The sequence below is a fragment of the Kosakonia sp. 1610 genome, assembly GCF_050435845.1.
In the GTDB taxonomy this organism is placed as follows: Bacteria; Pseudomonadota; Gammaproteobacteria; order Enterobacterales; family Enterobacteriaceae; genus Kosakonia; species Kosakonia cowanii.
Window position 1 is genome coordinate 1 of sequence record NZ_JBNDKZ010000011.1, and the last position, 57061, is coordinate 57061.

Below are 57061 nucleotides of genomic sequence, written 5' to 3' on the forward strand. Positions count from 1 at the left end.
CCTGACCCCATGCCGAACTCAGAAGTGAAACGCCGTAGCGCCGATGGTAGTGTGGGGTCTCCCCATGCGAGAGTAGGGAACTGCCAGGCATCAAATTAAGCAGTAAACCGGGGCAACAAACCGGTGGTTGTAGAAAAATTCGGTGGAGCGGTAGTTCAGTCGGTTAGAATACCTGCCTGTCACGCAGGGGGTCGCGGGTTCGAGTCCCGTCCGTTCCGCCACTTATTTTAAGAACCGTATCTCTCACGAGATACGGTTTTTTTTCGTCTGCAATTTGTGAAAAAAGGGCCAAACGGCCCAGTTATTTACTCTTCCCAGCGCTTTAACAGCAAACTGGCGTTCACTCCGCCGAAGCCAAACCCATTCGACATCGCGTAGCGCATCTCAAGCGGTCGTGCGGTAAGCGCCACCAGGTTTAACCCATCGGCCTTCTCATCAGGATGATGTAAATTCAGCGTCGGCGGAGCGATCTGTTCACGCAACGCCTGAACCGTGAAGATCGCCTCAATACCGCCCGCGGCACCCAAAAGATGCCCGGTCGCTGACTTAGTCGATGTAATCGCTACCGTACTGTTTGCACCAAACACACGCTTTATCGCTGCCAGTTCGCCCTTATCGCCAACTGGAGTAGAGGTCGCATGAGCGTTAATGTGCTGGATATCGGAGGCTGAAATCCCCGCCTGACGGATCGCGGCTTCCATCGCCCTTGCGGCACCGTTACCATCTTCCGGGCCGGCAGTGAGATGGTGCGCATCTGCGCTGGTGCCATAACCCACCAGTTCTGCCAGCGGCGTCGCACCGCGCGCCAGCGCATGTTCGAGCGATTCAATCACCAGCAGCCCGGCACCTTCACCCATCACAAATCCATCACGATCGCGATCAAATGGGCGTGAAGCCGTCGTCGGTTGATCGTTAAAACCGCTCGAAAGCGCCCGTGCCGCTGCAAATCCCGCAAGGCTTACCCGATGGATCGCCGCTTCACTGCCGCCGCATAAGGCGATATCTGCCTCGCCGCTGCGTATCAACCGCGCCGCATCACCAATGGCCTGCGCGCCGGCCGCACATGCCGAAACGGGTGCGCCGATCGGGCCGCGAAAACCATAGTTAATCGAGACATGGCCAGCTGCGAGGTTGGCGAGGAAAGAGGGAACGGTAAATGGGGAGAGTTTGCGAGGCCCGCGCGAATCGGTGGTGCGCACCGCGTTAGTGATCTCACTAAACCCGCCGATCCCGGTGGCAATAACCGTCGCAGTGCGATCGCGCTGTGCCTCCTCCTGCGGAAACCAGTTTGCCTGCGTTAATGCTTCCTTCGCCGCGACCAGTGCGAACTCAATAAAACGATCCATCTTTTTACGTTCTTTCGCCGGGATCGTGCTTAACGGATCGAAACCATGATGCGGATCCTCTTCAATCGAAGGGACCTGGCCTGCCACTTTGCAGGCAATATCGTCGACCATTTCATCGTCGAGGCGGGAAATACCCGATTTGCCCTCAACCAATGATGACCAGACGTGGGAAAGGCCGCAGCCCAGCGGGCTGACAATGCCCATACCGGTTATAACGACGCGCTTTTGCGAAATGCTCATATTCACTCCTCCTTATTCATCTGTAATTGTGGCGCATATTTCAGCGACGTCTCCCCGGCCTGCTTACGTTGCAAATATTGATGACGATAGTGGAGAACCGGCGACGCTGCCGGGCCTGGCACCATGGCGTATTTTTCAGGGGTTATGGCTTCACCAGTGGCCTTATCGACAAGGATCACTTCAACAGGGCGCGCCGTTTCCCGCTCAACCAGCGTCATCTGCGGGCCTTCGGGTGAGAAATGGCGATTTCCCCACTGCGCCAGCGCAATGATGACTGGACGAAAATCATAGCCTAACGGCGTGAGGTGATATTCGTAACGCGGCGGGGTTGTGCTGTAGCTCACCTTTTCAAGCAACCCCTCTTCAACCAGCTCCTTCAGGCGCCGGGAGAGAATGTTCGGCGCAATGTTGGCGTTTTTCTGGAACTCATCAAAACGGGTAAACCCAGCGAAGGCGTCGCGCAGGATAATCATGCTCCAGCTATCACCAATGCGTCCCAGACTTCGGGCAATAGGGCAGGGAGCCTGGCAAAGTGCTTCATTTTTCATGGTGGTATCTGCTGTAGTAAACATGCCGCACCAAAGTGACATAGTGACTTTCAATATGCAAGTCACTACTTTTAGCACTATTGCCCCTGTGGCAAATATCCTCTGCTTTCCTGCCTCTTTTTCCCCCGAGCCCAACTCACCATAATCACGCCATCTGTTAAGAAATAATGAGAGAGGAATTGATATGTCTATCCCTGCATTTGGTCTGGGGACCTTCCGTTTAACCGATGAGGCGGTTATTGCCTCGGTAAAAAATGCCCTTGAACTGGGTTATCGCGTGATTGATACCGCGCAGATTTATGGCAATGAAGCCGCCATTGGTGAAGCGTTGGCGCAGAGTGGCGTCGCGCGGGAATCGCTATTTATCACCACCAAAATCTGGACTGAAAACCTGGGTGAAGGCCAACTGATCCCAAGCCTGCAAGAGAGCCTGAAGAAGTTAGGCACCGACTACGTTGATTTGACGCTGATTCACTGGCCATCGCCGGGCGCAGCGGTGCCGGTTGCCGAGTCGATGCAGCAGTTGATGAACGCCAAAGCGCAGGGGCTAACGCGCCAGATTGGCGTCTCCAACTTCACGATTGGGTTGATGGAGCAGGCGATTGCAGCGGTTGGGGCGGAAAATATTGCCACTAACCAGATTGAGCTTTCACCCTATCTGCAGAACCGAGAAGTAGTGCAGTGGGCAAAAGAGCACGGGATCCACATCACCTCCTATATGACGCTGGCGTATGGTAAAGCACTTAAAGATGCCACGATTGCTGGCATAGCGCAGAAGCACAGCGCAACGCCAGCGCAGGTGATCCTGGCATGGGCAATGGGGGAGGGGTACGCGGTGATCCCCTCCTCAACCAAACGCGAAAACCTGGCGAGCAACCTGCAGGCAAAGACGCTGAAACTGGATGCGGATGACAGAGCCGCTATCGCGGCGCTGGATTGCAACGACCGGCTGGTCAGCCCCGAAGGGCTTGCGCCTGAGTGGGATTAATCAGCAACGTGACGGGAGCCTGGCTCCCGTTTTTTTATCTGCCCGTCTGCGGCACATGCTCGCTGACGAAGTCGATAAAGGCGCGGATACGCGTACTCACCGCCCGATCGCTGTAGTAGACGGCGCTGAAGGGCATCTCTACCGGCAGCAGTTTGTCTGACATCAACGCAACCAGCTCGCCGCTAGCCAGCTCTTTATCAATCATATAATCCGACAGGCTGGCGATACCGTTGCCGCTCAGACAGAGGTGTTTAAGGGTTTCACCGCTGTTAGAGGCGAGCGTGGGCGTTACCTCCAGCAGTTGCCCATCCGCTGCCGCCACCGGCCAGGTATTCAGCGATACCGGCTCGGTAAAGCCGAGGCAGACATGGTTTTGCAAATCCTCTACCGTTTCGGGTGTACCGTAACGGGCAAGGTATTCGGGCGAAGCAATAATTTTACGGTAGCTCTTAAAGAGCGGACGCGCGCGCAGGCTGGAATCTGTCAGCTTGCCGACGCGAATAGCGACATCCACTTTACGTTCAATCAGGTTGATAAAGGTTTCGCTTGAGACCAGCGACAGGCCGATCTCCGGGTAACGTTCACGAAACGGCTTAATCAGCGGCATTAAAAAGTGCAGCACCACCGGTGTGGCGGCATCGATACGCAGCGTGCCGCGCGGCACCGATTTATTCTCCATCACCTCGTTTTCCGCCGCCGCCATCTCCTGCAGCACCGTTTGTACGCGACGGAAATAGCGTTCGCCCTCTTCAGTGAGGCTAAGCTGGCGAGTGGTGCGATTGAGCAGGTTAACGCCGAGCTTATTCTCCAGCTTCTTCACCGCCCGGCTAATGGCAGAGTTTGCCTGACCGAGACGTTCAGCCGCACGGCTAAAACTGCCGCTCTCCACGACCGCGACAAAAATGGCGAGTTCTTCCGAGGTGGTTTTCATTATTGCCTCTGTAGCAACATTTCAACGAGATTATTCATGCGCGTGTATTTAACCACGCCGCGTGTCGCAACGCCATCGCGCGGCCTAAAGGTCAATGGCACCTATACAAGCTGGCGCTTTTCTGGTGATTATTCGTTGAAACTATGGTCTACAATCCCTATAACTGAGTGACGCCCCTTTTTCGGGCGCGGAAATCAAAGAGGTTTAAAGCCGAAGTGGCGAAAAATACTTACGCTATGCGATATGTTGCCGGACAACCTGCGGAGCGCATTTTACCGCCGGGATCGTTCGCCAGTATTGGTCAGGCTTTACCTGCCGGGGTTCCTCTCAGTCAGGATGAAAAGATCCGCGTACTGGTATGGAACATCTTCAAGCAGCAGCGGGCGGAGTGGCTCTCGGTGCTGCAAAGTTTCGGCAAAGATGCGCACCTGGTTCTGTTGCAGGAAGCGCAGACGACGCCCGAACTGGTGAGTTTCGCAACCAGCAACTATCTCGCTGCCGATCAGGTTCCCGCCTTTGTGCTGCCTCAGCATCCCTCAGGCGTGATGACGCTCTCTTCTGCCCATCCGGTCTACTGCTGTCCTCTGCGCGAGCGTGAGCCGATTCTGCGGCTGGCAAAGTCAGCCCTGGTGACGGTTTACCCGCTGCCGGACAGCCGTAATCTGATGGTGGTGAATGTGCATGCGGTCAACTTCAGTCTCGGGGTAGATGTTTACAGCAAGCAACTGCTGCCGATTGGCGATCAGATTGGCCGCCACGATGGCCCGGTAATTATGGCCGGCGATTTTAACGCCTGGAGCCGCCCGCGTATGAACGCCCTCTACCGTTTTGCACGCGAAATGGCGCTGCGGCAGGTGCGATTCACCGACGATAACCGCAGGCGAGCCTTTGGCCGACCGCTCGATTTTGTCTTCTATCGTGGCTTAAACGTTGATGAGGCGTCGGTGCTGGTGACCCGCGCATCGGATCACAATCCGCTGCTGGTAGAGTTCAGCCCGCTCCCTTCCGGCAAGTAGGGCGAAAAAAGATAAAAAAAAGCACCGTGGGGAAACGGTGCTTTTTTTATTGCCTCAGGTCAGGAGTCTGGCGTCGCGCTGTTCTTCACGAAGAGCGTGATTTGATCGCCCGGCCGCAGATTGGAGGTATCGGTGTTCCAGCGCATCACATCTTTGATGTTCACGCCGTGACGTTTCGCGATACTCGACAACGAATCACCTTTGCGCACGCGATAGGTAATGCTATCGCTGTTGTTGGCAAGACGTTGTGCGCTGCTGCCTGCACCAACCGTCAGGTTTTGACCCACCTTCAGGTTCGCGCCGCGCAGATTATTCCACTGCTTCAGATCCTTCGCGCTTACGCCGAGGCGTGACGCGATGCCTGAGATCGTATCGCCTGAGCGAACCTTATAGCTCTTGCTGGAGAGCGGGGTGTTATCCGCAACCAGCGTCGGCTGTACGGCGGCGATTTCGCCGGATGCCAGCGATTCACGCAGCTGATCTGCATGTTTCTTCGGCACCATCACGTACTGTGGACCAGCTGAACCCAACGTCGAACCTTTAACGCCCGCGTTAAACGCCTTCAGTTTGTTGACGGAAATTCCCGCCATTTCAGCCAGCTGATTCACTTCTACCGGGCTACTCAGCCTGACGCGCGCCAGCGCACGGCTTTCGTCCGGCGTCGGCAGATTAATGCCATAGCGTTTGCTGTTTTTGAGAAGATCGCTCAACGCCAGCATCTTAGGCACATAAATCTTTGTTTCATAAGGCAATGACAGCGACCAAAAATCGGTGGGTTTCCCCTGCGCTTTGTTCGCTTTAATTGCCTTCAGCACGCGGCCTTCACCGCTGTTGTAGGCGGCAACGGTCAGTAACCAGTCGCCGTCAAACATACGGTTAAGACGCTGCATCATGTCGAGTGCGGCCGTAGTCGAGGCCACAATGTCACGACGCGCATCGTAACTGCGTGTCTGTTTTAAACCATAATTTCGCCCTGTGCTCGGAATGATTTGCCAAATGCCTGCGGCATTGGCACCAGACGTTGCGTGCGGGTTAAAAGCGCTCTCCACTATGGGTAGTAGTACCAGTTCCATGGGCATGTTACGTTTTTTAACTTGCCCAGCTATCCAGTACATATACGGCTCTGCCCGTAAAGTTACATCGTGGAGATAGCTCTTATTGTTTAAATACTTCAGTTTCTGTTCGCGAATCCGGCTGTTTTCCGGAATTCCCATCTTTAGCTCGTCGCTTATAGAGGCCCACAAGTTGCTATCCGTTTGGTCGGCGAGTGTTCCGTCGTCCATCCAGCGTGCCTGGCTTGTGAACTTCCCAGCTTCCCCTTGACCAGCTGCAGAAAGGCTCTGTGCGTGCTGTTGTACCGAACCGTCGCGCTGCGACGCCTGGCACCCCACGAGCAGGACAGAGGCGAGTAATATCGCTTTTGCCTTCATGTGTGTGTCAATAGTAGTTGCTTAAAAGACGAGCGATGATAACGGCGATGTTTTCAAAAGGCAACCCGCAATGTCAGAAAGCATCTTTCTTTGCCCGTAACCAGGCGAAACGCTCCTCTGGATGTTGCAATACGCGTTCTTGATTTATTACTTCAATTAAATCAGCATCTTCCGTGCGTAAAAATAAATTTATTTTCCGCTCATTTTTCAGAATTACAGGGAGTGTCTTTTCGTTTTTAGCACGTAACTCACTCACTTTCTTATAGTATTCCTGAACCTCTGCATCTTGAGGCAGCACGCTGACAGCAAACTTCATATTCCCTAAAGTGTATTCATGTGCGCAACAAATCACCGTGTCATCGGGAAGGGCGTTAATTTTACAGAAGGATTGATACATCTGCGTTGCCGTCCCTTCGAATAATCTTCCACAGCCGCCAGAGAAGAGCGTATCGCCGCAAAAAAGGTAAGGAAAACTGAAGAAACAGATATGTCCTAAAGTGTGACCTGGGGTAGCGAAGACCGAGAAATCCTGGCCTAAAACGGTGACCGTATCGCCTTCGGCCACAACCTGGGTCGTGCCCTTATGTTGTGTCTCCGCTGGTCCATAAACCACTACATCAGGGAAAGCGTCGCGCAGCGCCTGCACACCGCCGACATGATCGTTATGGTGATGCGTCAGTAGAATAGCTTCGGGTTGCCACTGGTGCTCTTCAATGGCACGCAGCACCGGGGCGGCCTCGCCCGGATCGACAATCAGGCAGCGCCCGTCATCCTCGCTCAACACCCAGATGTAGTTGTCCTGAAACGCGGGAATACTGTTAAGATTCATAAATTACCTCTCAAAGCGTAGCGGAAGGTTGTAATGAAGCCGGCAAGGACTCCCCGAAAATTCGTCGCGCCCGTAAACTGGGGCGCGCTCCCAAAAGGTGTTTATTACCGTCAGGCGCTGGAGGAGGAGCTCAAGCCGTGGCTGGCGAAAATGTATGGTTTTCACCTGCTTAAGATTGGCAACCTCAGCGCGGAAATCAACCTTGAAAGCTGCGCGATCTCCCACCAGGTCAATGTCTCGCTGGCAGGCGAACCGGCGCAGGTACGCGCTGATCCGCTCTCTTTGCCGTTTGCGGAAAAGTCCGTCGATGCCTGCCTGCTGGCCCATACGCTGCCCTGGTGCCCCGATCCTCACCGGCTGCTGCAGGAGGTCGATCGCGTGCTGATTGACGACGGCTGGCTGGTGATGAGCGGGTTTAACCCCATCAGCTTATTAGGCGCCTGCAAAGCGGTGCCGTTTGCGCGCCGCTCGTCAGCGGTCAAAAGCCGAATGTTCACTCTTACGCGCCAGTTTGACTGGCTCGCGCTGCTCAATTTTGAAGTGCTTCATTATAGCCGCTTTCGCGTGTTGCCCTGGACGAAGCAGGGCGGAAAGCTGCTGAGCGCGCATCTGCCGGCGTTGGGCTGTATGCAGCTGATCGTGGCCCGTAAACGCACCATTCCGCTGACGCTCAACCCGTTAAAACAGAGTCGCTCACGGGCGCGCGTGCCGCAGGCCGTTGGCGCGACACGGCAGTCTTAAGCCAGGGTTTCCGGCTGGTAACCGACATCTTCCTGGGTGGGATTCATCGCCGCCGCGCGCGCCAGCTCATCGCAGCGTTCGTTTTCCGGATGCCCGGCGTGGCCTTTTACCCACTCCCAGCGGATTTGATGCTGGCTAAGCGCTGCATCGAGCCGCTTCCACAGGTCGACATTTTTAACCGGCTTCTTATCTGCCGTTTTCCAGCCGCGTTTTTTCCAGTTGTGGATCCACTGGGTGATACCCTGGCGCACGTACTGGCTGTCGGTGCTGAGCACCACTTCGCAGTGCTCTTTCAGCGCTTCAAGGGAGACAATTGCCGCCATCAGCTCCATGCGATTGTTGGTGGTTAAACGGTAGCCTTCGCTGAAGGTCCGTTCATGTCCGCGATAACGTAAAATGGCGCCATATCCACCCGGTCCCGGATTGCCGAGGCACGATCCGTCGGTGAAAATTTCTACCTGTTTGAGCATCTCTGGTAGACTTCCTGAGTTGAAAACGACAAGTCTGACATAAATGGCCGCTATGAGCACTGCAATTACACGACAGATCGTCCTCGATACCGAAACCACCGGTATGAACCAAATCGGTGCGCACTACGAAGGGCATAAGATCATTGAGATCGGTGCGGTAGAGGTGATAAACCGCCGCCTGACCGGCAATAACTATCACGTCTACCTGAAGCCCGATCGGCTGGTGGACCCGGAAGCGTTTGGCGTTCACGGCATCGCCGATGAGTTCCTGCTCGATAAACCGACCTTCGGTGATATTGCCGATGAGTTTATCGACTATATCCGCGGCGCGGAGCTGGTGATCCATAACGCCTCGTTTGATATCGGCTTTATGGATTATGAGTTCAGCAAGCTGAACCGTGGAATTCCGAAAACCGAAACCTTCTGCAAAATTACCGACAGCCTGGCGCTGGCGCGCAGGATGTTCCCGGGCAAGCGTAACAGCCTTGATGCGCTCTGCTCGCGTTACGAAATCGATAACAGCAAGCGAACGCTGCACGGCGCACTTCTCGACTCCCAAATTCTTGCCGACGTCTATCTGATGATGACCGGGGGCCAGACATCGATAAAATTTTCGATGGAGGGCGAGAACCAGAATCAGTCCGGCGAAGCGGGGATCCAGCGCGTTGTGCGCCAGGCAAACAAACTGCGCGTTGTTTTAGCCAGTGATGAAGAGCTGATGGCCCATGAATCGCGCCTCGATTTAGTACAGAAAAAGGGCGGAAGTTGCCTCTGGCGCGGCTAAATTCATTTATTAACCGTGAAAAATCAGCCCGTGGGCGATTTTTGCAGCAAACGATTCAAAACAAGAGAAAAAGCGTTGACGGCACCAGGCGCAATACGTAATATGCGCCTCGTTCCCTAACAGGAACACAACGCGGAGCGGTAGTTCAGTCGGTTAGAATACCTGCCTGTCACGCAGGGGGTCGCGGGTTCGAGTCCCGTCCGTTCCGCCACTATTCAGAAGGCCTGAATCAGCAATGATTCAGGCCTTCGTCGTTTCTACTCCTTCACCACCGCGCGCTGCGCGATAAATCCGCTCTCCACGCCCGCGCGCTCATGACGCGCCAGCCAGCAGTAGCAGCCCGCACCGAGAAAGACGCCGATAAACCAGCTGAAGTTTGCCACTTCGTGCAGCGCCGGAATAAAGCTGATCACCAGGCCTACCATCACCGACGGCAGCAGCGCAGCAATCGCTTTAGGGTTAAAGCCGTTTTTGTACCAGTAACGCCCGTTCGGGGAGACGGTAAAGAGATCGTCGACAAACACCTTGCCGCGTTTAATCAGGTAGAAGTCCGCCAGCAGAATGCCAAACAGCGGGCCAATGCAGGCACCGAGCACATCCAGCGTGTAGTGGATCAACTCCGGCGACTGGAACAGGTTCCACGGCGTCAGCAGCACCGAGCCGACCGCCGCAATCATCCCCCCGGTACGGAAGCTGATCTTCTGCGGCGCGCAGTTAGAGAAATCAAACGCTGGCGAGACGAAGTTCGCCACGATATTAATGCCGATGGTGGCAGTAATCATGGTCAGCAGGCCAATCGCCATCGCCAGATCGCTGCCGACGTGGCTGACTGTTTCAATCGGGTCGGTGATCATTTTGCCAAACAGCGATTGCGTTCCCGAGACAATCACCACCGTCACAATCGAGAAGAGCAGGAAGTTAAAGGGCAGTCCCCAGCGGTTGCCGCGGCGGATCGCCTGCATGCTTTTGCCGTAGCGGGAGAAGTCGCCAAAGTTGAGCAGCGGGCCGGAGAAGTAGGAGACTACCAGCGCCGTGGCGGTGATCATCTGCCACGCCTGCTCGCCTGGCGTCAGCGTTTTGCTGGCAAGCGTAAAGGAGATGCCGTCAAAACCGGTCTGGTAGAGGATCCAGCCCGCCAGCGCCATCATCACCACATAGACCGCCGGTCCGGCGACATCAATAAAGCGTTTGATCGCGCTCATTCCGTGCCAGAAAACCAGCGCCTGTAGCGCCCACATAATGCCGAAGCAGATCCAGCCCAGCGTCGACAGCCCCAGAAAGTGGCTGCTTGTCAGCGCGCCCAGCGAAGGCCAGAATTTCAGCGCCACCAGCATCAGAGCATTGGCGGCGAGATAGGTTTGAATACCGTACCAGGCAAAGGCGATAAGCCCGCGGATCACCGCCGGAATATTGGCACCGAAGACGCCAAATGCCTGACGGCAAATCACTGCATAGGGCACGCCGGTCATCTGGCTCGGCTTCGCCACCAGGTTTGCACAGAGCTGCACAATACAGATCCCCACCAACAGGCAGAGCAGCACCTGCCAGCTGGCGAGCCCTAAGGCAAAGAAGCTGGCGGCGACCACATAGCCGCCCATGCTGTGCACATCGGACATCCAGAACGAGAAGATGTTGTACCAGGTCCAGTTCTGCTGGCGAGTCGGCGCGAGGTCCTCGTTGGTCAATCTTGGGCTATAACGAGCATCGTACTGCGGTTCAGGGTTTGGCATGGATTCTGCTCCTTTAAATAGCGATAGCGTTCATAGGTCTGCTATCGGCTATTGCATTAACCAGGCCAGGTTTGGATTTTTTGTATACAAGATGGATAAAAAACGTATACAAAAAAAGCAATGCTGCGTCACACAGGAATCAGGTTATGGACCATTACACCGGGCTACAGGCGCCTGCGGATCGGGAAGAGAGAGAGCATTTCATCTGGCAATCGCTGTTAACGGCCATTGTTGAGCACCAGTTGCCGCCGGGCAGTAAGCTGCCGGAAGAGGCGCTGGCGGAAGTATTTGGCGTTAGCCGCACCGGCATTCGTAAAGTGCTCACGCGCCTTGCAACGGTGCAAATGATCACCATTGCGCCCAGGCGCGGTGCATTTGTCGCGAATCCTGGCATCGACGAGTCAAAAGAGATCTTCGCCACGCGCAAAATGATCGAGTGTGGCAACCTTCCGCAGGTGCTGGCGCATCTGCAACCGCCGCATCTGGCGGCGCTGGAGGCGATCATTGCCGAGGAGGAGGCGGCGCACCAGCAACATGATGGCGCGGCGGCCATTCGCCACTCGGCGGCTTTCCACATTCAATTACAGGCGATATCGGGCAATGCGGTGGTGACCGACATTATTACCACCCTGACGCAGCGCTCCTCGCTGGTGATTGCCGCCTGGGGCGCGCCGTGGCAGCAGGGCTGCCGCTGTCACGATCACGATGCGTTAATCGAACTGTTACGTAACAAAGACCTGGCGGGCCTTGAACATGCCATGGCGCACCACTTTGACCACATTGTTTCCAGCCTGCGCTTTGAGCGCAGCGGCGAAACGCTGCCCGATTTTACCCGCCTGTTTGGCACCCGAGGAGAGCCGCAATGAGTGCATTTTGTATACAAGTCATCAACCCCAACACCAGCCCGGAGATGACCGAAACCATAGCCAGCGCCGCGCGCCGCATCGCCTCGCCGGGCACAACTATCCTCGCCAGCTGCCCGACGCAGGGCGTGGAGTCGATTGAGGGGCATTTCGACGAAGCGATTGCCGCCATCGGCGTGCTGGAGCAGGTAAAGCAGGGCAAAGCACAGGGCGCGCAAGGGCACGTGATCGCCTGCTTTGGCGACCCGGGATTGCTGGCGGCGCGGGAACTGGCGAGCGGCCCGGTTATCGGCATTGCCGAAGCGGCGATGCATATGGCAACGCTGGTGGCGACGCGCTTCTCGATTGTCACCACGCTGCCGCGCACGGTGATCATTGCCCGCCATTTACTGCGCCAGTATGGCTTTGAACATCACTGCGCCGCGCTGCACGCCATCGATTTACCGGTGCTGGCACTGGAAGATGGCACGGGTCTTGCTCAGCAAAAGGTACGCGAGCGTTGTATACAAGCCAAACGCGAGGATGGAAGCGGGGCGATTGTGCTGGGATGCGGCGGCATGGCGAATCTTGCCAGTGAGCTGACGCAGGAGTTGGGCATCCCGGTGATCGACGGCGTAACGGCGGCGGTCAAAATGGTTGAATCCCTGCTCGCCCTCGGTTTTGGCACCAGTAAGTATGGCGATCTCGCGTATCCCAATAAAAAGCCGCTTTCAGGATGCTTCGATATGCTCAGCTGAAGGCGGCCCCGGTTAAGAGGTCGAATCAGCATGCAAGCAGCAACCGAGACTCCCTTCTGGCACTTTACTGCCGACTACCCGCGCGATATGGCGGGCTACGCCGGCAAACCGCCGCACGCACAGTGGCCGGGCGGCGCGCGCATTGCCGTGCAGTTTGTGCTTAATTTTGAAGAGGGCGGCGAGAACCATATTCTGCACGGCGACAGCGGCTCGGAGCAGTTTCTCTCCGACATCATCGGCGCGGCCAGCTACCCGGCGCGCCATATGTCGATGGACTCCCTCTATGAGTACGGTTCGCGCGCCGGTTTCTGGCGCATCCATCAAGAGTTTCAGCAGCGCGGCCTGCCGTTAACGGTGTTTGGCGTGGCGATGGCGCTGGCACGTAACCCGGCGATTGTTGAGGCGATCAGGGCGGCGGATTATGACGTGGTGAGCCACGGCTGGCGCTGGATCCACTACCAGGATCTCGATATCCAGACCGAGCGCCAGCATATGCAGCAGGCGGTTGAGATCCTGCAAACGCTGTTCGGCAAACGCCCGCTCGGCTGGTATACCGGGCGCGACAGCCCAAACACCCGCGCGCTGGTGGTAGAGCAGGGCGATTTTCTCTATGACAGCGACTACTACGGCGACGATCTGCCCTTCTGGACCACCGTCGGTGAGAAACCGCATCTGATTGTGCCCTACACGCTGGATGCCAACGACATGCGCTTTGCCACCGCCCAGGGGTTTAACACCGCCGAGCAGTTTTATACCTATCTGAAAGACAGCTTCGATGTGCTCTATGCCGAGGGCGAAACGGCACCGAAGATGATGTCGATCGGCATGCACTGCCGCCTGCTGGGGCGTCCGGGGCGGTTTCGCGCCCTGCAACGTTTTCTTGATTACGTGCAAAGCCACGACAAGGTGTGGATCTGCCGCCGCCAGGAGATCGCCGAGCACTGGCTGAAACATCACCCCTATAAAGCGTAACCGGCCCGCTGCCCGCCAGTGCGCGGGCGAGGGTTAGCGCGTCAGGCGCAGTTGTTGCAGGTTGCCATCAAGCTGTAGATCCGTTTGCAGACGTGCCACATCCCGGCAGATAAAGGCCATCTCGCGGTGCGCCTCCAGCTTCTGCCGCCACTTCTCAGGCACTTCAGCAAGATTGTCATACAGCGCTTCCAGCGTGGGAAAAGTGCTGAGCAACTGGGTGGCGCTTTTCGGCCCGATCCCGGCGACGCCCGGCACTTTTGAACTGCTGATGCCCGCCAGCCCCCAGTAGTCCGGTAGTTGCTGCGGCGTGACGCCATACTCCTGGTCAATAAACGGCGCATCGAGCCAGCGTTTCTGGAAGTAGTCGCGGATGCGGATGGTGGGCGAGAGCAGCTGGCAGTAGCCTTTGTCCGTTGAAACAATCGTCGCCTCTTGCCCCGCCTGCGCCATTTTCACCGCCAGCGTGGCGGCGAGATCGTCGGCTTCATTGCCCGGCGTCGCCCAGCAGCGAATGCCGCGCTGCTCAAAGGCCGCGCGCAGTGCGGGCATCTCTTGATGCAGCGGCTCCGGCATCGGCGGTCTGCCTGCTTTATAGTCCGGCAGCAGCTGGTGTCGCCAGCCCTGATTGCGCGCTTCATCATCGAACACCGCCACTGCGTGGGTCGGCTGGCTGTGCACAATCAGCTGCTCGAGCGCGTGCAGGCAGGTCTCCGCGCAGGGTGAACCCTGCACCGCATGAATACGGCGGATAAGATTGAGTGCGTCGACAATAAGCAGATGAGCCACGGATACCCTCCTTGTAAGCGAGCGCTAAGGGTAACATTGCCCGCTTTATGAGGCTATGAAACGGTGACTATTCAGGAAGATGCCTCGCAAAACGAGGCATCTGTCAGGCAGGTTAATCGCAGGTAACGACCTTCATCGCCAGCCCGCCGCGTGAGGTTTCGCGGTACTTGGCGTTCATATCTTTCCCGGTTTCGTACATCGTCTCGATCACCTTATCGAGGCAGACGCGCGGCTCGCTGGTGCGGCGCAGCGCCATACGCGCGGCATTAACCGCTTTAACCGAGGCAATGGCATTACGCTCAATACAGGGCACCTGTACCTGGCCAGCGACGGGATCGCAGGTCAGACCAAGGTTGTGCTCCATACCGATTTCCGCCGCAATGCATACCTGCGCCGGGCTTGCGCCGAGCAGTTCAGCCAGACCGGCAGCTGCCATCGAGCAGGCGACGCCCACTTCCCCCTGGCAGCCCACTTCCGCGCCGGAAATGGAGGCGTTCATCTTATAGAGCGAGCCGATGGCGCTGGCGACCAGCAGATAGCGCGCCAGCGAGTTAGCGTTCACTTCGCGGATAAACTTGTCGTAATAGGCCAATACCGCCGGGACGATGCCGCAGGCACCGTTGGTCGGCGCGGTCACCACGCGGCCACCGGCAGCGTTCTCTTCATTGACCGCCAGCGCGAACATATTGATCCAGTCGACAACCGCCATCGGATCGGTGGTGGTTTTATCGCTGCTGACCAGCATGCGGCGCAGTGCGGCGGCACGACGCGGCACGCGCAGCCGTCCCGGCAGCACGCCTTCGGTGTTGATGCCACGCTCAATGCCGCCGTGCATCACTTCCCAGACACGCGTCAGGTGCTGCTCCAGCTCCTCTTTGCTGTGCAGCGCCAGCTCGTTTTTCATCATCAGGCCGGAGAGGGAAAGCCCGCTTTCCTGGCAGTGACGCTGCAAATCGGCTGCGTTTTTATAGGGGTAAGGCACCTCAACCGGCGCGCTGGTGGTCTGGCCGAAGTGCGCTTCGTCGACAATAAAGCCGCCGCCAATCGAGTAGTAGGTCTGGCTGTAGAGCACCGTTTCGCCCGCCAGCGCGGTGATGCGCATACCGTTCTCATGCAGCGAGAGGTTATCGGCATGGAAATTCATGCAGTGATCGACCGGGAACTCCACTTCGTGCTCGCCGTTCGCCAGCAGCAGGCGGCCGTGCGTGTTCACGTCCTGAATAAAGCCCGGGATCGCATCAATATCGACGCTATCCGGCAGGTTGCCGGCCAGCCCCATAATAATGGCGATATCCGTATGGTGACCTTTGCCGGTCAGGGAGAGCGAGCCGTAAACGTCGACCACCACGCGGATAACGTCGCGCAGCAGGCCGCGGGCAATCAAATCATCGGTGAACTGTTTGCCGGCTTTCATGGGGCCGACGGTGTGCGAACTGGAGGGACCGATACCGATCTTAAAAATATCGAATACGCTGATCATAACGCGTTATCCATGACAAAGAGGGATCGCGCCGCCCGGCTGGGCGGCGCGCAGAGATTAGCTGAACAGGGAGTAGAAAATCGCGGAGATAGCGATAAGGCCCATAATCACAATGAAGACGTTGCTGATGTGACCGCTGTATTTACGCATCGCCGGAACACGGGCAATCGCGTACATCGGCATCAGGAAGAGGATCATGGCGATAATCGGGCCGCCCAGCGTTTCGATCATGCCGAGGATGCTCGGGTTCCAGGTCGCAACAGCCCAGGTGGTCAGCAGCATGAACAGCGCGGTAATGCGGTTCAGCTTGTTGATTTCGATGGTTTTTCCTTTGCCGCGCAGCGATTTAATCACCATACCGTTGAAACCTTCACGCGCGCCGAGGTAGTGGCCGAGGAAAGATTTAGTGATGGCGATCATCGCGATGATCGGTGCCATCCAGGCGATGACCGGCGCATTAAAGTGGTTAGCCAGGTAGGAGAGAATCGAGATGTTCTGCTCTTTCGCCGAGGCCAGATCGGCCGGTGCCAGGCTCAGCACGCAGCTGAAGACGAAGAACATTACCGTCAGCACCATCATGATGTGGGCGAAGGCCAGAATGCGTGAGCATTTACGTTCTGCTTCTGCGCCGTACTCTTCACGTTTCGCCACGGCGAAGGAGGAGATGATCGGTGAGTGGTTAAAGGAGAAGACCATTACCGGGATCGCCAGCCACAGGGTCATCCACAGGCCATTGCCGGTAGCAGACGCGCTGTTGAAGGAGAGGGTTTCCAGCACCGCGCCGTTCCACTGCGGGATCAGATAGACCGCGAGCAGCATCAGGGCGATAACAAACGGGAACACCAGGATGCTCATCGCTTTAACGATCATCTGCTCGCCGAAGCGCACGATGGTCATCATACCGACGATCAGAATCAGGGAGAGAATAGCGCGCGGCGGCGGCGTCATGCCCAACTGGTGGGTCATAAAGCTGTCGACGGTGTTGGTGATCGCCACGCTATAGACCAGCAGAATCGGGTAGATAGCGAAGAAGTAGAGCAGGGTAATCAGTTTACCTGCGCCGATACCAAAATGTTCTTCCACCACTTCGGTGATATCTTCGCCGGGATTTTTACCGGAAAGCACAAAGCGGGTCAGGCCACGGTGTGCGAAGTAGGTCATTGGGAAGGCAAGGATCGCCATGATGATCAGCGGAATCAGTCCGCCTACGCCAGCGTTGATGGGCAGGAACAGTACGCCAGCGCCAATCGCGGTACCGTAGAGGCCTAGCATCCACATGGTGTCGGTCTTACGCCATGCGCTCCGCGTTCCGGTTGAAGCCAGATTACTGGTTTGAGTCGTTTCCATTGGTAAATCTCCTGGGAAAATCAAAAAGCTGCCATTTAGACAAATCGTTTGCCATCCACGTCAGCGGTAATATTTTATCCGGTTGATTGCGGCTATTTTTATAATTTCTTACCGCAATTATTTGCGGCGGAAAGATACATGTATGTTATGACTCTATCAGTGATCAGGATCGCAATTGCAATAATCCACTTCTTAAGTGGGCATATTTAGACCATCTGTCTGCTTATCTAAAATCATCTGAGATTTATGGGCGCGAAGGCTATCACCCGCCAGATATGCGATCAAACTCACAGCGGCGAAAGACGATAAAAGCGCTGTAGATCATCCCATTAGCAGTGATTTATCGACTTTTAAGCCAACTGGAGTGGATCATTACCTTGTGCAGGGTAGGGGAATTGGAGCGCGAAAGGCGGGAAGGTATAAGGGCGGCTTATGACCGCCCGGGAAAAAGGGGTTATCAGGCGCAGATTTCGTAGCAGGGGATATAGGCCGATCCGGGGAGTTTCATACGGTGCTGGGCGACAAAGCCCTGCAACAGATCGTCCATCCGGCGCATCATGTCGCTGTCGCCATGAATTTTGTACGGGCCGAACGTTTCAATCGCACGAATGCCGTGCTCTTTGACGTTACCCGCCACAATGCCGGAGAAGGCGCGACGCAGATCCGCCGCCAGCACTTCGACGGGTTGATCCGGGTAGAGCTTCAGGTTGGCCATATTTTCATGGGTCGGCTCGAACGGCACCTGCAGATCCGGCGCAATGCGAATCGACCAGTTGAAGCTGTAGGCATCGCCGGTTTCGCGACGATTCTCTTTCACCTGCGGCATCGCCTTTTTCATCTGGCGCGCCACTTCGGCCGCATCGTTGATGATGATGGTGTAGTGACGGCGCGCGGCTTCGCCCAGCGTGTTGACGATAAACTCATCCAGCACGCGGAAGTAGTCGGCGCTCTCTTTCGGCCCGGTGAGGATCAGCGGCAGCACCTGGTTTTTGTTCGCCGGGTTCATCAGAATACCCAGCAGGTAGAGCAACTCTTCCGCCGTACCGACGCCGCCAGGGAAGATAATGATGCCGTGGGCGATACGCACAAACGCTTCCAGACGTTTTTCAATGTCCGGCATGATAATCAGCTCGTTAACCAGCGGGTTAGGCGGCTCAGCGGCGATGATCGATGGCTCAGTCATGCCGATAAAACGCCCCTCTTTATAACGCTGCTGCGCGTGGCCGACCGCCGCGCCCTTCATCGGCGCTTCCATCGCTCCCGGCCCGCAGCCGGTGCAGATATTCAGCTCGCGCAGGCCAAGCTGGGTGCCGACGCGGCGTGCGTAGAGGTACTCGGTTTCGTTGATCGAGTGACCGCCCCAGCAGACCACCATGCTCGGCGCTTCGCCGACGTGCAGCGCACGGGCGTTACGCAGAATCGAGAAGACCAGGTTGGTGATATGGGTTGAACTCTCCACATCAAGATGCTGAAAACGACTGGCGTTATGGATCTGACCGTTCACAAACAGAATATCGCGCAGCACGGCAAAGAGGTTTGCCTGCAGCGCGCGGATCAGACGTCCGTCGACAAACGCCTCTTCCGGTGGGTTAATCAACTCCAGCTTGACGCCGCGTTCACGGCGCAAAACGTTGATATCAAAACTTTCGTTACGGGAGAGCAGCTCTTTGCTGCTATCGGTCTGGCTCCCTGAGTTCAGTACAGCGAGCGAACAGTTGCGAAACAGTTGATACAGGTCGCTGCTGGCCGTGCGTTTAAGCATATCGACTTCCAGCTGCGACAACATATCCATCGAGCCAAGCGGGCTAATATGTGTAATCAAGTGAACTCCTTACGGGACGAAAATTTTATCTTCCCTGCTGATTACAATAGCCCTGGCTTATGACGTTTAACAACCTGCCAACGCATGTTTTACTGGCGCGCCAGCCGCCCGGTTGCCGGAACGAAGCTTGTATTGCTGCGCCACGGGTTGATATCGAGGCCGCCACGTCGGGTGTATCGTGCGTACACGCTGAGGGATTCCGGCTGGCAGAAGCGCTGAATATCCGTAAAGATGCGCTCAACGCACTGCTCGTGAAACTCATTGTGATGGCGGAATGAGACCAGATAGCGCAGCAGTTTTTCCCGGTCGATTTGCCCCCCGCGATAGTGGATCTGCACCGAGCCCCAGTCCGGCTGGTGGGTAATGAGGCAGTTGGATTTCAGCAGATGGCTAACCAGTGTCTCTTCCACCACGTCATCACTCGCGGCGTCGGTCAACAGCGCGGCATCAAACTCATAGTTATCAATAGCGATATCCTGATCGTCGATGCATAGGCCAGCGAAGTGGGCAACCGGCTGGCCTTCCAGCTCATCGACGCGGTAGAGCGTGACGCTTACCGCACCCTGCGCGCAGGCGCTGAGATCGCGTTGCAAGGTGCTGCGTACTTCATCCCAACTGGCGAAACGGGTCTGGTTAAAGCTGTTGAGATAGAGTTTAAAACTTTTAGACTCCACCAGATTGAGGCTGGCGTAATCCAGTTCCACCTGGCCGACCGCAACCTGCGGCAATCCGTTGGCATTGAGCCAGGAGAGCTCATACAGCGTCCAGATATCCGCGCCGTGAAAAGGCAAGTTATCGGCTTTCAGCCCAAGGGGATCGCGGTTGAGGGAGCGCGGCACGCCTTGCAGCAGGCTGGCGTCATAGGTGTCGCGGTAGTCGGTGGTTTTGCCCAGCGTCAGGCCCGAAAGCGCCTGGTGGTTATCATAAGAAGACATGTTTCATCGCCATTTTGCAGGTAAACTATGGCGCAAGTTTATCCTGGCTTAAGTAAAGAGAGAAATCGGTGGAAAAAGAGACGGCTCAGGCGCTGAAAGCCTTTACGGAACGTTATTGCGATGCGTGGCACGCGGCGCACGGCAGTTGGCCGCAGAGTGAAGATCTGTATGGCGTTCCTTCGCCCTGCATTATCTCCTCTACCGATGACGCCGTTTTCTGGCAGCCGCAGCCCTTTACGGCACAGCAGAACGTCCACCCCGTTGAACAGGCGATGGAGATTGTGGTACAACCGCCGATCCATGCGTTCTATACCACGCAGTTTGCCGGTGATATGGGCGCGCGGCTGGGGAATATCACCCTGACGCTGCTGCAAACCTGGAGCGAAGCGGATTTTGTCCGGGTACAGGAAAATCTGATTGGGCACCTGGTGACGCAGAAAAGGCTCAAATTATCGCCTACACTTTTTATTGCCACGCTCGAGAGCGAGCTGGACGTCATCTCGGTGTGTAACCTGAGCGGTGAGGTGATGCAGGAGACGCTCGGTACGCGTAAACGCACGCGTCTCGCCAGCGATCTGCCCGAGTTCCTCACTCAGCTGCAACCCGTCGTGTAAGCCCATAGCCTACATCCCGTGTGAGAGATCTCTTACAAAGCCTGTAGGAGATCGGCTGTTCGTATTCTATAACTCACGTGAGTTATCTTTATTTAAACAATTAGAAATCATAATGTTAATACGATAATCCCTGGGGTTAATGGCCAATTACGGCATAGCTTTGTCGTTAAGTCTCCTTGTAAGACCGGCCGGAATACGTAATTCTATCTCCTGTCGACACGGAGTCTGACTAAGAGACGTACATCAGGATGATGTTGTTTCTGGACACACCGGGAAGGTGCTTCACGGACAGACTTCAGGACGAAGTAAGAGGATATCGCCGGAGTGCGTTAAAGGACACCTCCAGGACGGAGAATGAGAGCCGGTCAGGATGGACGGTAGATCAGGAGGATCCAGGACACGCTTTAAGGATAAGGCCAGGTCACATCGGGGTGGTGTGAGCATGATGCGCTGTTTAAGGATGAACGGGTCAGGAGACCGCAGGAAAAGTTTTCATGGATGAGCAGGGAGCACACGGGTAGCCGGATAGCTGCGAAACGAACCGGGAGCACTGTTTTTACAGTGCTCCCTTTTTTTATTTCTCCCGCTCTTTGCTATGCTGCGCGCCAGTCTGATTAAACGGGGGCCTTTATGACTCAACATCAACGCGTGCGCCAGCAGCTTCAGCTGATTGAAGCGCAGCTGCGCGAGCACGATCTCTGGCAAACCACTGCCCCGGCGCTGAGCGCCTTTGAAAGCACGCAACCCTTCTGCATGGACACCCTCGCACCCTTTGAGTGGCTGCAGTGGGTGCTGATCCCACGTATGCATGCGCTGCTCGACAGCAAGCAGGCGCTGCCGCAGGCGTTTGCTATCGCGCCCTATTATGAAATGGCCCTTGAGGCGACACACCCCTCCCGCGATGCGATGCTGGTTCATCTCCAGCAGCTTGACGCGCTGTTTAGCGACGAAAACCACTGATGCTGGAGATAATCTACCAGGATGAGTGGCTGGTCGCCGTCAACAAACCCTCCGGCTGGCTGGTGCACCGCAGCTGGCTCGACCGCGATGAAAAAGTGGTGGTGATGCAGACCGTGCGCGACCAGATTGGGCAGCATGTCTTTACCGCCCATCGTCTCGACAGACCAACTTCTGGCGTCCTGCTGATGGGACTCTCCAGCGAAGCGGGGCGGCGTTTATCCCAGCAGTTTGAGCAGCACCAGATGCAGAAGCGCTACCACGCCATTGTGCGCGGCTGGCTGATGGAGGAGGCGCTGCTCGACTATCCGTTGGTCGAAGAGCTGGACAAAGTGGCGGATAAATTCGCCCGTACCGACAAAGATCCGCAGCCTGCCGTAACCCACTATCGCGGCCTTGCCACGACCGAATTACCGGTAGCGATTAGTAAGTTTCCCTCTACGCGCTATGGGCTGGTCGAGCTGGAGCCGAAAACCGGACGCAAACACCAGCTTCGCCGTCATCTCTCCCATCTACGTCATCCGATTATTGGCGACAGCAAGCATGGCGATCTGCGGCAAAACCGCAGCGCGGCGGCGCATTTCGGCCTCAACCGCCTGATGCTGCACGCCAGCCAGTTAAGCCTTACACACCCGTTTACCGGCGAGGCGCTAACCCTGCGTGCCGGCTTCGATGCGGTGTGGATGCAGGCGCTGGATCAGTTCGGCTGGCGCGGCCTTCTCCCTGAGAATGAAAGGGTTGAGTTTAGCGGGCTCAGCGGTCAGGATGAGGGCAATCTGGAATCACGCAAGGAGTGATAAACATGGCGAATATAGGCATTTTTGTCGGCACGATGTACGGCAATTCGCTGCTGGTAGCGGAAGAAGCGCAGGCGATTTTAGAAGCCCAGGGCCACACGGCAAAGGTGTATGAAGATCCCGAAGCGGCGCAGTGGGAGAGCAACAAAGGCAACTATGCGCTGGTGGTCACCTCGACTACCGGCCAGGGCGATCTGCCGGACAGCATCGCGCCGCTGTTTCACTACCTGCGCGACACCGTCGGCTATCAGCCCGAACTGCGCTACGGCGTGATTGCGCTGGGCGACAGCACCTACAGCCACTTCTGCGGCGGCGGGAAAAAATTTGATGCGCTGTTGCAGGAGCAGGGCGCGCAGCGCATCGGCGAGGTATTGCTGATTGACGCCAGCGAAGATCCGGAGCCGGAAAGTGTCTCCAACCCGTGGGTTGAACAGTGGGCAAGCCTGCTGAAATAAGCCCGTCTCCCTCCCGCGCGCCGGGAGGGTTAGCCTCTTTTTATTAACCGTCAAGCGACGCCATTCACACTCTTCGCACCTGACCCGCGCTTTTACCCCGCCGTTTATCGTCTGTTTCAATTTTCGTGAAATACCCCCCATCGCCCTGGGCTAATGCCCCAAACCCGCGCTGAGCTGTCGCCGAATGTTGTGTTGATGCACGGTGAGAGTTACCAGGCCGCTTTTTATACTCCTTGAGCCAGTTAACAAAGCCGCCCGCCGTGGAGTGAAAACGCGTCGGGCCGCGGCATAAAAAGAGCGACAGCGTTCTGTCTTCCCCTACAGGTTGCGCCGTACAGGATGCATGTTGAAAAGAACATCTATGCTTCGGGAGTACAACCATGAGTGCATTAAGCCAGGCGGCGAGCGGCGCTGAAAAGCGCACCAACGCCCGCTACTGGATCGTGGTGATGCTATTTATCGTCACATCCTTCAACTACGGCGATCGCGCTACGCTATCGATTGCTGGCTCGGAAATGTCCAAGGCCATCGGCCTTGATCCTGTCGGTATGGGCTATGTCTTCTCCGCCTTCTCCTGGGCCTATGTCATTGGCCAGATCCCGGGCGGCTGGCTGCTTGACCGCTTCGGCTCGAAACGCGTCTACTTCTGGTCCATCTTTACCTGGTCGCTCTTTACCCTGTTGCAAGGGTTCGTCGATCTCTTCAGCGGCTTTGGCATCATCATCGCGCTCTTTACCCTGCGCTTTATGGTCGGCCTGGCAGAAGCGCCGTCGTTCCCGGGCAACAGCCGCATTGTTGCCGCCTGGTTCCCGGCGCAGGAGCGTGGCACGGCGGTCGCCATCTTCAACTCGGCGCAGTACTTCGCCACGGTGATCTTCGCGCCAATCATGGGCTGGCTGACCCATGAAGTGGGCTGGTCGCACGTCTTCTTCTTTATGGGCGGGCTTGGCATCTTCATCAGCTTCCTGTGGCTGAAAATGATCCACGAGCCGAACCAGCATCCGGGCGTCAACAAAAAGGAGCTGGAGTACATCGCCGAGGGCGGCGCGCTGATCAATATGGATCTGAAAAACAATCAGCAGAAAGTGCCCTTTTCGCAGAAGTGGGGCCAGGTCAAACAGCTGCTTGCCTCGCGCATGATGATCGGCGTTTACCTCGGGCAGTACTGCATTAACGCCTTAACCTACTTCTTTATCACCTGGTTCCCGGTCTATCTGGTGCAGGCGCGCGGCATGTCGATCCTGAAAGCGGGCTTTGTCGCCTCGATCCCGGCGATCTGCGGCTTTGTTGGCGGCGTGCTTGGCGGGGTGATCTCCGACTGGTTAATGCGCCGCTACGGATCGCTGAACGTGGCGCGTAAAACGCCCATCGTGCTGGGCATGCTGCTCTCGATGAGTATGGTGTTCTGTAACTACACCGATTCGGAAACCCTGATTATCGCCTTTATGGCGCTGGCCTTCTTCGGCAAAGGCATCGGTGCGCTCGGCTGGGCGGTGATGGCGGATACTGCGCCGAAAGAGATCAGCGGCCTGAGCGGCGGCCTGTTTAATATGTTCGGCAATATCTCCGGCATCGTCACGCCGATTGCGATTGGCTACATCGTCGGCACCACCGGCTCGTTTAACGGCGCGCTGATCTACGTAGGAGTTCATGCGCTGGTGGCGGTGCTCAGTTATCTGGTGCTGGTGGGCAATATCAAACGCATCGAACTTAAACCCGTAACAGGACGCGAATGATGAATACACAAGCCACGCCCGTCATCACCGACATGAAGGTGATCCCGGTGGCCGGGCACGACAGCATGTTGATGAATATCGGCGGCGCGCATAACGCTTACTTCACCCGCAATATCGTGGTGCTGACGGACAGCGCCGGGCACACCGGCGTGGGTGAAGCGCCGGGTGGCGAGGTGATCTATCAAACACTGGTCGATGCCACGCCAATGGTGGTGGGACAAGAGATCGCCCGGCTGAACAAAGTGGTGCAGCGGGTGCACAAAGGCAACCAGGCGGCGGATTTCGACACCTTCGGTAACGGCGCGTGGACCTTTGAACTGCGCGTTAATGCCGTCGCGGCGCTGGAGGCGGCGCTGCTCGATCTGCTCGGCAAAACCCTCAATGTCCCGGTGTGCGAACTGCTGGGCCCGGGCAAACAGCGCGATGCCGTTACCGTGCTCGGCTACCTCTTCTATGTCGGCGATCGTACCAAAACCGATTTGCCCTATCTGGACGCGACCCCGGGCAGCCATGAGTGGTATCGGCTGCGCCATCAGGAGGCGATGAGCAGTGAGGCAGTGGTGCGCCTTGCCGAAGCCTCGCAGGATCGTTACGGTTTTAAAGATTTCAAACTAAAGGGCGGCGTGCTGCCGGGCGAGCAGGAGATCGACACCGTGCGCGCGCTGAAAAAGCGCTTCCCCGATGCGCGCATCACCGTCGATCCCAACGGCGCGTGGCTGCTCGACGAAGCCATCCGCCTCTGCAAAGGGCTGAACGATGTGCTGACCTACGCGGAAGATCCCTGCGGCGCGGAGCAGGGTTTCTCCGGGCGTGAAGTGATGGCGGAGTTTCGCCGCGCCACTGGTCTGCCGGTCGCCACCAATATGATCGCCACCAACTGGCGGGAGATGGGCCACGCGGTAATGCTCAACGCGGTCGATATTCCACTCGCCGATCCGCACTTCTGGACGCTTTCTGGCGCGGTGCGCGTCGCGCAGTTGTGTGATGACTGGGGCTTAACCTGGGGCTGCCACTCCAACAACCATTTCGATATCTCGCTGGCGATGTTTACCCACGTCGCCGCCGCTGCCCCAGGCACGCCAACGGCGATCGATACCCACTGGATCTGGCAGGAGGGCGACGCGCGCCTGACGAAGGCGCCTTTAGAGATCCGCGAGGGAAAAATCACCGTGCCGGACGCGCCGGGTCTTGGCGTTGAGCTGGACTGGGCGCAAATTGAGAAAGCGCACGCACTCTATAAAACTTTGCCGGGCGGCGCGCGCAACGACGCCGGCCCGATGCAGTACCTCATTCCTGGCTGGACGTTTGATAAAAAGCGCCCCGTTTTTGGACGGCACTAAAAGAGCAAAAGGACACCATTATGAGTACTTATAGTTCCACGCCCGTTGTAGCATCGATGCAGGTTATTCCCGTTGCCGGTCACGACAGCATGTTGATGAACCTGAGCGGGGCGCACGCGCCTTTCTTCACCCGCAATATCGTGATCATTAAAGATAACGCTGGTCATACCGGGGTCGGCGAAATCCCCGGCGGGGAGAAGATCCGCCAGACGCTGGAGGAGGCCGCCGCGCTGGTGGTCGGTAAAACGCTGGGCGAATACAAAAATGTGCTCAACAGCGTGCGCAACACCTTTGCCGACCGCGATGCCAGCGGGCGCGGGCTGCAAACGTTCGATCTGCGTACCACTATTCACGTGGTTACCGGTATCGAAGCGGCGATGCTCGATCTGCTCGGTCAGCACCTTGGCGTGAACGTCGCTTCCCTGCTCGGCGAAGGCCAGCAGCGCAGCGAAGTGGAGATGCTCGGTTACCTCTTCTTTGTCGGCGATGCCAAAAAGACGCCGCTGCCGTACCAGAGCCAGCCGGACGATGCGTGCGACTGGTATCGCATCCGCCATGAAGAGGCGATGACGCCGGATCGCGTGGTGCGCCTGGCAGAAGCGGCTTATGAGAAATATGGCTTTAACGACTTCAAACTGAAGGGCGGCGTGCTGGCCGGGATGGAAGAGGCAGAAGCGATTGCCGCGCTGGCAAACCGCTTCCCGCAGGCGCGCGTGACCCTCGATCCGAACGGCGCGTGGTCGCTCGATGAAGCGATTGCCATCGGCAAGCAGCTGAAAGGCGTGCTTGCCTATGCCGAAGATCCGTGCGGGGCCGAGCAGGGCTTCTCCGGACGTGAAGTGATGGCGGAGTTCCGCCGCGCCACCGGGCTGCCGACCGCCACCAATATGATCGCCACCGACTGGCGGCAGATGGGCCACACCCTGTCGCTGCAATCGGTCGATATTCCGCTGGCCGACCCGCACTTCTGGACCATGCAGGGCTCGGTGCGCGTGGCGCAGATGTGCCATGAGTTTGGCCTCACCTGGGGTTCGCACTCCAATAACCACTTCGATATTTCGCTGGCGATGTTCACCCATGTCGCCGCCGCTGCGCCGGGCAAGATCACAGCCATCGATACCCACTGGATCTGGCAGGAGGGCAACCAGCGCCTGACCAAAGCGCCGTTTGAAATCAAAGGCGGGATGGTGCAGGTGCCAACCACGCCGGGTCTTGGCGTTGAGCTGGATATGGATCAGGTGATGAAGGCCAACGCATTGTATCAAAAGCATGGGCTCGGCGCGCGCGACGATGCGATGGGCATGCAGTACCTGATCCCCGACTGGAAGTTTGATAACAAGCGTCCCTGCATGGTGCGTTAATGAAATTGCCACTCCTTGCGGGGGCTGGCATTTCCCGCTGCCCGCAAGGTGTATGCTTACCGTGGTGAATATGCGTAAGGACGGCTTATGAAAATTGTCATCGCACCGGACTCCTACAAAGAGAGTTTAACGGCCCTGGAGGTGGCGACCGCCATTGAAGCGGGGTTTAGCGAGGTGTACCCCAACGCTGAGTACGTGAAAATCCCGGTGGCGGACGGCGGGGAAGGGACGGTTGAAGCGATGGTCGCCGCCACCGAGGGGCGTGTGGTGAAGGTGACGGTTAAAGGGCCGCTTGGCGAGGAGGCCGATGCCTTTTATGGCCTCTCCGGTGATGAGCAATCGGCGTTTATCGAAATGGCAGCGGCAAGCGGGCTGGAGCGCGTGCCCACGGCGAAGCGCGATCCGTTAATCACCACCTCATGGGGGACCGGGGAGCTGATCCGCCATGCGCTGGATGCGGGCGTGAAACAGATCATTATCGGCATTGGCGGCAGCGCGACCAACGATGGCGGCGCAGGCATGGTGCAGGCGCTGGGCGCAAAGCTGCTTGATGAGCAGGGGGAGCAGATCGGCGCAGGCGGCGCAGCGCTGGAGCGCCTGGCGCGCATTGATATTAGCGAGCTGGACCGTCGCCTGGCGCAGTGCCGGATCGATGTCGCCTGTGATGTTACCAATCCGCTTACCGGTAAAGAGGGGGCCTCGGAGGTGTTTGGCCCGCAAAAAGGGGCGACGCCGGAGATGATCGCGCGACTGGATAAGGCGCTGGCGCACTACGCGCAGATTATTGCCCGCGATCTCGATTGCGATGTGTTAACGCTCTCCGGCGGTGGTGCGGCGGGTGGCATGGGCGCGGCGTTGTACGCTTTTTGCGGAGCCGAGCTGCGCCAGGGGATTGAGATTGTGACCGATGCACTGGCGCTGGCTAAGCACGTGGCCGATGCGGATCTGGTGATCACCGGCGAAGGGCGAATCGACAGCCAGACCGTGCATGGCAAAGTGCCGGTCGGCGTGGCGAAGGTCGCCAAACGGTATGATATTCCCGTAATCGGCATTGCCGGCAGTTTGACCGCCGATGTCGGTGTGGTGCACGAGCACGGTATCGACGCGGTGTTCAGCGTGATTTACACCATTTGCTCCCTCGACGAGGCATTAGCCAACGCCGGGGATAATGTGCGCCTCACCGCGCGCAATGTGGCGGCGGTATTAAAAGCGGGGCAGAGGTTGCGGTAAGGATTGCCGAATGCCTGATGGTTGGTTGTGCCGGATGGCGCGTAAACGCTTATCCGGCCTACGCGGTTTCAGCGGCTATGTACACGTAGGCCGGATAAGGCGCAGCCGCCATCCGGCAATGAACCGCTGCGCTGATTAACCAATCAACCGGTGCGCTTCGCGCGCTACGTTATCCATCTCGTCGAGCAATTCGAGAAGCTCCGGCTCCAGATCTTCGGCGGCCACGCCGCTGCGCAACTGGTGCTCAATCAAATGACAAAGCTTTTTCAGGCGCGGTACGCCGCTATAGCCGCAGCTGCCGTGCAATTTATGGATCCCCTCCGCCAGCCCGCTGGGCGCTTCGCCGACTAACTGCTCTTCAACCATATTGCGGATCTCCGGCAGGAACTCGACCAGCATATGCAGCATATCGCGCGCCAAATCCGATTTTCCCGCCGCCTGACGCAGCGCTAACTGCCAGTCGAGCGTCGTTTCATCATCCACGGTAATAACCGGCGGCGTCTGTTCTGCTTCCGGCTCCAGCGGCGTCAACCATGGGCCGACGCTGTGGCCGGGCTTATAGCGCAGCAGCAGGTTACGCAGCTTCTCCTCTTCAATCGGCTTCGCCAGGTAGTCATTCATCCCGGCGCTGAGCAGCTTCTCTTTCTGCCCGGCCATCGCATGGGCGGTGACGGCGACCACCGGCGTCTGCTGCTGGTGCGGTAGCTGGCGAATCAATTCGCAGGCGCGAATCCCGTCCATCTCCGGCATCTGAATATCCATCAGCACCAGATCGAACTGCATCTGCTTCGCCCGCTCAATGGCTTGCTGGCCGCTTTCGCACAGCTCCACCTGCTGAACCTGATCCTCAAGCAGCGCGCCAATCAGCTTCAGGTTGGCGGGGTTATCATCCACCGCCATTACCGACATCGGCAATTTGCTCTCGTCGGGCGCGGGCAGCTCTGCCAGCCGCGTGATGCGGCAATATTCGGTTAACGCAGGCAGCAGGCGCGTCGAGGTGAGCGGTTTAAGCAGACAGGCCGCCGCGCCATCCTGTTTGAGCGATTCGGCATCAACCTGCGCGTGGCATGGCAGCGCCAGCAGCAGATAGTCGGTCATCGCCGCGGCACGCGCCAGACGGTCATGCTGCATACTCAGCGGCTCGCGCACGGTCACCGGGATCGCCATCAGCAGCATGTCGTAATGCGCCTGCGGCAGCGCGGAAAACGACGGGCTATAGATTACCTCCAACGGCGTTTCGCTCAGCACATCAAGCGTACACTGTGCCGCCGTTGCATTTGGCTCCACGTAGGCCAGACGCTTGCCGACCAGACAGCGGGTCGGCTGCATCTCGCTGATAGCGTTCGGGTTAAGATCGAGATTGATATGGAACCAGAAGGTCGAGCCGCGATTGGGCTGGCTGTGGAAAGAGATATCGCCGCCCATCTCATTGACCAGCCGCTGGGTGATCACCAGCCCCAGCCCGGTGCCGCCGTGGCGGCGCGAAATGCTGGCGTCCGCCTGACGAAACGCCTGGAAGAGCCGGGACTGATCGCGCTCGGGAATGCCGATGCCGGTATCGCGGATCTGCATCTCCACCTGCACTTTGTTATTACTGATGGCGCGCTTCTCCACCACCACGTCGATATTGCCGTTTTCCGTAAACTTGATCGCATTACCGACCAGATTGGTGATCACCTGCTGCAGGCGCAGCGGATCGCCAATCACGTTATCCGGCACATCGTTTTTGATACTCAGCGTCAGCTCCAGCCCCTTATCGTGGGCCGAGTGCGCCAGCAGCGTCACCACCTCATCCAGCGTGCTGCGCAGCGGGAAGGGGATGCTTTCCAGAATCAGCTTGCCCGCTTCCAGCTTGGAGAAGTCGAGAACGTCATTGATGATCGCCAGCAGGTTATTGGCAGAGCGCTCAATGGTCAGCAGATGGTCACGCTGGGTAGGATTTAGTTCCGATTTCAGCGTCAGGCGGGTAAAGCCAATCACGCCATTAAGCGGCGTCCGCAGCTCGTGGGACATATTGGCGAGAAACTCGGATTTGATACGCGCCGCTTCCTGGGCGCGTTTTTTCGCCAGATCCAGTTCGACGTTCTGGATCTCCATCTGCTCCAGCGTTTCGCGCAAATCGGAGGTGGACTGGTCGATATTGTGCTGCATCTCTTCGTGATAGGCCGCCAGCGACATCGCCATCGAGTTGATGCCGTTTTTCAGCATATCCAGCTCGCCGAGCATAAAGCCTTCGACGCGGCTATCGAGCTGGCCGCGGCGAATGCGGTCGACGGTATTGACCATATTGCGAATGGGGCTGGTGACATCGCGCATCAGCCGCCAGCCGAAAATCAGCGCGATACCGATACAGAAGAGGATCATCAGGCTGGAGATAAAGATCTCTTTGTACTGCTGCAAACGCACCGATTTGAGATCCAGCTCCAGCGCCACATAGCCAAGCAGATTGCCGGTGATCTTATCCGCCGGCAGCGAGGAGCTGGCGGGCGCAAACCCTTCGGTAAGGATCGGCGTGCGCAGGATCATCACATCGCCGCGCCGGGTGACGCTCAGCTTGCGCGGGAAGGGCTGATTGGCGGGTAGCTTGAGGGAGTCGCCCTCAAGTTGCAGGTTCGACGAGACGAAGAGCGCGTTCTTATTGTCGTAGATCGAGATGGCCCGCACGATATCGGAGTGGCGGCGATGCAGGACGCTAATCAGCTGGCCGATGGCGTCCTTATCCTGCAACGTCATGCTGTATTCGCTGGAGACCGCCAGCGGCTCAATAATGCTGGCACCGGCGTCTTCCAGTTGACGCTGCAAATCGTTATAGCGATGGACGACAAAAAAGACGCTGAGCAGCACACCGATAAGTACGGTGGGCGCCAGAATCAGAATCATCATGCGTGCGCGCAAGCTGTAGTTGGTCATGGAATTCCGTTATGGGAGAATGGGGCCATTGATCAGTAATTGAGATTTTTCACCGCAATGGCGCAATTCTACTCTGCAAAACGACGCGTGACGACTCGTCAAAAAATAACCGTAACAGTAAACGACCTTGACCCGTTTGGGCAGGGGGTGGCGCGTCATAATGGTAAAGCGCTGTTTATTCCCGGTTTGTTACCCGCAGAGACGGCGGAAATTATCCTTAAAGAGGAGAAGCGCCAGTTTGCCCGTGGCGAAGTGAGCCGCCGCCTGAACGACAGCCCGGAGCGCGTAGCGCCGCGCTGCCCGCACTTTGGCGTCTGCGGCGGCTGCCAGCAGCAGCATGCCAGCGTTGAGCTGCAACAGCGCAGCAAACGCGCCGCGCTGGCACGCCTGATGAAGCAGGAGGTCGACGATGTGATCGCAGGTGAGCCGTGGGGTTACCGCCGCCGCGCGCGCTTAAGCCTGAGCTGGCAGCCGAAAGCGCAGCGTCTGGAGATGGGTTTTCGCAAAGCGGGCGACAGCGACATCGTCAATGTCACACAATGCCCGGTGCTGGTGCCCCGTCTTGAAGCACTGCTCACGCCGCTGCGCGACTGCCTGGCGGAATTAAGCGGCGCTCGCCAGCTGGGGCATGTCGAATTGGTCGAGGCGGATAATGGCCCGCTGATGGTGCTGCGTCACACCGCACCGTTAAACGCCGCCGACAGAGCAAAACTGGAACGCTTTTCGCATTCCCATCATCTTGCGCTTTATCTCGCGCCGCAAAGCGATATTGTTGAGCAGATCACTGGTCAGACTCCCTGCTACGCTTCTGACGGGCTACCCTTACACTTCAGCCCGCGGGATTTTATCCAGGTCAATGATGGCGTAAATCAGCAGATGGTCGCCCGTGCGCTGGAGTGGCTTGATGTGCAGCCACAGGACCGCATTCTCGATCTCTTTTGTGGGATGGGGAACTTCACGCTGCCGCTGGCGAAACGCGCGGCGGAAGTGGTTGGCGTGGAGGGTGTTGCCGAGCTGGTGGCGAAAGGGCAGGAGAACGCGCAACAGAATGGTTTGCACAATGTGACATTCTTTCACGAAAATCTGGAGGAAGATGTTACAAAACAGCCGTGGGCGAGCCGGGGTTTTGACAAAGTTTTACTCGACCCTGCGCGCGCGGGCGCGGCGGGTGTGATGCAGCATATTATAAAATTGTCGCCGGGCCGGGTGGTCTACGTCTCCTGTAATCCCGCCACGCTTGCGCGCGACAGTGAAGCGCTGCTAAGTGCGGGATACCAGATTGAGCGGCTGGCGATGCTGGACATGTTCCCGCACACTGGTCACCTGGAATCGATGGTGTTGTTTGTGAAACACAAATGATTAATTTCGGCTTGCCGAATTCGGCAGGCCCGGTCCCTGAAAGGAGAGGACAATGGTTGCGGTACGCAGTGCGCATTTGAACAAAGCGGGTGAATTCGATCCGGCCAAATGGATCGCCAGTCTGGGCATTACCAGTCAGCCGTCGTGTGAACGCTTAACCGAAACCTGGGCTTATTGTCTGCGTCAAACTCAAGGGCATCCGCAGGCGGAGATCCTGCTTTCACGCGGTATCGAGATGGTGGAGATCCTCTCGATGCTGAGTATGGACACCGACACGCTGCGCGCCGCGCTGCTCTTCCCGCTCGCCGATGCGGAAGTGGTCAGCGAAGAGGTGCTGCGCGAAAACGTCGGGGCGGCGGTGGTTGAGCTTATCCACGGCGTGCGCGACATGGCCGCCATCCGCCAGCTAAAAGCGACCCATACCGATTCCGTCTCCTCCGAACAGGTGGATAACGTCCGCCGCATGCTGCTGGCAATGGTGGATGATTTCCGCTGTGTGGTCATCAAGCTTGCTGAACGTATCGCTCATCTGCGCGAAGTGAAAGATGCGCCGGAAGATGAGCGCGTGCTGGCGGCGAAAGAGTGTACCAACATCTACGCGCCGCTGGCGAACCGCTTAGGCATCGGCCAGTTGAAGTGGGAGCTGGAGGATTACTGCTTCCGCTACCTGCACCCGGAAGAGTACAAACGCATCGCTAAGCTGCTACACGAGCGCCGTATCGATCGTGAACACTACATCGATGAGTTTGTTGGCCACCTGCGCGCCGAGATGAAGACCGAAGGCGTCAAAGCCGAAGTCTATGGCCGCCCGAAACATATCTACAGCATCTGGCGCAAGATGCAGAAAAAGCACCTCGCGTTCGACGAACTGTTTGATGTCCGCGCCGTGCGCATCGTCGCCGAACGGTTGCAGGACTGCTACGCCGCGCTGGGGATTGTGCATACCCACTATCGCCACCTGCCGGATGAGTTCGACGACTATGTCGCCAACCCGAAACCGAACGGTTACCAGTCTATCCATACGGTGGTGCTCGGGCCGGGCGGTAAAACCGTTGAGATCCAGATCCGTACCCGCCAGATGCACGAAGATGCCGAGCTGGGCGTCGCCGCGCACTGGAAGTACAAAGAGGGCACCGCGACGGCGACCGGCGCGCGTTCCGCCCATGAAGATCGCATTGCCTGGCTGCGTAAGCTGATTGCCTGGCAGGAAGAGATGGCGGACTCCGGCGAGATGCTCGACGAAGTGCGCAGCCAGGTCTTCGACGACCGGGTCTATGTCTTTACGCCAAAAGGCGATGTGGTGGATCTGCCCGCCGGCTCCACGCCGCTGGACTTCGCTTACCATATTCACAGCGATGTCGGTCACCGCTGCATCGGCGCGAAAATCAGCGGCCGTATCGTGCCCTTTACCTATCAGCTGCAGATGGGCGATCAGATTGAGATCATCACCCAGAAGCAGCCGAACCCGAGCCGTGACTGGCTCAACCCGAACCTCGGGTATGTCACCACCAGCCGCGGGCGTTCGAAGATCCACGCCTGGTTCCGCAAGCAGGATCGCGACAAGAACATTGTTGCCGGCCGCCAGATCCTCGACGATGAGCTGGCGCACCTCGGTATCAGCCTGAAAGAGGCGGAGAAGCACCTGCTGCCGCGCTACAACTTCAACGAGCTGGATGAGCTGCTGGCGGCGATTGGCGGTGGTGATATTCGCCTTAACCAGATGGTTAACTTCCTGCAGGCGCAGTTCAACAAGCCGAGCGCCGAGGAGCAGGATGCCGCTGCGCTCAAGCAGTTGCAGCAGAAGACCTACGCACCGCAGAACCGCAGCAAAGACAACGGGCGCGTGGTAGTGGAAGGGGTTGGCAACCTGATGCACCACATTGCGCGCTGCTGCCAGCCGATCCCCGGCGACGAAATCGTCGGCTTTATCACCCAGGGGCGCGGCATCTCGATTCACCGCGCCGACTGCGATCAGCTGGAAGAGCTGCGTAACGTCGCGCCGGAGCGCATCGTCGATGCCGTCTGGGGCGAAAGCTACTCGGCGGGCTACTCGCTGGTGGTGCGCGTCACGGCGAACGATCGCAGCGGGCTGCTGCGTGATATCACCACCATTCTCGCCAACGAAAAGGTCAACGTGCTGGGCGTTGCCAGCCGCAGCGACACCCGCGAGCAGCTGGCGACCATCGATATGAATATCGAAATCTACAACCTGCAGGTGCTGGGCCGCGTGCTTAGCAAACTGAATCAGGTGCCTGACGTTATCGACGCGCGTCGCCTGCACGGCGGCTGATCGTCTCTTCACCCGATCCTCTCACGTCTTGGGAGGATCGCTTTTTAGCAAGGATTTTTCATGACTCAAATCGATCGTCTGCTCGGGATCATGCAACGGCTGCGCGACCCGCAAACCGGCTGCCCGTGGGACAAAGAGCAGACTTACGCCACCATCGCGCCCTACACGCTGGAAGAGACTTACGAAGTGCTGGACGCCATTTCGCGCGAAGACTTCGACGATCTGCGCGGCGAGCTAGGCGATCTGCTCTTCCAGGTCGTTTTCTACGCGCAGATGGCGCAGGAAGAGGGGCGTTTTGATTTCAACGATATTTGTGCTGCCATCAGCGACAAGCTGGAGCGCCGCCATCCACATATCTTTGGCGACGCGCAGGCGGGCAACAGCGCGGAAGTGCTTGAGCGCTGGGAGCAGATCAAAACCGCCGAGCGGGCGGAGAAAGCGCAGCACTCGGCGCTGGATGATATCCCTCACAGCCTGCCGGCGCTGATGCGCGCCCACAAAATCCAGAAGCGTTGCTCAACCGTGGGCTTTGACTGGACCACCATCGGCCCGGTGCTCGACAAAGTGTATGAAGAGATCGACGAAGTGATGGACGAAGCGAAACAGGCGGTTGTCGATCAGGCGCGCGTTGAAGAGGAGATGGGCGATCTGCTCTTTGCCACCGTTAATCTCTCTCGTCACCTGGGCGTTAAAGCGGAAGTGGCGCTGCAAAAAGCGAACCTCAAATTTGAGCGCCGCTTTCGCGAAGTCGAACGCCTGGTTCAGGAGCGCGGTCTGGAAATGACCGGTGTGGATCTGGAAACAATGGAAACTATCTGGCAGCAGGTAAAGCGCCAGGAACATGATCTTTAAGGCATTTGTGGTAACAAGCGCGATTTGTGTGATTTTTTAAATAGCAAGCGCTTGATTTGCGTCAAAAACATTTGCTGGAAAGGGGCTATTTTCACACTCATTACGTTTGTTGAAACGTTTCCGCTAACGCCGCTTCGGCTTATCCTTAGGGCTTCCGGGCGGCAACAGCACGAATCAGCAAACGTTCAGAATTGTTGTACAAGCGGCGTCAGCTAAGAGAGCTAACGCTAATGCGGCCTGAAGAGAGAAGGGGAGGGGGAATGAAAGTTTGTGGCGCAACTCATCATCCGGTATACTGCTTTCCCGTCCTGGTTATTCCACCGTCTTTTAAACCTAACTTCTCAGGTTCAGCATGACAACGAACTATATTTTTGTGACCGGCGGGGTCGTATCCTCTCTGGGTAAAGGCATTGCCGCAGCCTCCCTGGCAGCTATTCTTGAAGCCCGTGGCCTCAAGGTCACCATGATGAAACTGGATCCGTACATCAACGTCGATCCGGGCACAATGAGCCCTATCCAGCATGGTGAAGTGTTCGTTACCGAAGATGGCGCAGAAACCGATCTTGATTTGGGTCACTACGAGCGTTTCATCCGCACCAAGATGACCCGTCGCAACAACTTCACCACCGGCCGTATCTACTCCGAGGTGCTGCGTAAAGAGCGCCGCGGCGACTATCTCGGTGCGACCGTGCAGGTTATCCCCCATATCACCAACGCCATCAAAGAGCGCATTATTGCCGGCGGCGAAGGCCACGACGTTGCGCTGGTTGAGATCGGCGGTACCGTGGGTGATATCGAATCCCTGCCATTCCTCGAAGCGATCCGCCAGATGGCGGTAGAAGTGGGCCGCGAGCGCACCCTCTACATGCATCTGACGCTGGTGCCATACATGGCCGCTTCCGGTGAAGTGAAAACCAAGCCGACTCAGCACTCTGTGAAAGAACTGCTCTCCATCGGTATTCAGCCAGATATCCTGATTTGCCGCTCCGATCGCGCCGTTCCGGCCAACGAAAGAGCCAAAATTGCTTTGTTCTGTAACGTTCCAGAAAAAGCAGTGATTTCTCTGAAAGATGTCGATTCCATTTATAAAATCCCGGGCCTGTTGAAATCTCAGGGGCTGGACGATTATATTTGTAAACGATTCAGCTTAGACTGCCCGGAAGCGAATCTCGCCGAATGGGAGCAGGTGATCTACCAGGAAGCGAATCCGTCAGGTGAAGTCACGATTGGTATGGTCGGCAAGTACATTGAGCTGCCGGATGCCTATAAATCGGTGATTGAAGCGCTGAAACATGGTGGTCTGAAAAACCGCGTAACCGTCAACATCAAGCTGATTGATTCGCAGGATGTTGAGACGCGCGGCGTTGAGATCCTCAAAGGCCTCGATGCCATTCTGATCCCGGGCGGCTTCGGCTACCGCGGCGTAGAAGGCAAGATCGCCACCGCGCGTTTTGCGCGTGAAAACAATATTCCTTACCTCGGCATCTGCCTGGGTATGCAGGTTGCGTTGATTGAGTATGCGCGCCACGTTGTCGGGATGGAGAACGCCAACTCCACGGAATTTGTGCCAGACTGTAAGTACCCGGTTGTGGCGCTGATCACCGAGTGGCGTGACGAAGAGGGCAACGTTGAGCAGCGTTCTGAGAAGAGCGATCTCGGCGGTACCATGCGCCTGGGCGCGCAGCAGTGCCAGCTTAGCGATGAGAGCCTGGTTCGCCAGCTGTATGGCTCAGAAACGATTGTTGAGCGCCATCGCCATCGCTACGAAGTCAACAATATGCTGTTGAAACAGATTGAAGCTGCGGGCCTGCGCGTTGCGGGCCGTTCCGGGGATGATCAGTTGGTCGAGATCATCGAAGTGCCGAACCATCCGTGGTTTGTTGCTTGCCAGTTCCACCCGGAGTTTACTTCTACGCCGCGTGACGGACATCCGCTGTTTGCCGGCTTTGTGAAAGCCGCCAGCGAGTATCAAAAGCGCCAGGCGAAGTAAAATATACAAAGACAGTGCACCCCGACGGGTGCATTGTTGTCTGGAGTTTTAGTTTAACTTGTACTGAGGAAAACCTAATGTCCAAAATCGTTAAAGTCATCGGTCGTGAAATCATCGACTCCCGTGGTAACCCGACTGTTGAAGCAGAAGTTCACCTGGAAGGTGGTTTCGTTGGTCTGGCTGCCGCTCCGTCAGGTGCTTCCACTGGTTCCCGCGAAGCGCTGGAACTGCGCGATGGCGACAAATCCCGTTTCCTGGGTAAAGGCGTAACCAAAGCAGTTGGCGCCGTTAACGGCCCGATTGCTCAGGCGCTGCTTGGCAAAGATGCCAAAGACCAGGCTGGCATCGATAAGATCATGATCGATCTGGACGGTACTGAGAACAAATCTAACTTCGGCGCCAACGCCATCCTCGCGGTCTCCCTGGCTGCTGCGAAAGCTGCTGCTGCCTCTAAAGGCCAGCCGCTGTACGAGCACATCGCTGAACTGAACGGCACCCCGGGCAAATACTCCATGCCGGTTCCGATGATGAACATCATCAACGGCGGCGAGCACGCTGACAACAACGTCGACATCCAGGAATTCATGATCCAGCCGGTTGGCGCTTCCAGCGTTAAAGAAGCGATCCGCATGGGTTCTGAAGTGTTCCATCACCTGGCGAAAGTGCTGAAGTCTAAAGGCATGAACACCGCTGTGGGTGACGAAGGTGGCTACGCGCCGAACCTGGGTTCCAACGCCGAAGCATTGGCTGTTATCGCTGAAGCGGTAAAAGCAGCAGGCTACGAACTGGGCAAAGACATCACCCTGGCGATGGACTGCGCAGCATCTGAATTTTACAAAGACGGCAAATATGTGCTGGCTGGCGAAGGCAACAAAGCCTTCTCTTCTGAAGAGTTCACTCACTTCCTGGAAGAGCTGACCAAACAGTACCCGATCGTCTCCATCGAAGATGGCCTGGACGAATCTGACTGGGACGGCTTTGCATACCAGACCAAAGTGCTGGGCGACAAAATCCAGCTGGTGGGCGACGACCTGTTCGTAACCAACACCAAGATCCTGAAAGAAGGTATCGATAAAGGTATCGCTAACTCCATCCTGATCAAATTCAACCAGATCGGTTCCCTGACCGAAACTCTGGCTGCAATCAAGATGGCGAAAGATGCGGGCTACACTGCCGTTATCTCTCACCGCTCTGGCGAAACTGAAGACGCAACCATCGCTGACCTGGCGGTAGGTACTGCGGCTGGCCAGATCAAAACTGGTTCCATGAGCCGTTCTGACCGCGTTGCTAAATACAACCAGCTGATTCGTATCGAAGAAGCGCTGGGCGAAAAAGCACCGTACAACGGTCGTAAAGAGATCAAAGGCCAGGCATAATCCCTGCGCGTTTGTCTTAGAGAAATGCCAGTCGAATGACTGGCATTTTTTTTACTTAAAATCGACTTCCATCTGCTGCGGAATCGTCAAACCGCGCGTCGTCTGCACACAGCGGGCGATATAGTCGGTAAAGCGCGGCGGCTTCGGCATGCCGAGGCTCAGCAGCTTATCATTACTGAAACGCACGTTGAGCGTGGCGAAGGCGCCATATAACCGCATCGCTTTCAGCATCAGCCGCTCATTGCACGGCCCGAAGATATCCTTCAGCTCGCGGCGCATCTTCACCAGCGTCTCATAGCTCACCTGCGCATAGTTATCGGCAATCGGGGCTTTCTCCAGCGCCTGCGCCATCGCGCTGTCGATGTCCGCAAAGCGCACGCTGTTCTCCTCCCCGGCAGAGATATGCACCACTTCCCCGTGCGCCATCGCTTTTTCCAGCAGCATCAGCAGGGCATCAGCACAGTAATCAACCGGGATCACATCCACGCGATCCTCCAGCGAGCACATAAATTTTTGCAGCATCAGCCCCATACTAAAGACCCAGAAAATGCTGGTCGACGGCTGGCAGCCGTGGCAGGTGTGTCCAACCACAATAGAGGGACGGGCGATAACCAGCGGCAGCTGCGGGCAGTGCTGGCGCATCAGCTGTTCAATGGTCGATTTGGAGTGGGTATACGCCACAAGGTGCTCCGCGTTTTCACGGAACTCTGCATTTTCCGCCACCAGCGAATCCGGCTCCGGAGTACAGGACATCGCCGTGCCAACATGCAGGAAGCGCTGCAAACCCGTTACCTGCGCCATCCGGCGCGCGAAGGCGAGGGTACCTTCGACGTTAACTTTCCAGATCAGCGGATTGCTGCCAAATGAGGCCACTGCCGCGCAGTTGATTACATGGGTGACCTGTTCAAGGCGCGGATCGTCGAGAAAGCTCTCCGGCTCGCCCAAATCACCGCAAAGGATCTCTTTGGCGGTGAGGGCGGCAAGCTGCGCCTCGCTGAGATTAAATTTGCGCATATTCGTGACAATGCGCGCCAGCCCGCTTTCGCGATCGGCGGCGCGCACCAGCAGTAATAAATTGACCTTTTCATTACGCTGCAGGATTTTTTCTAATACTGCTCCGCCCAGAAAACCCGTTGCGCCAGTTATTAATAGTGTGGTCATGCGTGCTATCCCATTATGGTTGAATGGGCGGATTGTAGGAGCAGAAAAGTAAACGCCAGATAAATAAACACGCGGCGTGAAAAGGCGAAAATTAAGCTTAATTTAAGGAAAGTGTCGCGGGGGATTTTTATAGGACAGCGAAGCCGGGGAAAAAATCCAGGCAAGATAAATAAATTATCTATGTTTCTGATTTTATTTATTATTAATTGCCTGTCATGCATGTGAAATAAAAGCGTAAATTATTTCTATATGTAAAATAAATAATCTCTGCTTACATCCTTTTTCCCCTTTAAAAATCTTATTAGACGATTCGCATGCGCTAATCGCGGGCAGGCACTTTCGCTGTTAACGACAATAATAGAGATAACATTAAACAGTCAGAGGGAGGCCGACGATGTTAAAGCAAATAAAAGGCCGGCTGGTCGTTTCGTGCCAGGCGCTGGAAAATGAGCCGCTGCACAGCCCGTTTATTATGGCGAGGATGGCGCTGGCGGCCGCCGAGGGTGGCGCGTCGGGAATTCGGGCTAACAGCGTGGCGGATATTGAAGCTATTAAACAGCAGGTCGCACTGCCGGTGATTGGCCTTATCAAGCGCGACTACCCCGATAGCGAGGTGTTTATTACGCCCACGCTGCGCGAAGTGGAAGAGTTAGTGGCCGCCGCGCCAGAGATGATTGCGCTTGATGCCACCCAGCGCCCGCGCCCTGGTGGCGAAACCCTCGCCCAACTGGTCGCCGGGATCCGCGCCCGCTGGCCCGCGCTGTTATTAATGGCGGATATCGCAAGCGTTGAAGAGGCGGTGATAGCAGAGCAGCTTGGTTTTGATTGCGTCGGCACCACGCTCTACGGTTATACGGCGCAGACAAAAGGCCATACGCTGCCGGAGAGCGATTTTGCCCTCCTCAAAGCCGTGCTCGCAGCCGTTGCCATTCCGGTGATTGCCGAAGGGAATCTTGACACCCCCGAGCGCGCGGCGCGCTGCCTGGCGCTGGGGGCCCATGCGGTGGTGGTGGGCGGTGCCATTACCCGCCCGCAGCAGATCACGCGCCGTTTTACCGACGCAATAAGATCACCAGCTGTCTGACGAGCCGCCGCCGTCGCTGGAGCCACCGTCGCCGGAGCTTGAGCTGTCACTGCTGCTGTGGCTACCGCTATCGCCGCCCGAATGGTGGTGAAGGTGGCTGGTGGTGGTCGAGGTCCAGGTTGCACTGTCATCGCGCATCGTACCGCCGCCGACAGCCAGCAAGCGCTGCGGGTAGAGCCACAGGAAGAACAATCCCGAAAAGATGCTGATAAAAGGGATGGAGAAGCTGAGCCAGACAAAAGGCATCACCCAGGAGACAAACTCCGAGGTGATGGCGAGCGCCGGGGTCAGTAACAACGAGCCAAAAAAGAGAACCCGCACCGTTCTCTTTTTGCGCTTGAGGATCAGTAAAAAGAGGCCGACGGCGAGAAAGGGCAACCCTTGCCAGTAAGAGAAGTTAACCAGCTTTCCGCGCACCCATGCCCACGAAGCGGAGGCGGGCGACGGCAGCGGTTGCCCGCTTAGCAGCGCATCAATCCCTTTCAGCCCGTGCTGCAAGCCGGAGAGCAGATCCCCCTCCCTGAAGTAGGGCAGCATCTGCTCTTTGATCACCTGGCTTGCCAGCGCATCGCTGATGGTGGTTTCAAGACCGCGCCCGACTTCAACGCGCACCCGGCGATCCTGCCACGCCACAAGGATCAACACGCCGTCATTGCGCTGCGCACTGCCCAGCCGCCACGCATTAAAGGTTTGTGTGGCAAACGTTTCGAGGTTCTCTCCCTCAAGGGAGGGCAACACCAGCACGGCGACCTGCGCGCCGGTTCGCCTGTTAATCTCCGCGACCTCGCTAATAAGCGACAACTTATCCTCGGTCGCAAACAGGGCGTGCGGATCGTTGACGAAGCCGCGCATCGACGGAACCGGGAGCGCGTGGGCCTGAAACGTTATGCTCACGAACAGCAGCAATAAGGTGACTACGCGTGCCATAAAGCAACTTCCTTGCAGGGCTGGGGGAGATTCGCCACATCATAGCGGCACTCTTTCACCGCTGACAATTCGCCATAAATGGCGTACTACCCGCCGGAGATGTTGCGGCAAAGCGCAAATGGCACATGATCGGCGGCGGGTTATCTGCAATAATCCCTTTTTTCACTTCGATAAAGAGCCAGCATGCAGTACCCGATTAACGAGATGTTCCAGACCCTGCAAGGCGAGGGTTACTTCACCGGCGTTCCCGCCATTTTTGTTCGTTTACAGGGATGCCCGGTTGGTTGCGCCTGGTGCGACACCAAACACACCTGGGATAAGCTCGCGGATCGGGAGGTGTCGCTCTACAGCATTCTTGGCAAGACCAAAGAGAGCGACAAGTGGGGCGCGGCCAGCAGCGAAGATCTGCTCGCGATTATTGAGCGCCAGGGCTGGACGGCGCGCCACGTGGTGATCACCGGCGGCGAACCCTGCATTCACGACCTTATTCCGCTCACCGCACTGCTGGAGAAGCATGGCTTTAGCTGCCAGATCGAAACCAGCGGCACCCACGAAGTGCGCACTTCCCACTCCACCTGGGTAACGGTTTCGCCGAAGGTGAATATGCGCGGCGGGTATGATGTGCTGCAGCAGGCGCTGGAGCGCGCCGATGAGATCAAGCACCCGGTCGGGCGCATGCGCGATATCGAAGCGCTGGATGAACTGCTGGCGCAGCTGCACGATCAGAAGCAGCGGGTTATCGCCCTGCAACCCATCAGCCAGAAAGAGGACGCCACGCGTCTGTGCATTGAAACCTGCATTGCGCGCAACTGGCGGCTGTCGATGCAGACGCACAAATATCTCAACATCGCCTAAAAAACAAAACCCGCCAGCGGCGGGTTTGTTGTTTTACGCAGAGGATCAGCCGCGGTAGACGCATCCGGCGGTACAGGTCTCTTTCACCATCACCGCGCTCAGCAGCGGCACTACCGGCTTCATCTGATCCCAAATCCATTTCGCCAGCACTTCGCTGGTCGGGTTTTCCAGCCCCGGGATCTCATTCAGATAGTAGTGATCCAGTCTGTCGTAGAGCGGTTTAAACGCCGCTTTCAGCTCGGCGAAATCCATAATCCAGCCGGTATAAGGGTCCACCTCGCCGGTGATCTCCAGGCGCACCATAAAGGAGTGGCCATGCAGGCGACCGCACTTATGTCCCTCAGGAACATGGGGCAGGTGGTGCGCGGCTTCGAAGGTGAAATCTTTAAACAAGGTGGTCGACATAATGCACTCTCAGGCTACAAAAACCGCCGAATGGTAGCGGAAATGACCTTTTTTAGCATTAACTAAAACCGCTAAAAACGATTACCGCCGGGCGCGCTTAACCATGCAGGCGATTTATCAATAAAATTCAGTCACTTATTCAACCTGTTTTACTGTTAAGGATGATAGCTAAAACAGGTTAGTCCTTTTGGTTATTTATTATTTCCAACCTTTCTTTAATTGTTATTATCCCCGCCGTTAACCTTACTTTCTCTTCTGTTTTTCAAAACATAAAAACAGCTTTGCTACTGGAACATAACGACGCATGACAACCCAGGCCCCATCTTCCGCGTTGCTCCCGTTAAACCCGGAGCAACTGGCGCGCCTCCAGGCGGCCACCACCGATTTGACTCCCACCCAGCTCGCCTGGGTTTCCGGCTATTTCTGGGGCGTGCTCAATCAGCAGCCCGGCGCGGCGGCCGTTGCCACCGCTGCACCCGTTGCCGAAACCCCATCGATTACCCTGATCTCCGCCTCGCAGACCGGCAATGCGCGCCGCGTCGCTGAAGCGCTGCGCGACGATCTGCTGGCGGCGAAACTGAGCGTCAATCTGGTCAACGCGGGCGAGTATAAATTCAAACAGATTGCCAACGAGAAGCTGTTGGTAATTGTCGCCTCGACGCAGGGCGAGGGGGATGCGCCGGAAGAAGCGGTAGCACTGCATAAATTCCTCTTTTCGAAAAAAGCGCCGAAATTTACCGACACCGCCTTTGCAGTGTTTGGCCTCGGCGACAGCTCCTATGAGTTCTTCTGCCAGGCGGGGAAAGATTTCGACAGCAAGCTGGCGGAGCTGGGCGCCGAGCGTCTGCTCGATCGCGTTGATGCCGATGTTGAGTACCAGGCCGCCGCCGCCGAGTGGCGCGCGCGCGTGGTCGAGGTGCTGAAAGCCCGCGCCCCGGCTGCCACGCCTGCGCAGACCGCAGCCAGTACCAGCGGCGCGGTGAATGAAGTCACCTCCAGCCCCTACACTAAAGAAGCGCCGCTCGCCGCGACGCTCTCTGTTAATCAGAAAATCACCGGCCGTAACTCGGAAAAAGATGTTCGCCATATCGAAATCGATCTTGGCGACTCTGGCCTGCGCTACCAGCCTGGCGACGCGCTCGGTGTCTGGTACCAGAACGATCCGGCGCTGGTGAAAGAGCTGGTGGAGCTGCTGTGGCTGAAGGGCGACGAGCCGGTCACCGTTGACGGTAAAACCCTGCCGCTGGCTGAAGCTTTACAGTGGCATTTCGAGCTGACCGTTAACACCGCCAATATCGTCGAGAACTACGCCACCCTGACGCGCAGCGAATCGCTGCTGCCGCTGGTGGGTGATAAAGCGAAGTTGCAGCACTACGCCGCGACCACGCCTATTGTTGATATGGTGCGCTTCTCCCCGGCGCAGCTGGATGCCGATGTGCTGATTGGCCTGTTGCGCCCGCTGACGCCGCGCCTCTACTCCATCGCCTCTGCGCAGGCGGAAGTGGAGAGCGAAGTGCACGTCACCGTTGGCGTGGTGCGTTACGAGATTGAAGGCCGTCCGCGTGCTGGCGGTGCCTCGAGCTTCCTCGCCGATCGTGTGGAAGAGGAGGGCGAAGTGCGCGTCTTTATCGAGCATAACGAGCACTTCCGCCTGCCGGCCAACCCGGAAACGCCGGTCATTATGATTGGTCCTGGCACCGGCATCGCGCCATTCCGCGCCTTTATGCAGCAGCGCGCCGCCGATGAAGCGCCGGGCAAAAACTGGCTCTTCTTTGGCAACCCGCACTTTACCGAGGATTTCCTCTACCAGGTGGAGTGGCAGCGCTATGTGAAAGAGGGCGTGCTGAGCCGTATCGATCTCGCCTGGTCGCGGGATCAAAAAGAGAAAATATACGTACAAGACAAACTGCGCGAACAGGGCGCAGAGCTGTGGCGCTGGATCAATGAGGGTGCCCACATTTATGTCTGCGGCGACGCCAATCGCATGGCGAAAGACGTTGAGCAGGCTTTACTGGACGTGATTGCCGAATTCGGTGGCATGGATACCGAAGCGGCGGATGAATTTTTAAGTGAGCTGCGCGTTGAGCGCCGTTATCAGCGAGATGTCTACTAATGAGCGAAAAACATCCCGGCCCTCTGGTGGTCGAAGGCAAACTGGCCGATGCCGAGCGCATGAAGCTTGAGAGTAACTATCTGCGCGGCACCATCGCCGAAGATTTAAATAACGGTCTGACCGGTGGCTTTACCGGCGACAACTTCCTGCTGATCCGTTTTCACGGCATGTACCAGCAGGATGACCGCGACATTCGCGCCGAGCGCGCCGAGCAAAAACTCGAACCGCGCCACGCAATGCTGCTGCGCTGCCGCCTGCCGGGCGGTGTCATCACCACCAAACAGTGGCAGGCGATCGATAAGTTCGCCCATGACAACACCATTTACGGCAGCATCCGTCTGACTAACCGCCAGACCTTCCAGTTTCACGGCATTCTGAAAAAGAACGTGAAGCCGGTACACCAGATGCTGCACTCCGTAGGTCTTGATGCGCTGGCGACCGCCAACGACATGAACCGTAACGTGCTCTGCACCTCGAACCCGTTCGAATCGCAGCTGCACGCCGAAGCGTACGAGTGGGCGAAGAAGATCTCCGAGCATCTTCTGCCGCGCACCCGCGCCTATGCGGAGATCTGGCTCGATCAGGAGAAGGTGGCCACCACCGATGAAGAGCCGATCCTCGGCCAGACCTATCTGCCGCGTAAGTTCAAAACTACGGTGGTGATCCCGCCGCAGAACGATATCGATCTGCACGCCAACGACATGAACTTTGTGGCGATTGCTGAGAATGGCAAGCTGGTCGGCTTTAACCTGCTGGTCGGCGGCGGGCTCTCTATTGAGCACGGTAACAAGAAAACCTACGCCCGCACGGCGAGCGAGTTTGGCTACCTGCCGCTGGAGCATACGCTGGCAGTGGCGGAAGCGGTGGTCACTACCCAGCGCGACTGGGGTAACCGTACCGATCGTAAAAACGCCAAAACCAAATACACCCTTGAGCGCGTCGGCGTTGAGACCTTTAAAGCGGAAGTGGAACGCCGCGCGGGGATCAAGTTTGAGCCGATCCGCCCGTATGAGTTTACCGGGCGCGGCGATCGCATCGGCTGGGTCAAAGGGATCGACAACAACTGGCATCTGACGCTGTTTATTGAAAACGGTCGCATCCTGGATTATCCGGGCCGTCCGCTGAAAACTGGCCTGCTGGAGATCGCGAAGATCCACCAGGGTGAGTTCCGCATCACTGCCAACCAGAACCTGATCATTGCCAGCGTGCCGGAGAGCCAGAAAGCAGCGATCGAGCAGCTGGCGCGCAGCCACGGTCTGATGGATGCGGTAACGCCGCAGCGCGAAAACTCGATGGCCTGCGTCTCCTTCCCGACCTGCCCGCTGGCGATGGCGGAAGCGGAGCGTTTCCTGCCATCCTTCGTCGACAAAGTGGAAGCGCTGATGGTGAAACATGGCGTTGGCGACGAGCATATCGTGCTGCGCGTCACTGGCTGCCCGAACGGCTGTGGCCGCGCGATGCTGGCGGAGATTGGCCTGGTGGGTAAAGCGCCGGGTCGCTACAACCTGCATCTGGGCGGCAACCGCAGCGGCACGCGTATTCCGCGCATGTACCGTGAAAATATTACCGAGCCGGAGATCTTAGGCGAGATCGATACCCTCGTCGGGCGCTGGGCGCAGGAGCGCGAGGCGGGTGAAGGCTTCGGCGATTTCACCGTGCGCAGCGGCATTATCCGCCCGGTATTAGATCCGGCGCGCGATTTTTGGGAATAAGCGTTGCAGGCCGGATAAGGCGAAGCCGCCATCCGGCACTGAACACGCCACCCGGCAATAACACTGTGAGGAACCTATGTCCATACTCGATCTGAACGCGCTCAACGCGCTGGCGAAAGAGGAACGCGACCAGCAACTGGCCGACACTAACGCCCAGCTTGAAACCTTCACCGCCGAAGCGCGCGTGGCGTGGGCGCTGGAAAATCTGCCGGGTGAGTATGTGCTCTCATCCAGCTTTGGTATTCAGGCGGCGGTCAGCCTGCACCTGGTCAACCAGGTCTGCCCGAATATCCCGGTGATCCTGACCGATACCGGCTATCTCTTCCCGGAGACCTACCAGTTTATTGATGAGCTGACAGAGAAACTAAACTTAAACCTTAAGGTCTATCGCGCAGAGCAGAGCCCGGCCTGGCAGGAAGCGCGCTACGGCAAGCTGTGGGAGCAGGGCGTGGAAGGGATTGAGAAGTACAACCAGATCAACAAAGTCGAGCCGATGAACCAGGCGCTGGCTGATCTCAATGCACAAACCTGGTTCGCCGGGTTGCGCCGCGAGCAGTCGGGTAGCCGCGCGGCGCTGCCGGTGTTGGGCATTCAGCGCGGTGTGTTCAAAGTGCTGCCGATCATCGACTGGGATAACCGCACGGTGTACCAGTATCTGCAAAAGCAGGGGCTTAAGTACCATCCGCTGTGGGATCAGGGCTATCTGTCGGTGGGCGACACCCACACCACCCGCAAATGGGAGCCGGGGATGGCAGAGGAGGAGACGCGCTTCTTCGGCCTGAAACGCGAATGCGGGCTGCACGAAGGGTAACTCATTGCCGGATGGCGCTGACGCTTATCCGGCCTACGATGAAGAGCCCGATGTTGTAGGCCGGATAAGGCAAAGCCGCCATCCGGCAAACAAACCGCACCGGCTTACGGCATCACACCGCTGCCGGATGGCGCTAACGCTTATCCGGCCTACGAATAACGACTGCGGTTTTGTAACACTCGGGCCACACCGCATCACACTGCCGGATGGCGCTGACGCTTATCCGGCCTACGATGAAGATCCTGGTGTTGTAGGCCGGATAAGGCGCAGCCGCCATCCGGCAATCAAACCGCACCACTTACTGCATCACACTCACATGGGCGGCGACAATCCGCCATCCGAACGGGAACTTCACCCATGTCTGCATCTGGCGGCCGATGCGCTCGCTGTTTTCGCGGGTAAACTCGGTGCTCGCCACCGCCATCTCATCGCCGAAGGTGGTGATGGTGGTATTGCGTAACACCCGCTCTAACCCGGCCGACGGGCGCGCCTGGCGAAAATCGCGGATTGCCGCCATGCCGTAAAGATTCTCCGTCGCGCCGTAGCGCACCGTGCGCCCGTCATCCCAGAACAGCTCATCCAGCACCGCCACATCATTACTGATCAACGCCTGCTCATAACGATAAAACGCCGCCGTCACCTCATTTAGGATCAGCGGGCGGTCAATATTGTCCCGATTCATGCCCCCTCCTGCGGATAAAGAAGCCCGGCCTGCTCCAGCCGCCATGCTGCCTGTAAACAGCGCGCTTCCTGCCACGGCGCGCCAATAATCTGTACGCCAATCGGCAGCCCGCGCTCGCTCTTCAGCGCCACGGTCACCACCGGCAGGCCGAGAAACGAAATCGGCTGCGTCAGCATCCCCATGCTCGCTTTCACCGGCAGGTCGCAGCCGTTAATGCGCATTGTCGCGTCCCCGATCTGCGTGGCGCTGCACGGCGTAGCGGGAGCGAGCAGCAGATCGACATCCTTAAACAGCGCCAGCGTCTCATCACGAAACCAGGCCCGGAAGCGCTGCGCCTGCGTATACCACGCCGACGGCGTCATCGCCCCCGCCAGCAGGCGCTCGCGCGAGTTCGGTTCAAACTTATCCGCCGCCGTGCGCAGGGCTGGCAGGTACGCATTTCCCCCTTCGGCAGCGGTCAGCACAAACGCCGCCGAGCGTGCCAGCTCCGCCTGCGGCAGCGTCATCGCGCGATCCGCAGCCAGTGCTTGCGCCACCTGGCTTAAGGCATCGCGGGCATCGTTATCGCACCAGGTGGTGAAGAACCCCTCCAGCACCGCGCAGCGCAGCGGATCGTTACGAGTAAGCTGCGTAAGCGCTCGCTCAAGCGGGCGATCCGCCTGGGCGCGATCGTCCGGATCGTACCCCTGCATGGCGTCATACACCCGCGTCAGATCGTCGACGGTGCGCGCCAGCGGGCCGATATGATCGAGGCTCGGCACAAAGGGGTGGCTGCCGCTGCGCGACAAACGCCCGAAGGTCGGTTTCAGGCCATTCACGCCGCAGAGAGAAGCAGGCACGCGGATCGAGCCGTTGGTGTCGGTGCCGAGAGCGAAACTGACCATCCCCGCCGCGACCGCCGCCGCTGAACCGCCAGAGGAGCCGCCCGCCACGCGGGTGCGATCGCGCGGGTTGCGCGTCGCGCCATAGTGGCTGTTCTCGGTGGTGAAACCATAGGCATAGGCATCCATATTGAGCGCCCCGGCCAGCAGCGCTCCGGCGCGATGGAGCTGGCGCAGGGCGAAGGCATCCCGCGCGGCGGGCGGATCGTTGCTGAACAGCTCCGCACCAGCCAGCGTCGTCACGCCCGCAATATCAAACAGGTTTTTTACCGCAAACGGCACCCCCGCCAGCGGCGGCAGCGTCTCACCCCCGGCGATCTGGCGGTCAATCTGCGCCGCCTCGGTAAGCAGGCGCGGAGCGGTGACTTCAGTAAAGGCATTGATGCCCGGGTTAAGCTGATCGATGCGCGATAACGTCTGCTGCGCCAGTTCGTGCGCACTGAACCACTTCTCGCGCAGCCCGCGCTGAATATCCTCAATCGACAGATTCATAAGCGGTACTCTCCCGCGCCTTCCTGACGAGGGGGCAGGGGAAACTGCATTAACGGCTGCGCCATCGCCGCGATGCGCGCCAGCTGCACCTCAAGCTCCGCGCGGCGCGCGTCATCAAGCGGCACCTCAAGTATCTGCTCCATCAGCCGGATCCACGCCGGCCAGTCTGTTGCGTCGTTATTCATCATCGCTCCTTAGAAACCCGCCGCGCTGCCGTTGCTGCGCGGATCAAACGCCCCCTCCAGCATGCCGTTGGCATGGCGCACAATCGCACCGGCATGGCCTGTCGCTTCGCTTAAGCCGGGCAGCCACTCCACTTCATGCCCCATAGCGCGCAGTGCCTGCGCCGTCTCCTCGCTAAAGCGGCTCTCCAGCTTCAGGCTGTCGGAGGTCTGCCCCCAGGTGCGCCCGAGCAGCCAGCGCGGGGCACAGACCGCCTCCTGCAATCCCATTCCCTGTAACACATGGCGGGTAAAGATCGCCGCCTGGGTCTGCGGCTGCCCGTCGCCGCCCATCGTGCCGTAGACCATGGTGCGGCCATCATTAAGCCGCGCCGCCGCCGGGTTTAAGGTGTGAAACGGCTGTTTACCCGGCATCAGCGCCAGCAGATGTTCCGGGTCGAGGCTGAAGGCCGCGCCGCGGTTTTGCAGCAGTACGCCGCTCTCCGGCAGCACTACGCCGCTGCCAAACTCGTGATAGATACTCTGGATAAACGACACCGCCAGCCCGTTTTTATCCACCACGCCCATCCACACCGTATCCCCCGGCCCTTTGCCTGGGCCCCAGGGGGCGGCGCGCTGCTCATCGATGCTGGCGGCGAGTTGTTCCAGCGGTGCCTGCTCCAGCAGGCTCTGCACCGGCAGCGTGACGTGGCGCGGATCGGTGATATAGCGGTCGCGCAGGCCAAAGGCTTTTTTGGTCGCTTCGACAATTCGGTGGATGGTCTGCACTTCGCTGGCCTGTTCCATCGCCAGGTAATCGGTAATGCCGAGGATCGCCAGCGACACCAGCCCCTGAGTGGGCGGCGTCATGTTGAACACCTCGCCCTGGCTGTGCGCGAGGCGCAGCGGCACGCGGCGCTGGGCGCGATGAGCGGCGAGATCCTGCGCGGTCACCGGCAGGCCTAAGGCCGCCATTTCAGCGGCGATAATCGTTGCCAGCGGGCCGCGATAAAAACTGTCTAACCCCTCGGTGGCAAGCCGGGTTAAGGTGCGCGCCAGTTTCGGCTGGCAAAAGCGGCTCCCCGCCAAAGGCGCGTTGCCATCAGGTAAGAAGGTGTCGGCAAAACCGGGGACATCGACCAGTTCAGCGTATTTCGCCTGGGTGGCGCTGGCCTGCGACTGGGTGACGGGAATACCGTCGGCGGCGTAGCGAATGGCATCCGCCAGCAGGCGCGAAAGGGGAAGCTGCCCGCCGCCGAGTGAGGTGGAGAACGCCAGCGCCTCCTCCCAGCCGCTCAGTGTGCCGGGCACGGTTAACGCCGCCAGCGGGCCGCGATGGGGAATATGCGCATGCCCGTCATAAAAGGCGGTGGTCGCGTGCTGGCCCGCCGCGCCGCTGGCATCGATCGCCAGCGGTTCGCCGTTCGGCGGCACGATCAGCCAGAAGCCGTCGCCGCCAATGCCGTTCATATGCGGGTAGACCACCGCAATGGTGGCCGCCGCCGCAACCATCGCTTCAATCGCATCACCGCCGTGGCGCAGCACCGAGAGCGCCGACTCGCTGGCAAGGTGGTGGGGCGTTACCGCCATACCGGAGGGGGCCATATTACTCTGCATCGTCACGCTTCCTTTTTTGCGGGTATAGCAGAGTGCTAAGCAAGAGCTGTTCCAGATTGACGCGATACGTTTCACTGTGTCAGCTTTAGCTGAAACAAAAGTTGCAGGAGGCGTTATGCAGCAGCTCGATATGCGCTTACGCGCGTGTTACGACCACCTCTCGCCGCAGGAGCAGCGGGTGGCCGCCTTTATTCTCGATCACTTCGACGACCTGGTGAGCTACAACAGCGCGGAGCTTGCCCGCTTAAGCGGCGTGTCGAAAGCGACCGTCAGCCGCCTGTTTCGCCGGCTCGGTTACGACAACTTCAAAGCGATGCGCGATGAGCTGCGCACCCTGCGTCAGAGCGGGATGCCGCTGGCGGAAAGCCGCGAGGCGGTGCAGGGCAACACGCTGCTGGCGCGCCACTATAAGCAGGAGATGGCGAACCTGACCCAGTGGATCAACAGCCTTGATGCGGAGCAGTTTGCCGCCATTATCGCCGCCCTGAGCGCTGCCCGGCGGGTGGTGATTATCGGCTTTCGCAACAGCGCGCCGGTGGCGCTGCATCTGCGCCAGCAGTTATTGCAAAGCCGCGGGCAGGTGGCGGTGATGCCGCAGCCGGGGCAGACGCTGGCAGAAGAGATTGTCGATCTTACCGGGGAGGATATGGTGGTGATGGTGGCGTTTCGCCGCCGTCCGCGCGGCGTGCGTCCGCTGCTGGAGACGCTGCAAGCCCGCGGCGTGCCGGTGCTGGTGCTGAGTGAAGCGCAGGCCAGCGGGCTGAACGCCATTAGCCGCTGGCATATCGGCCTGCCGCTGGAGAGCGTCTCGGCGTTCGACAGCTACAGCAGTGCTATGAGCCTGGTGAATCTGCTCGCTAACGCGCTGCTGCACACCACGCTTAGCGAAGGGCGCCAGCGCATTCACACTATCGCTGCGCTCTATCAGGATCTCGACGAACTCGAACCGCGCTGATGCACTTTTTTAGTGCTTTCGCACCACGCTGATGACACCTCACGGGGCACGCTGTGCCCCTGATTTTGTGGTTTACCCCGCAGTCCCGTCCCCTCCGTCTATGGCACATTAGTTGCAGAAATAGCAAATAAGAACCTTTTGTTTCATTGACCGGATGAAGGACGTGCCAATGTTTGATCTCTCCCACAGTTCACAAATCAACCCGCCTCAACGCCTGCTGATGGGGCCGGGGCCGATCAATGCCGATCCGCGCGTGCTGCGCGCGATGGCGAGCCAGCTTATCGGCCAGTACGATCCGGTAATGACCGGCTACATGAATGAGGTGATGGCGCTCTATCGCGGCGTCTTTCGCACCGAAAACCGCTGGACGATGCTGGTGGATGGCACCTCGCGCGCCGGTATTGAGGCGATCCTTGTCTCCGCCATTCGCCCCGGCGACCGCGTGCTGGTGCCGGTGTTTGGCCGCTTCGGTCACCTGCTATGCGAAATCGCACGCCGCTGCCGCGCCGAGGTGCATACCATCGAGGTGCCGTGGGGCGAAGTCTTCACCCCGGATCAGATTGAAGAAGCGATCAAGCGCGTTAAGCCGCGCCTGCTGCTGACGGTGCAGGGCGACACCTCGACAACGATGCTGCAACCCCTCGATCAACTGGGCGAGATCTGCCGCCGCCACGATGTGCTGTTCTACACCGATGCCACCGCGTCGCTTGGCGGCAACCCGCTGGAGAACGACGCCTGGGGGCTGGATGCGGTCTCGGCCGGGTTGCAGAAGTGCCTTGGCGGGCCGTCCGGCAGCGCGCCGATAACCTTAAGCCCGCGCATGGAGGCGGCGATCCGCGCCCGCCGCTGCGTTGAGCAGGGGATCCGCACCGAGGCCCATGAGGATGGCAGCGAGGAGATGATCTACTCCAACTATTTCGATCTCGGCATGGTAATGGATTACTGGGGGCCGGAGCGTCTGAACCACCACACCGAAGCCACCAGCATGCTCTTCGCCGCCCGCGAATGCGCGCGCATTATGCTGGAGGAGGGGATGGATAACCTGATTGCCCGCCACGAACTGCACGGCCGCGCGCTGCTCGCCGGTATCCAGGGAATGGGGCTTGGCGTGTTTGGCGACATTTGCCACAAGATGAATAACGTGCTCGGGGTAGTGATCCCGCCTGAGGTGCACGGTGAAGAGGTGCGCCAGCGCCTGCTGAACGATTTCCATATTGAGATTGGCACCTCCTTCGGCCCGCTACAGGGCAAGATCTGGCGCATTGGCACTATGGGCTATAACGCGCGCAAAGATTGCGTCCTGCAAACCCTCACTGCGCTGGAAGCGGTGCTCAATCGCCTCGGTTTTCGCACCGTGCAGGGCGCGGCGATGCAGGCGGCCTGGGATGTCTATGAAGGAGCGCGCGCATGATAAGTCAGGAGGAGGCCGCCTGCGCCGCCGCTCGGGTAATGGCGCGCTGCGACGCGCTGGCGCAATTAAGCGAAAGCAGCGAGGGGCTGACCCGCGTTTATCTCTCGTCGGAGCATTTGCAGGCTAATGCGCTGGTCGCGCAGTGGATGCAGCAGGCGGGCATGAACACCTGGCAGGATGCGGTCGGCAATATCTGCGGGCGCTATGAGGCCGCGCAGCCGGGCGCGCAGGCGCTGCTGCTCGGCTCGCATCTCGACACGGTGCGCAACGCCGGGCGTTACGACGGTATGCTCGGCGTGCTGGCGGCAATTGAAGTGGTGGATGCGCTGAACCGCGCCGGGCTGCGCGGGGCGCAGGCGATTGAGATTATCGGCTTTGCTGATGAAGAGGGAACGCGCTTTAACATTGCCCTGCTCGGCAGCCGTGGACTGACCGGTAGCTGGCCCGCGTCGTGGCTTGCCTGCGAGGATGCGCAGGGAGTCAGCGTGGCGCAGGCGTTAGCCCTGGCCGGGCTGAGCGCCGATGCGATTTTTGCCGCCCAGCGCCCGGTGGCGGATTTCTCGGCCTACCTTGAGTTGCATATTGAGCAGGGGCCGGTGCTGGAGCAGGAGGATCTCGCCCTCGGCGTAGTGAGCGCGATTAATGGCGCGCACCGTCTGCACGCCCGCTTTACCGGCGAAGCGGGCCATGCCGGGACGGTGCCGATGCGCCATCGTCGCGATGCGCTGGCCGCCGCCGCCGAATGGCTGCTGTTTATTGAGCAGACCACCCAGGCCTTCGCGCCGGATATCGTTGCCACCGTCGGCACCTTGCAGTGCGAGCCCGGCGCGGTGAATGTTATCCCTGGCGCGGTAAGCCTGACGCTCGATATTCGCAGCCCGCAGGATGAAGCGCGCGACGCGCTGCTGCAACGCCTGCTGGCACAGGCGGAGGTGATTGCGACGCGGCGCGGCGTGAGTTTTAGCCATGAGATTTTTTATACCATTGCCGCCACGCCCTGCGATGAAGCTCTGCGTGCGCAGTTAAGCGACGCGGTGCGGGAAGTGCAGGGGCGCACGATGTTATTGCCGAGCGGTGCCGGGCATGACGCGATTGCCATTGCCGAGCGCTGGCCGTCGGCGATGCTCTTTGTGCGCTGTGCGGGGGGGATCAGCCACCATCCGGCGGAGAGCGTGACAGAGGATGATGTCGCCCAGGCGCTGCGCGCCTTCAGCCTTGCGGTCGGGCAGCTTATCGCGCGTCCTTCCGCCATTGCCTGATGGCGGCTGCGCCTTATCAGGCCTACAACACCCGGCTCACCCACGCATCGAAATCGTAGGCCCGATAAGCGTAGCTCCATCGGGCAATACAAACCCCATCTCTCTCAGGCACCTCACCCGTAGGCCCGATAAGCGCAGCGCCATCGGGCAATACAAACCCCCAGCTCACCCAGGCACCGCACCCGTAGGCCCGATAAGCGCAGCGCCATCGGGCAATACAAACACCCTCATCTCTTTCAGGCATCGCCCCACCGGGCGGTGCATTTGTGAACGTTTTGCTCTTTTTTGGTGCGCATCTTGCACGAAAACTGTGCACTCGCCGTTTTTCATCCTCTGAAGCGCTGCTTTTCCCGCTACTGCTGGCAAAAAATAAACATCTTTAAATCAATGTATTAACAAATATTTCAAAAATATAACTGAACCAATGATCTATTGGTTCGCAAATTGCTTAATAAACCCTGAGTGGCAGCAGGCATAAAAACTATAACTTGCTGTTATGAAATAAAAAGATAACGCAAAACGCGGATGAACCAATATGGAAAAACCCTCACGCTATCTGGCGAACTCCAGCACAGCGCTTGAACAGCTTCGTGGCCTTATCCACCAGTATGAGTCAACACCAGGGACTCCTCTGCCGACAGAGCGCGAGCTGGCTGAAATGTTTGGCGTCGGGCGGCGCGAGATCCGCCGCGCCCTCGACGTGCTGGAGGAGGAGGGGCGCATCTGGCGCAAGCAGGGTAAAGGGACCTTTACCGGCCCCACCGCGCCTGCCTCGCCCGTTGCGCTGCAGGGGCTGGTTCAGCAGACCAATATGCTGGAAGTGATGGAGTCGCGCTTACAGATTGAGCCAGGCCTGGCGCGGCTGGCGGCACTGCGGGCAAGCCCGGAGCAGCTGGCGCTGATGCAGCGCATGCTTGAGCGCATCGATAACGTCAGCGCTGAAGATCCGGATCTCAATGAACTGTGGGACAGCGCCTTTCACCGGGCGATTGCCGAAGCGGCGGGCAACCGCCTGCTGCTTGGCCTGTTCGACACCCTCGACGCCGTGCGCCGTGAGCCCGCCTGGCACCACCTGCGTGAGCTGGCGCGTACCCCGGCGAAGGTCGACCGCTATAACGATCATCATCACCGCATTATGCAGGCGATACGCGATCGCAAGCCGGCCGCGGCTGCTATGGCGATGCGCGAGCACCTGCTCGATCTGCAATACGCCCTGATCCAGGCCATCCACATTGAGGACGATATGCCATGACGACGATCCCGTTTCACGATC

General features: G+C 58.2%; 50 protein-coding genes, 2 tRNA genes and 1 rRNA gene (1 of these 53 cut by a window edge). 33 read left to right on the forward strand and 20 right to left on the reverse strand.

Translation table 11 applies throughout. The annotated features are described in order from the left end of the window. Positions 1 to 89: ribosomal RNA gene (gene rrf / locus ABIC80_RS20985) — 5S ribosomal RNA — on the forward strand; the annotation flags it as partial. A 55-nt stretch (positions 90 to 144) separates the two neighbouring features. Beyond that, a tRNA-Asp gene (locus ABIC80_RS20990) sits at positions 145 to 221 on the forward strand. Between the two features lie 84 nt (positions 222 to 305). On the opposite strand, the gene fabF is transcribed toward ABIC80_RS20990, so the two are convergent. Then, a complete protein-coding gene (fabF, locus tag ABIC80_RS20995) occupies positions 306 to 1586 on the reverse strand; it encodes a beta-ketoacyl-ACP synthase II (RefSeq protein WP_263753228.1) in 1281 nt (426 codons plus the stop codon). A gap of 2 nt (positions 1587 to 1588) precedes the next feature. Then, positions 1589 to 2134, reverse strand: coding sequence for a winged helix-turn-helix transcriptional regulator (locus ABIC80_RS21000; protein WP_042717367.1), 546 nt, complete (start codon positions 2132 to 2134; stop codon positions 1589 to 1591). A 184-nt stretch (positions 2135 to 2318) separates the two neighbouring features. On the opposite strand from ABIC80_RS21000, the gene dkgB reads away from it, so the two are divergent. Beyond that, positions 2319 to 3122 carry a 2,5-didehydrogluconate reductase DkgB gene (gene dkgB, locus ABIC80_RS21005; protein WP_429178465.1) on the forward strand — a complete coding sequence of 268 codons (804 nt, stop codon included), beginning with the start codon at positions 2319 to 2321 and terminating at the stop codon, positions 3120 to 3122. 34 nt (positions 3123 to 3156) lie between these two features. Here dkgB and yafC read toward each other — a convergent pair whose 3' ends face one another. Beyond that, entirely contained in the window at positions 3157 to 4053 is an 897-nt protein-coding gene (yafC, locus tag ABIC80_RS21010; RefSeq protein WP_413313071.1) for a DNA-binding transcriptional regulator YafC, read from the reverse strand. A 215-nt stretch (positions 4054 to 4268) separates the two neighbouring features. Here yafC and ABIC80_RS21015 point away from each other — a divergent pair, with 215 nt between their 5' ends. Next, positions 4269 to 5069 carry an endonuclease/exonuclease/phosphatase family protein gene (locus tag ABIC80_RS21015; protein ID WP_071789488.1) on the forward strand — a complete coding sequence of 267 codons (801 nt, stop codon included), beginning with the start codon at positions 4269 to 4271 and terminating at the stop codon, positions 5067 to 5069. 59 nt (positions 5070 to 5128) lie between these two features. Here ABIC80_RS21015 and mltD read toward each other — a convergent pair whose 3' ends face one another. Beyond that, the gene (gene mltD, locus ABIC80_RS21020) at positions 5129 to 6499 is read right to left on the reverse strand and encodes a murein transglycosylase D (RefSeq protein ID WP_429178466.1); all 1371 of its coding nucleotides are present in this window, start codon (positions 6497 to 6499) and stop codon (positions 5129 to 5131) included. Positions 6500 to 6572: 73 nt separating this feature from the next. Next, entirely contained in the window at positions 6573 to 7328 is a 756-nt protein-coding gene (gloB, locus tag ABIC80_RS21025) for a hydroxyacylglutathione hydrolase (RefSeq protein ID WP_200581111.1), read from the reverse strand. 33 nt (positions 7329 to 7361) lie between these two features. Between gloB and ABIC80_RS21030 the strand changes: the two genes are divergently transcribed. Then, positions 7362 to 8069: a class I SAM-dependent methyltransferase gene (locus ABIC80_RS21030; RefSeq protein ID WP_094419405.1), complete on the forward strand. Its 708-nt coding sequence runs from the start codon at positions 7362 to 7364 to the stop codon at positions 8067 to 8069. Here ABIC80_RS21030 and rnhA read toward each other — a convergent pair. Continuing rightward, the gene (gene rnhA / locus ABIC80_RS21035; RefSeq protein WP_161629337.1) at positions 8066 to 8638 is read right to left on the reverse strand and encodes a ribonuclease HI; all 573 of its coding nucleotides are present in this window, start codon (positions 8636 to 8638) and stop codon (positions 8066 to 8068) included. The genes ABIC80_RS21030 and rnhA overlap by 4 nt on opposite strands. On the opposite strand from rnhA, the gene dnaQ reads away from it, so the two are divergent. Beyond that, entirely contained in the window at positions 8592 to 9323 is a 732-nt protein-coding gene (gene dnaQ, locus ABIC80_RS21040; RefSeq protein WP_042712390.1) for a DNA polymerase III subunit epsilon, read from the forward strand. The two genes, rnhA and dnaQ, sit on opposite strands and share 47 nt — an antisense overlap. A gap of 134 nt (positions 9324 to 9457) precedes the next feature. Then, a tRNA-Asp gene (locus tag ABIC80_RS21045) sits at positions 9458 to 9534 on the forward strand. 46 nt (positions 9535 to 9580) lie between these two features. Here the strand turns inward: ABIC80_RS21045 and ABIC80_RS21050 are convergent. Continuing rightward, on the reverse strand, positions 9581 to 11053 hold the full coding sequence (locus ABIC80_RS21050; RefSeq protein ID WP_094419406.1) for an NCS1 family nucleobase:cation symporter-1: 1473 nt from the start codon (positions 11051 to 11053) through the stop codon (positions 9581 to 9583). A gap of 146 nt (positions 11054 to 11199) precedes the next feature. On the opposite strand from ABIC80_RS21050, the gene ABIC80_RS21055 reads away from it, so the two are divergent. The 3 genes from ABIC80_RS21055 to puuE are packed head-to-tail and all read left to right on the forward strand — an operon-like array spanning position 11200 to position 13625. After that, positions 11200 to 11919 (forward strand): GntR family transcriptional regulator, encoded by a 720-nt coding sequence (locus ABIC80_RS21055; protein WP_429178467.1) that lies wholly within the window; start codon positions 11200 to 11202, stop codon positions 11917 to 11919. Continuing rightward, positions 11916 to 12653 (forward strand): aspartate/glutamate racemase family protein, encoded by a 738-nt coding sequence (locus ABIC80_RS21060; RefSeq protein WP_023479471.1) that lies wholly within the window; start codon positions 11916 to 11918, stop codon positions 12651 to 12653. Before ABIC80_RS21055 ends, ABIC80_RS21060 begins: the two co-directional genes overlap by 4 nt. A 30-nt stretch (positions 12654 to 12683) precedes the next feature. Then, positions 12684 to 13625: an allantoinase PuuE gene (gene puuE / locus ABIC80_RS21065; RefSeq protein WP_429178468.1), complete on the forward strand. Its 942-nt coding sequence runs from the start codon at positions 12684 to 12686 to the stop codon at positions 13623 to 13625. A 33-nt stretch (positions 13626 to 13658) separates the two neighbouring features. On the opposite strand, the gene xni is transcribed toward puuE, so the two are convergent. The 5 genes from xni to queF form a co-directional block, all read right to left on the reverse strand. Continuing rightward, a complete protein-coding gene (gene xni / locus ABIC80_RS21070; RefSeq protein ID WP_023479496.1) occupies positions 13659 to 14411 on the reverse strand; it encodes a flap endonuclease Xni in 753 nt (250 codons plus the stop codon). Positions 14412 to 14523: 112 nt separating this feature from the next. Beyond that, positions 14524 to 15891: an L-serine ammonia-lyase gene (locus ABIC80_RS21075; RefSeq protein WP_429178469.1), complete on the reverse strand. Its 1368-nt coding sequence runs from the start codon at positions 15889 to 15891 to the stop codon at positions 14524 to 14526. Positions 15892 to 15948: 57 nt separating this feature from the next. Beyond that, complete coding sequence (locus ABIC80_RS21080) at positions 15949 to 17238, reverse strand: HAAAP family serine/threonine permease (protein ID WP_023479482.1); 1290 nt, start codon at positions 17236 to 17238, stop codon at positions 15949 to 15951. 457 nt (positions 17239 to 17695) lie between these two features. Continuing rightward, entirely contained in the window at positions 17696 to 19060 is a 1365-nt protein-coding gene (ppnN, locus tag ABIC80_RS21085; RefSeq protein WP_042712755.1) for a nucleotide 5'-monophosphate nucleosidase PpnN, read from the reverse strand. Positions 19061 to 19149: 89 nt separating this feature from the next. Continuing rightward, positions 19150 to 19995 carry an NADPH-dependent 7-cyano-7-deazaguanine reductase QueF gene (gene queF / locus ABIC80_RS21090; protein WP_429178470.1) on the reverse strand — a complete coding sequence of 282 codons (846 nt, stop codon included), beginning with the start codon at positions 19993 to 19995 and terminating at the stop codon, positions 19150 to 19152. Positions 19996 to 20063: 68 nt separating this feature from the next. On the opposite strand from queF, the gene syd reads away from it, so the two are divergent. From syd to ABIC80_RS21130, 8 genes are all read left to right on the forward strand, one after another. After that, the gene (gene syd / locus ABIC80_RS21095; protein WP_094419412.1) at positions 20064 to 20609 is read left to right on the forward strand and encodes a SecY-interacting protein; all 546 of its coding nucleotides are present in this window, start codon (positions 20064 to 20066) and stop codon (positions 20607 to 20609) included. Positions 20610 to 21239: 630 nt separating this feature from the next. Continuing rightward, on the forward strand, positions 21240 to 21569 hold the full coding sequence (locus tag ABIC80_RS21100; protein WP_054804275.1) for a YqcC family protein: 330 nt from the start codon (positions 21240 to 21242) through the stop codon (positions 21567 to 21569). Then, positions 21569 to 22363, forward strand: coding sequence for a tRNA pseudouridine(65) synthase TruC (truC, locus tag ABIC80_RS21105; RefSeq protein ID WP_054804276.1), 795 nt, complete (start codon positions 21569 to 21571; stop codon positions 22361 to 22363). Before ABIC80_RS21100 ends, truC begins: the two co-directional genes overlap by 1 nt. 5 nt (positions 22364 to 22368) lie before the next feature. Continuing rightward, entirely contained in the window at positions 22369 to 22818 is a 450-nt protein-coding gene (locus tag ABIC80_RS21110; RefSeq protein WP_023479490.1) for a flavodoxin, read from the forward strand. A 380-nt stretch (positions 22819 to 23198) separates the two neighbouring features. Beyond that, the gene (locus ABIC80_RS21115) at positions 23199 to 24554 is read left to right on the forward strand and encodes an MFS transporter (RefSeq protein ID WP_054804277.1); all 1356 of its coding nucleotides are present in this window, start codon (positions 23199 to 23201) and stop codon (positions 24552 to 24554) included. Continuing rightward, on the forward strand, positions 24554 to 25894 hold the full coding sequence (locus ABIC80_RS21120; RefSeq protein WP_429178507.1) for an enolase C-terminal domain-like protein: 1341 nt from the start codon (positions 24554 to 24556) through the stop codon (positions 25892 to 25894). Before ABIC80_RS21115 ends, ABIC80_RS21120 begins: the two co-directional genes overlap by 1 nt. A 20-nt stretch (positions 25895 to 25914) precedes the next feature. Next, positions 25915 to 27255, forward strand: coding sequence for a glucarate dehydratase (gudD, locus tag ABIC80_RS21125; protein ID WP_429178471.1), 1341 nt, complete (start codon positions 25915 to 25917; stop codon positions 27253 to 27255). Between the two features lie 87 nt (positions 27256 to 27342). Continuing rightward, the gene (locus ABIC80_RS21130; protein WP_429178472.1) at positions 27343 to 28485 is read left to right on the forward strand and encodes a glycerate kinase; all 1143 of its coding nucleotides are present in this window, start codon (positions 27343 to 27345) and stop codon (positions 28483 to 28485) included. Positions 28486 to 28620: 135 nt separating this feature from the next. Here the strand turns inward: ABIC80_RS21130 and barA are convergent, their stop codons facing one another. After that, positions 28621 to 31395, reverse strand: a complete 2775-nt coding sequence (gene barA, locus ABIC80_RS21135) for a two-component sensor histidine kinase BarA (RefSeq protein ID WP_429178473.1) — start codon at positions 31393 to 31395, stop codon at positions 28621 to 28623. A 57-nt stretch (positions 31396 to 31452) separates the two neighbouring features. Here barA and rlmD point away from each other — a divergent pair, with 57 nt between their 5' ends. From rlmD to eno, 5 genes are all read left to right on the forward strand, one after another. Beyond that, the gene (gene rlmD / locus ABIC80_RS21140; RefSeq protein WP_429178474.1) at positions 31453 to 32754 is read left to right on the forward strand and encodes a 23S rRNA (uracil(1939)-C(5))-methyltransferase RlmD; all 1302 of its coding nucleotides are present in this window, start codon (positions 31453 to 31455) and stop codon (positions 32752 to 32754) included. Between the two features lie 52 nt (positions 32755 to 32806). Further along, positions 32807 to 35044 carry a GTP diphosphokinase gene (gene relA, locus ABIC80_RS21145; protein ID WP_094419419.1) on the forward strand — a complete coding sequence of 746 codons (2238 nt, stop codon included), beginning with the start codon at positions 32807 to 32809 and terminating at the stop codon, positions 35042 to 35044. Positions 35045 to 35104: 60 nt separating this feature from the next. Beyond that, positions 35105 to 35896, forward strand: coding sequence for a nucleoside triphosphate pyrophosphohydrolase (mazG, locus tag ABIC80_RS21150; RefSeq protein WP_042717641.1), 792 nt, complete (start codon positions 35105 to 35107; stop codon positions 35894 to 35896). 352 nt (positions 35897 to 36248) lie between these two features. Then, positions 36249 to 37886 (forward strand): glutamine hydrolyzing CTP synthase, encoded by a 1638-nt coding sequence (gene pyrG / locus ABIC80_RS21155; protein ID WP_023479487.1) that lies wholly within the window; start codon positions 36249 to 36251, stop codon positions 37884 to 37886. A gap of 77 nt (positions 37887 to 37963) precedes the next feature. Beyond that, positions 37964 to 39262 carry a phosphopyruvate hydratase gene (gene eno / locus ABIC80_RS21160; protein WP_023479467.1) on the forward strand — a complete coding sequence of 433 codons (1299 nt, stop codon included), beginning with the start codon at positions 37964 to 37966 and terminating at the stop codon, positions 39260 to 39262. A gap of 51 nt (positions 39263 to 39313) precedes the next feature. Here eno and ABIC80_RS21165 read toward each other — a convergent pair whose 3' ends face one another. Next, complete coding sequence (locus ABIC80_RS21165; RefSeq protein ID WP_429178475.1) at positions 39314 to 40423, reverse strand: SDR family oxidoreductase; 1110 nt, start codon at positions 40421 to 40423, stop codon at positions 39314 to 39316. 394 nt (positions 40424 to 40817) lie between these two features. Here ABIC80_RS21165 and ABIC80_RS21170 point away from each other — a divergent pair, with 394 nt between their 5' ends. Further along, positions 40818 to 41507, forward strand: coding sequence for an N-acetylmannosamine-6-phosphate 2-epimerase (locus tag ABIC80_RS21170; RefSeq protein ID WP_429178476.1), 690 nt, complete (start codon positions 40818 to 40820; stop codon positions 41505 to 41507). On the opposite strand, the gene ABIC80_RS21175 is transcribed toward ABIC80_RS21170, so the two are convergent. Further along, entirely contained in the window at positions 41493 to 42434 is a 942-nt protein-coding gene (locus tag ABIC80_RS21175) for a TPM domain-containing protein (RefSeq protein WP_429178477.1), read from the reverse strand. The two genes, ABIC80_RS21170 and ABIC80_RS21175, sit on opposite strands and share 15 nt — an antisense overlap. Positions 42435 to 42617: 183 nt before the next feature. Between ABIC80_RS21175 and queE the strand changes: the two genes are divergently transcribed. Then, positions 42618 to 43289, forward strand: a complete 672-nt coding sequence (gene queE, locus ABIC80_RS21180) for a 7-carboxy-7-deazaguanine synthase QueE (RefSeq protein ID WP_042717647.1) — start codon at positions 42618 to 42620, stop codon at positions 43287 to 43289. Between the two features lie 45 nt (positions 43290 to 43334). Here queE and queD read toward each other — a convergent pair whose 3' ends face one another. Further along, positions 43335 to 43694, reverse strand: coding sequence for a 6-carboxytetrahydropterin synthase QueD (gene queD, locus ABIC80_RS21185; RefSeq protein WP_023479478.1), 360 nt, complete (start codon positions 43692 to 43694; stop codon positions 43335 to 43337). 304 nt (positions 43695 to 43998) lie between these two features. Between queD and cysJ the strand changes: the two genes are divergently transcribed. From cysJ to cysH, 3 genes are all read left to right on the forward strand, one after another. Next, positions 43999 to 45807, forward strand: coding sequence for an NADPH-dependent assimilatory sulfite reductase flavoprotein subunit (gene cysJ / locus ABIC80_RS21190; RefSeq protein WP_429178478.1), 1809 nt, complete (start codon positions 43999 to 44001; stop codon positions 45805 to 45807). Beyond that, positions 45807 to 47519: an assimilatory sulfite reductase (NADPH) hemoprotein subunit gene (cysI, locus tag ABIC80_RS21195; protein ID WP_263753202.1), complete on the forward strand. Its 1713-nt coding sequence runs from the start codon at positions 45807 to 45809 to the stop codon at positions 47517 to 47519. The genes cysJ and cysI overlap by 1 nt, the downstream gene beginning before the upstream one ends. 76 nt (positions 47520 to 47595) lie before the next feature. Beyond that, complete coding sequence (gene cysH / locus ABIC80_RS21200) at positions 47596 to 48330, forward strand: phosphoadenosine phosphosulfate reductase (RefSeq protein ID WP_305206817.1); 735 nt, start codon at positions 47596 to 47598, stop codon at positions 48328 to 48330. Positions 48331 to 48628: 298 nt separating this feature from the next. Here the strand turns inward: cysH and hpxZ are convergent, their stop codons facing one another. Genes hpxZ through ABIC80_RS21220 form a run of 4 tightly spaced genes read right to left on the reverse strand, consistent with a single transcriptional unit; the run spans position 48629 to position 52163 of the window. Then, positions 48629 to 49012 (reverse strand): oxalurate catabolism protein HpxZ, encoded by a 384-nt coding sequence (gene hpxZ, locus ABIC80_RS21205; protein ID WP_094419427.1) that lies wholly within the window; start codon positions 49010 to 49012, stop codon positions 48629 to 48631. Then, positions 49009 to 50385: an AtzE family amidohydrolase gene (locus tag ABIC80_RS21210; protein WP_429178479.1), complete on the reverse strand. Its 1377-nt coding sequence runs from the start codon at positions 50383 to 50385 to the stop codon at positions 49009 to 49011. The genes hpxZ and ABIC80_RS21210 overlap by 4 nt, the downstream gene beginning before the upstream one ends. Then, positions 50382 to 50573: an oxalurate catabolism protein HpxX gene (gene hpxX / locus ABIC80_RS21215; RefSeq protein ID WP_094419429.1), complete on the reverse strand. Its 192-nt coding sequence runs from the start codon at positions 50571 to 50573 to the stop codon at positions 50382 to 50384. The genes ABIC80_RS21210 and hpxX overlap by 4 nt, the downstream gene beginning before the upstream one ends. 6 nt (positions 50574 to 50579) lie before the next feature. After that, positions 50580 to 52163 (reverse strand): gamma-glutamyltransferase family protein, encoded by a 1584-nt coding sequence (locus ABIC80_RS21220; RefSeq protein ID WP_429178480.1) that lies wholly within the window; start codon positions 52161 to 52163, stop codon positions 50580 to 50582. Between the two features lie 115 nt (positions 52164 to 52278). Here ABIC80_RS21220 and ABIC80_RS21225 point away from each other — a divergent pair, with 115 nt between their 5' ends. The 5 genes from ABIC80_RS21225 to ABIC80_RS21245 form a co-directional block, all read left to right on the forward strand. Next, positions 52279 to 53118 (forward strand): MurR/RpiR family transcriptional regulator, encoded by an 840-nt coding sequence (locus ABIC80_RS21225; protein WP_124969601.1) that lies wholly within the window; start codon positions 52279 to 52281, stop codon positions 53116 to 53118. Between the two features lie 169 nt (positions 53119 to 53287). Continuing rightward, positions 53288 to 54529, forward strand: coding sequence for a pyridoxal-phosphate-dependent aminotransferase family protein (locus ABIC80_RS21230; protein WP_429178481.1), 1242 nt, complete (start codon positions 53288 to 53290; stop codon positions 54527 to 54529). Beyond that, positions 54526 to 55788, forward strand: a complete 1263-nt coding sequence (hpxK, locus tag ABIC80_RS21235; RefSeq protein WP_429178482.1) for an allantoate amidohydrolase — start codon at positions 54526 to 54528, stop codon at positions 55786 to 55788. Before ABIC80_RS21230 ends, hpxK begins: the two co-directional genes overlap by 4 nt. A gap of 535 nt (positions 55789 to 56323) precedes the next feature. After that, the gene (locus ABIC80_RS21240) at positions 56324 to 57040 is read left to right on the forward strand and encodes a FadR/GntR family transcriptional regulator (protein ID WP_023479491.1); all 717 of its coding nucleotides are present in this window, start codon (positions 56324 to 56326) and stop codon (positions 57038 to 57040) included. Beyond that, on the forward strand, positions 57037 to 57061 hold the start of the coding sequence (locus tag ABIC80_RS21245) for an ABC transporter ATP-binding protein (protein ID WP_023479460.1). 989 nt of this gene lie beyond the right edge of the window; only the first 25 of its 1014 coding nucleotides appear in the window; the start codon lies at positions 57037 to 57039; the stop codon falls past the right edge of the window. The genes ABIC80_RS21240 and ABIC80_RS21245 overlap by 4 nt, the downstream gene beginning before the upstream one ends.

Excerpts from the sequence above, each read along its gene's own strand:
- fabF (WP_263753228.1), bottom strand. The coding sequence starts at position 1,586 with ATGAGCATTTCGCAAAAGCGCGTCGTTATAACCGGTATGGGCATTGTC.
- ABIC80_RS21000 (WP_042717367.1), bottom strand. The coding sequence starts at position 2,134 with ATGAAAAATGAAGCACTTTGCCAGGCTCCCTGCCCTATTGCCCGAAGT.
- dkgB (WP_429178465.1), top strand. The coding sequence starts at position 2,319 with ATGTCTATCCCTGCATTTGGTCTGGGGACCTTCCGTTTAACCGATGAG.
- yafC (WP_413313071.1), bottom strand. The coding sequence starts at position 4,053 with ATGAAAACCACCTCGGAAGAACTCGCCATTTTTGTCGCGGTCGTGGAG.
- mltD (WP_429178466.1), bottom strand. The coding sequence starts at position 6,499 with ATGAAGGCAAAAGCGATATTACTCGCCTCTGTCCTGCTCGTGGGGTGC.
- gloB (WP_200581111.1), bottom strand. The coding sequence starts at position 7,328 with ATGAATCTTAACAGTATTCCCGCGTTTCAGGACAACTACATCTGGGTG.
- ABIC80_RS21030 (WP_094419405.1), top strand. The coding sequence starts at position 7,362 with ATGAAGCCGGCAAGGACTCCCCGAAAATTCGTCGCGCCCGTAAACTGG.
- dnaQ (WP_042712390.1), top strand. The coding sequence starts at position 8,592 with ATGAGCACTGCAATTACACGACAGATCGTCCTCGATACCGAAACCACC.
- ABIC80_RS21050 (WP_094419406.1), bottom strand. The coding sequence starts at position 11,053 with ATGCCAAACCCTGAACCGCAGTACGATGCTCGTTATAGCCCAAGATTG.
- ABIC80_RS21055 (WP_429178467.1), top strand. The coding sequence starts at position 11,200 with ATGGACCATTACACCGGGCTACAGGCGCCTGCGGATCGGGAAGAGAGA.
- ABIC80_RS21060 (WP_023479471.1), top strand. The coding sequence starts at position 11,916 with ATGAGTGCATTTTGTATACAAGTCATCAACCCCAACACCAGCCCGGAG.
- puuE (WP_429178468.1), top strand. The coding sequence starts at position 12,684 with ATGCAAGCAGCAACCGAGACTCCCTTCTGGCACTTTACTGCCGACTAC.
- ABIC80_RS21075 (WP_429178469.1), bottom strand. The coding sequence starts at position 15,891 with ATGATCAGCGTATTCGATATTTTTAAGATCGGTATCGGTCCCTCCAGT.
- ABIC80_RS21080 (WP_023479482.1), bottom strand. The coding sequence starts at position 17,238 with ATGGAAACGACTCAAACCAGTAATCTGGCTTCAACCGGAACGCGGAGC.
- queF (WP_429178470.1), bottom strand. The coding sequence starts at position 19,995 with ATGTCTTCTTATGATAACCACCAGGCGCTTTCGGGCCTGACGCTGGGC.
- ABIC80_RS21100 (WP_054804275.1), top strand. The coding sequence starts at position 21,240 with ATGACTCAACATCAACGCGTGCGCCAGCAGCTTCAGCTGATTGAAGCG.
- truC (WP_054804276.1), top strand. The coding sequence starts at position 21,569 with ATGCTGGAGATAATCTACCAGGATGAGTGGCTGGTCGCCGTCAACAAA.
- ABIC80_RS21110 (WP_023479490.1), top strand. The coding sequence starts at position 22,369 with ATGGCGAATATAGGCATTTTTGTCGGCACGATGTACGGCAATTCGCTG.
- ABIC80_RS21115 (WP_054804277.1), top strand. The coding sequence starts at position 23,199 with ATGAGTGCATTAAGCCAGGCGGCGAGCGGCGCTGAAAAGCGCACCAAC.
- ABIC80_RS21120 (WP_429178507.1), top strand. The coding sequence starts at position 24,554 with ATGAATACACAAGCCACGCCCGTCATCACCGACATGAAGGTGATCCCG.
- gudD (WP_429178471.1), top strand. The coding sequence starts at position 25,915 with ATGAGTACTTATAGTTCCACGCCCGTTGTAGCATCGATGCAGGTTATT.
- ABIC80_RS21130 (WP_429178472.1), top strand. The coding sequence starts at position 27,343 with ATGAAAATTGTCATCGCACCGGACTCCTACAAAGAGAGTTTAACGGCC.
- barA (WP_429178473.1), bottom strand. The coding sequence starts at position 31,395 with ATGACCAACTACAGCTTGCGCGCACGCATGATGATTCTGATTCTGGCG.
- rlmD (WP_429178474.1), top strand. The coding sequence starts at position 31,453 with ATGGCGCAATTCTACTCTGCAAAACGACGCGTGACGACTCGTCAAAAA.
- relA (WP_094419419.1), top strand. The coding sequence starts at position 32,807 with ATGGTTGCGGTACGCAGTGCGCATTTGAACAAAGCGGGTGAATTCGAT.
- mazG (WP_042717641.1), top strand. The coding sequence starts at position 35,105 with ATGACTCAAATCGATCGTCTGCTCGGGATCATGCAACGGCTGCGCGAC.
- pyrG (WP_023479487.1), top strand. The coding sequence starts at position 36,249 with ATGACAACGAACTATATTTTTGTGACCGGCGGGGTCGTATCCTCTCTG.
- eno (WP_023479467.1), top strand. The coding sequence starts at position 37,964 with ATGTCCAAAATCGTTAAAGTCATCGGTCGTGAAATCATCGACTCCCGT.
- ABIC80_RS21165 (WP_429178475.1), bottom strand. The coding sequence starts at position 40,423 with ATGACCACACTATTAATAACTGGCGCAACGGGTTTTCTGGGCGGAGCA.
- ABIC80_RS21170 (WP_429178476.1), top strand. The coding sequence starts at position 40,818 with ATGTTAAAGCAAATAAAAGGCCGGCTGGTCGTTTCGTGCCAGGCGCTG.
- ABIC80_RS21175 (WP_429178477.1), bottom strand. The coding sequence starts at position 42,434 with ATGGCACGCGTAGTCACCTTATTGCTGCTGTTCGTGAGCATAACGTTT.
- queE (WP_042717647.1), top strand. The coding sequence starts at position 42,618 with ATGCAGTACCCGATTAACGAGATGTTCCAGACCCTGCAAGGCGAGGGT.
- queD (WP_023479478.1), bottom strand. The coding sequence starts at position 43,694 with ATGTCGACCACCTTGTTTAAAGATTTCACCTTCGAAGCCGCGCACCAC.
- cysJ (WP_429178478.1), top strand. The coding sequence starts at position 43,999 with ATGACAACCCAGGCCCCATCTTCCGCGTTGCTCCCGTTAAACCCGGAG.
- cysI (WP_263753202.1), top strand. The coding sequence starts at position 45,807 with ATGAGCGAAAAACATCCCGGCCCTCTGGTGGTCGAAGGCAAACTGGCC.
- cysH (WP_305206817.1), top strand. The coding sequence starts at position 47,596 with ATGTCCATACTCGATCTGAACGCGCTCAACGCGCTGGCGAAAGAGGAA.
- hpxZ (WP_094419427.1), bottom strand. The coding sequence starts at position 49,012 with ATGAATCGGGACAATATTGACCGCCCGCTGATCCTAAATGAGGTGACG.
- ABIC80_RS21210 (WP_429178479.1), bottom strand. The coding sequence starts at position 50,385 with ATGAATCTGTCGATTGAGGATATTCAGCGCGGGCTGCGCGAGAAGTGG.
- hpxX (WP_094419429.1), bottom strand. The coding sequence starts at position 50,573 with ATGATGAATAACGACGCAACAGACTGGCCGGCGTGGATCCGGCTGATG.
- ABIC80_RS21220 (WP_429178480.1), bottom strand. The coding sequence starts at position 52,163 with ATGCAGAGTAATATGGCCCCCTCCGGTATGGCGGTAACGCCCCACCAC.
- ABIC80_RS21225 (WP_124969601.1), top strand. The coding sequence starts at position 52,279 with ATGCAGCAGCTCGATATGCGCTTACGCGCGTGTTACGACCACCTCTCG.
- ABIC80_RS21230 (WP_429178481.1), top strand. The coding sequence starts at position 53,288 with ATGTTTGATCTCTCCCACAGTTCACAAATCAACCCGCCTCAACGCCTG.
- hpxK (WP_429178482.1), top strand. The coding sequence starts at position 54,526 with ATGATAAGTCAGGAGGAGGCCGCCTGCGCCGCCGCTCGGGTAATGGCG.
- ABIC80_RS21240 (WP_023479491.1), top strand. The coding sequence starts at position 56,324 with ATGGAAAAACCCTCACGCTATCTGGCGAACTCCAGCACAGCGCTTGAA.